Source organism: Cellulomonas cellasea (genome assembly GCF_006538745.1).
GTDB classification, from domain to species: domain Bacteria; phylum Actinomycetota; class Actinomycetes; order Actinomycetales; family Cellulomonadaceae; genus Cellulomonas_A; species Cellulomonas_A cellasea.
Genome location: NZ_BJLR01000041.1, coordinates 56833 through 103080, shown reverse-complemented (window position 1 = coordinate 103080; position 46248 = coordinate 56833). Strand labels below are relative to the sequence as shown.

At 73.8% G+C, this 46248-nt stretch carries 40 protein-coding genes and 1 pseudogene (1 of these 41 only partly in view); 34 read left to right on the top strand and 7 right to left on the bottom strand.

The genetic code is table 11. The features are described from left to right. Positions 1 to 281: hypothetical protein (locus CCE01nite_RS20095; RefSeq protein WP_141372907.1), on the bottom strand; the 281-nt coding region annotated here is incomplete at its 3' end. A gap of 205 nt (positions 282 to 486) precedes the next feature. Here CCE01nite_RS20095 and CCE01nite_RS20090 point away from each other — a divergent pair. The 6 genes from CCE01nite_RS20090 (at position 487) to hisF (ending at position 5572) form a co-directional block, all read left to right on the top strand. Next, positions 487 to 681 carry a ubiquitin-like protein Pup gene (locus tag CCE01nite_RS20090; RefSeq protein WP_034634353.1) on the top strand — a complete coding sequence of 65 codons (195 nt, stop codon included), beginning with the start codon at positions 487 to 489 and terminating at the stop codon, positions 679 to 681. A gap of 6 nt (positions 682 to 687) precedes the next feature. Further along, positions 688 to 1545 (top strand): proteasome subunit beta, encoded by an 858-nt coding sequence (prcB, locus tag CCE01nite_RS20085; RefSeq protein ID WP_034634351.1) that lies wholly within the window; start codon positions 688 to 690, stop codon positions 1543 to 1545. After that, positions 1542 to 2246, top strand: coding sequence for a proteasome subunit alpha (gene prcA / locus CCE01nite_RS20080; protein ID WP_034634350.1), 705 nt, complete (start codon positions 1542 to 1544; stop codon positions 2244 to 2246). The genes prcB and prcA overlap by 4 nt, the downstream gene beginning before the upstream one ends. Before the next feature lie 97 nt (positions 2247 to 2343). After that, entirely contained in the window at positions 2344 to 3705 is a 1362-nt protein-coding gene (pafA, locus tag CCE01nite_RS20075; RefSeq protein WP_034634348.1) for a Pup--protein ligase, read from the top strand. A 532-nt stretch (positions 3706 to 4237) separates the two neighbouring features. Continuing rightward, on the top strand, positions 4238 to 4798 hold the full coding sequence (locus tag CCE01nite_RS22280) for an FKBP-type peptidyl-prolyl cis-trans isomerase (RefSeq protein WP_246056780.1): 561 nt from the start codon (positions 4238 to 4240) through the stop codon (positions 4796 to 4798). A gap of 3 nt (positions 4799 to 4801) precedes the next feature. Continuing rightward, positions 4802 to 5572: an imidazole glycerol phosphate synthase subunit HisF gene (gene hisF / locus CCE01nite_RS20065; RefSeq protein ID WP_034634346.1), complete on the top strand. Its 771-nt coding sequence runs from the start codon at positions 4802 to 4804 to the stop codon at positions 5570 to 5572. 18 nt (positions 5573 to 5590) lie between these two features. On the opposite strand, the gene CCE01nite_RS20060 is transcribed toward hisF, so the two are convergent. Then, entirely contained in the window at positions 5591 to 6238 is a 648-nt protein-coding gene (locus CCE01nite_RS20060; RefSeq protein WP_034634345.1) for a TIGR03085 family metal-binding protein, read from the bottom strand. 64 nt (positions 6239 to 6302) lie between these two features. Here CCE01nite_RS20060 and CCE01nite_RS20055 point away from each other — a divergent pair, with 64 nt between their 5' ends. The 17 genes from CCE01nite_RS20055 (at position 6303) to pyk (ending at position 28491) form a co-directional block, all read left to right on the top strand. Next, positions 6303 to 8198 carry an ABC transporter ATP-binding protein gene (locus tag CCE01nite_RS20055; RefSeq protein WP_034634343.1) on the top strand — a complete coding sequence of 632 codons (1896 nt, stop codon included), beginning with the start codon at positions 6303 to 6305 and terminating at the stop codon, positions 8196 to 8198. Beyond that, the gene (locus CCE01nite_RS20050; RefSeq protein WP_052104418.1) at positions 8195 to 10030 is read left to right on the top strand and encodes an ABC transporter ATP-binding protein; all 1836 of its coding nucleotides are present in this window, start codon (positions 8195 to 8197) and stop codon (positions 10028 to 10030) included. Before CCE01nite_RS20055 ends, CCE01nite_RS20050 begins: the two co-directional genes overlap by 4 nt. A 68-nt stretch (positions 10031 to 10098) precedes the next feature. Then, a complete protein-coding gene (gene hisI, locus CCE01nite_RS20045; protein ID WP_052104417.1) occupies positions 10099 to 10533 on the top strand; it encodes a phosphoribosyl-AMP cyclohydrolase in 435 nt (144 codons plus the stop codon). After that, a complete protein-coding gene (locus tag CCE01nite_RS20040) occupies positions 10530 to 12101 on the top strand; it encodes an anthranilate synthase component I (protein WP_034634342.1) in 1572 nt (523 codons plus the stop codon). Before hisI ends, CCE01nite_RS20040 begins: the two co-directional genes overlap by 4 nt. Then, positions 12094 to 12795, top strand: a complete 702-nt coding sequence (locus CCE01nite_RS20035) for a Trp biosynthesis-associated membrane protein (protein WP_141372906.1) — start codon at positions 12094 to 12096, stop codon at positions 12793 to 12795. Before CCE01nite_RS20040 ends, CCE01nite_RS20035 begins: the two co-directional genes overlap by 8 nt. A gap of 86 nt (positions 12796 to 12881) precedes the next feature. Further along, the gene (locus CCE01nite_RS20030; RefSeq protein WP_052104443.1) at positions 12882 to 13199 is read left to right on the top strand and encodes an HGxxPAAW family protein; all 318 of its coding nucleotides are present in this window, start codon (positions 12882 to 12884) and stop codon (positions 13197 to 13199) included. Positions 13200 to 13266: 67 nt separating this feature from the next. Beyond that, positions 13267 to 13734, top strand: coding sequence for a DUF4190 domain-containing protein (locus tag CCE01nite_RS20025; protein WP_052104442.1), 468 nt, complete (start codon positions 13267 to 13269; stop codon positions 13732 to 13734). 14 nt (positions 13735 to 13748) lie between these two features. Then, the gene (locus CCE01nite_RS20020) at positions 13749 to 14276 is read left to right on the top strand and encodes a DUF2752 domain-containing protein (protein ID WP_052104441.1); all 528 of its coding nucleotides are present in this window, start codon (positions 13749 to 13751) and stop codon (positions 14274 to 14276) included. A gap of 82 nt (positions 14277 to 14358) precedes the next feature. Next, positions 14359 to 15018: a DUF4190 domain-containing protein gene (locus tag CCE01nite_RS20015; protein ID WP_052104440.1), complete on the top strand. Its 660-nt coding sequence runs from the start codon at positions 14359 to 14361 to the stop codon at positions 15016 to 15018. Between the two features lie 129 nt (positions 15019 to 15147). After that, positions 15148 to 15960, top strand: a complete 813-nt coding sequence (gene trpC / locus CCE01nite_RS20010) for an indole-3-glycerol phosphate synthase TrpC (protein ID WP_034634482.1) — start codon at positions 15148 to 15150, stop codon at positions 15958 to 15960. 53 nt (positions 15961 to 16013) lie between these two features. Continuing rightward, a complete protein-coding gene (gene trpB, locus CCE01nite_RS20005) occupies positions 16014 to 17312 on the top strand; it encodes a tryptophan synthase subunit beta (protein ID WP_034634485.1) in 1299 nt (432 codons plus the stop codon). Next, on the top strand, positions 17309 to 18145 hold the full coding sequence (gene trpA, locus CCE01nite_RS20000; RefSeq protein WP_034634481.1) for a tryptophan synthase subunit alpha: 837 nt from the start codon (positions 17309 to 17311) through the stop codon (positions 18143 to 18145). The genes trpB and trpA overlap by 4 nt, the downstream gene beginning before the upstream one ends. Continuing rightward, positions 18142 to 19041 (top strand): prolipoprotein diacylglyceryl transferase, encoded by a 900-nt coding sequence (lgt, locus tag CCE01nite_RS19995; protein WP_246056778.1) that lies wholly within the window; start codon positions 18142 to 18144, stop codon positions 19039 to 19041. The genes trpA and lgt overlap by 4 nt, the downstream gene beginning before the upstream one ends. 153 nt (positions 19042 to 19194) lie before the next feature. Then, complete coding sequence (gene gltB / locus CCE01nite_RS19990) at positions 19195 to 23766, top strand: glutamate synthase large subunit (RefSeq protein WP_034634480.1); 4572 nt, start codon at positions 19195 to 19197, stop codon at positions 23764 to 23766. Continuing rightward, entirely contained in the window at positions 23759 to 25249 is a 1491-nt protein-coding gene (locus CCE01nite_RS19985; protein WP_141372905.1) for a glutamate synthase subunit beta, read from the top strand. Before gltB ends, CCE01nite_RS19985 begins: the two co-directional genes overlap by 8 nt. A 237-nt stretch (positions 25250 to 25486) precedes the next feature. Next, positions 25487 to 26959, top strand: coding sequence for a glutamate synthase subunit beta (locus tag CCE01nite_RS19980; protein ID WP_141372904.1), 1473 nt, complete (start codon positions 25487 to 25489; stop codon positions 26957 to 26959). 95 nt (positions 26960 to 27054) lie between these two features. Further along, positions 27055 to 28491 (top strand): pyruvate kinase, encoded by a 1437-nt coding sequence (gene pyk / locus CCE01nite_RS19975; RefSeq protein ID WP_034626745.1) that lies wholly within the window; start codon positions 27055 to 27057, stop codon positions 28489 to 28491. Positions 28492 to 28567: 76 nt separating this feature from the next. On the opposite strand, the gene CCE01nite_RS19970 is transcribed toward pyk, so the two are convergent. The 4 genes from CCE01nite_RS19970 to CCE01nite_RS22435 all read right to left on the bottom strand — a co-directional run bounded on the left by CCE01nite_RS19970 (position 28568) and on the right by CCE01nite_RS22435 (position 32375). Further along, on the bottom strand, positions 28568 to 29743 hold the full coding sequence (locus CCE01nite_RS19970; protein ID WP_084142527.1) for a bifunctional 2-methylcitrate synthase/citrate synthase: 1176 nt from the start codon (positions 29741 to 29743) through the stop codon (positions 28568 to 28570). A gap of 87 nt (positions 29744 to 29830) precedes the next feature. Continuing rightward, a complete protein-coding gene (gene prpB, locus CCE01nite_RS19965) occupies positions 29831 to 30724 on the bottom strand; it encodes a methylisocitrate lyase (RefSeq protein ID WP_034626747.1) in 894 nt (297 codons plus the stop codon). Then, positions 30724 to 32253: an MmgE/PrpD family protein gene (locus tag CCE01nite_RS19960; protein WP_034626749.1), complete on the bottom strand. Its 1530-nt coding sequence runs from the start codon at positions 32251 to 32253 to the stop codon at positions 30724 to 30726. The genes prpB and CCE01nite_RS19960 overlap by 1 nt, the downstream gene beginning before the upstream one ends. Next, complete coding sequence (locus CCE01nite_RS22435; RefSeq protein ID WP_281282412.1) at positions 32250 to 32375, bottom strand: hypothetical protein; 126 nt, start codon at positions 32373 to 32375, stop codon at positions 32250 to 32252. Before CCE01nite_RS22435 ends, CCE01nite_RS19960 begins: the two co-directional genes overlap by 4 nt. A gap of 97 nt (positions 32376 to 32472) precedes the next feature. On the opposite strand from CCE01nite_RS22435, the gene CCE01nite_RS19955 reads away from it, so the two are divergent. From CCE01nite_RS19955 to CCE01nite_RS19925, 7 genes are all read left to right on the top strand, one after another. After that, positions 32473 to 33720: an acyltransferase family protein gene (locus CCE01nite_RS19955; protein ID WP_052103732.1), complete on the top strand. Its 1248-nt coding sequence runs from the start codon at positions 32473 to 32475 to the stop codon at positions 33718 to 33720. A gap of 180 nt (positions 33721 to 33900) precedes the next feature. Then, entirely contained in the window at positions 33901 to 35922 is a 2022-nt protein-coding gene (locus CCE01nite_RS19950) for a beta-galactosidase (RefSeq protein ID WP_052103734.1), read from the top strand. Beyond that, positions 35919 to 36845, top strand: coding sequence for a carbohydrate ABC transporter permease (locus tag CCE01nite_RS19945; protein WP_034626751.1), 927 nt, complete (start codon positions 35919 to 35921; stop codon positions 36843 to 36845). The genes CCE01nite_RS19950 and CCE01nite_RS19945 overlap by 4 nt, the downstream gene beginning before the upstream one ends. Next, entirely contained in the window at positions 36842 to 37738 is an 897-nt protein-coding gene (locus CCE01nite_RS19940; protein ID WP_246056776.1) for a carbohydrate ABC transporter permease, read from the top strand. The genes CCE01nite_RS19945 and CCE01nite_RS19940 overlap by 4 nt, the downstream gene beginning before the upstream one ends. 83 nt (positions 37739 to 37821) lie before the next feature. After that, positions 37822 to 39159 carry an ABC transporter substrate-binding protein gene (locus CCE01nite_RS19935; protein ID WP_034626753.1) on the top strand — a complete coding sequence of 446 codons (1338 nt, stop codon included), beginning with the start codon at positions 37822 to 37824 and terminating at the stop codon, positions 39157 to 39159. A 4-nt stretch (positions 39160 to 39163) separates the two neighbouring features. Further along, on the top strand, positions 39164 to 41323 hold the full coding sequence (locus tag CCE01nite_RS19930) for an alpha-galactosidase (RefSeq protein ID WP_084142528.1): 2160 nt from the start codon (positions 39164 to 39166) through the stop codon (positions 41321 to 41323). After that, complete coding sequence (locus tag CCE01nite_RS19925) at positions 41320 to 42339, top strand: LacI family DNA-binding transcriptional regulator (protein WP_034626755.1); 1020 nt, start codon at positions 41320 to 41322, stop codon at positions 42337 to 42339. The genes CCE01nite_RS19930 and CCE01nite_RS19925 overlap by 4 nt, the downstream gene beginning before the upstream one ends. A 57-nt stretch (positions 42340 to 42396) precedes the next feature. On the opposite strand, the gene CCE01nite_RS19920 is transcribed toward CCE01nite_RS19925, so the two are convergent. Continuing rightward, a complete protein-coding gene (locus tag CCE01nite_RS19920; protein WP_034626758.1) occupies positions 42397 to 42819 on the bottom strand; it encodes an HTH domain-containing protein in 423 nt (140 codons plus the stop codon). Positions 42820 to 42874: 55 nt separating this feature from the next. Between CCE01nite_RS19920 and CCE01nite_RS19915 the strand changes: the two genes are divergently transcribed. The 4 genes and pseudogenes from CCE01nite_RS19915 to CCE01nite_RS19900 form a co-directional block, all read left to right on the top strand. Beyond that, the gene (locus CCE01nite_RS19915; RefSeq protein ID WP_034626760.1) at positions 42875 to 43243 is read left to right on the top strand and encodes a DUF6841 family protein; all 369 of its coding nucleotides are present in this window, start codon (positions 42875 to 42877) and stop codon (positions 43241 to 43243) included. A gap of 86 nt (positions 43244 to 43329) precedes the next feature. Continuing rightward, positions 43330 to 44847, top strand: a pseudogene (locus CCE01nite_RS22630) (RtcB family protein); the annotation flags it as partial. Between the two features lie 57 nt (positions 44848 to 44904). Continuing rightward, the gene (locus CCE01nite_RS22265; protein ID WP_307722759.1) at positions 44905 to 45504 is read left to right on the top strand and encodes an RtcB family protein; all 600 of its coding nucleotides are present in this window, start codon (positions 44905 to 44907) and stop codon (positions 45502 to 45504) included. 155 nt (positions 45505 to 45659) lie between these two features. Beyond that, positions 45660 to 46248, top strand: the 5' portion of a protein-coding gene (locus tag CCE01nite_RS19900) for a ribonuclease Z (RefSeq protein WP_034626806.1). It continues 317 nt past the right edge of the window; 589 of the gene's 906 nt are visible here — the first part of the coding sequence; its start codon is at positions 45660 to 45662; its stop codon lies beyond the right edge, outside the window.

Here is a 46248-nt window from a genome sequence, read left to right as displayed (position 1 = left end):
GGGGGTGCTGCGGCGGCCCGCCGCTGCGCGCCGGCCGCGGCCCCCTGACGGCTGCGCATCCCCGCGAGGTGCGCCTGCCGGGCGTCGAGCGCCCCGACGGCGCGCTGCGAGAGGGACCAGAGCTCGCGCGCGTCGGGCCCGGTGAGATCGAGCCCGCAGCGGGCGCAGCGCGCGGTCGTGAGCGCCGCGGCGCACGACGGGCACGCGGTCGCGTCGGCCAGGAGGCGTCGGACGGCGGCGTACGGGTCGGGGCTCGGGCTCGGGCCCTGCGCGAGAGGCATGGCGGCATCCTGGCCCATGCCGGGTCACCGCCCGCCGCTGTGCACAGGAGCGGGCGCGCGACTCACCCGTCCGCGCCGCGGTCGCCCCGGCCGTCGCACGTCCGGGGCAGGGCCTAGGGTGGAGTGAGCGGGCCGCACGCGGGGCGCTTCGGCACCTGCACGCGCGTCCGTCCGAGGCACGACCGACGACACACGGGAGGTCACGATGGCTGGTCAGGAACACGGACGGGCCCGTCGCGAGGACGACGAGCCGGTCGACGCCCCGGAGCCCGCACCCGCGACGCCCGCCGCGCAGGCCCGCGACGCGGAGGTCGACGCGCTGCTCGAGGAGATCGACGAGGTCCTGGAGTCCAACGCGGAGCAGTTCGTGCGCGGGTTCGTGCAGAAGGGCGGTCAGTGAGCCTCGATGGGTCCGGATCACGCAGCCTCCCCGGGGCGGCTCCCGAGCGCGTTCCTCACGCCCGGGTCGCCGTCCTTCGTCGACTTCCTCGCCGGCCACGCCCCCTCGCTCCTGCCCGGTAACCGCCCGTTGCCATCCGTGGACGCACCGTCCGCCCCGCACGCGACGACCATCGTCGCGCTGACGTTCGACGGCGGCGTCGTCATGGCCGGCGATCGCCGCGCGACGATGGGCCCGACGATCGCGAGCCGCGAGATCGAGAAGGTCTTCCCGGCCGACGAGTTCTCCGCCGTCGGCATCGCCGGGACCGCGGGCCTCGCGGTCGAGCTCGTCCGGCTCTTCCAGCTCGAGCTCGAGCACTACGAGAAGATCGAGGGCACGCTGCTCTCGCTCGACGGCAAGGCCAACCGCCTCGCGACGATGATCCGCAGCAACCTCGGGCTCGCGATGCAGGGGCTCGCGGTCGTCCCGCTGTTCTGCGGCTTCGACCTCGACCGCCACCGCGGGCGGATCTTCTCCTACGACATCACGGGCGGGCGCTACGAGGAGCACGAGCACCACAGCGTGGGCTCGGGCTCGGTGTTCGCGCGCGGCTCGCTCAAGAAGCTGTGGCGCCCGGGCCTCGACGTCGCCGGCGGCGTGCGCGTCGCGGTCGAGGCGCTCGTCGACGCCGCGGACGACGACTCCGCGACGGGCGGGCCCGACGAGAGCCGGCGCATCTGGCCCGTCGTGGCGACCGTGACCGAGGCGGGCTACGTCCGTGTCCCCGACGACGACCTCGCGCGTGTCGTGGGCGACGTGACCACCGCGCGCCGGGCCGAGCACGACCGGAGCCGTCTCGCACGAGGAGGTGAGCAGCGATGAGCATGCCGTTCTACGTCTCGCCCGAGCAGCTCATGAAGGACCGCGCGGACTACGCCCGCAAGGGCATCGCGCGCGGCCGGTCGGTCGTGGTGCTGCAGTACGACGACGGCATCGCGTTCGCCACCGAGAACCCCTCGCGCGCGCTGCACAAGATCTCGGAGATCTACGACCGCATCGCGTTCGCCGCGGTCGGCAAGTACAACGAGTTCGAGAACCTGCGCGTCGCGGGCGTCCGGTACGCCGACCTGCGCGGCTACTCCTACGACCGGCAGGACGTCAACGCGCGCGGGCTCGCGAACGCGTACGCGCAGACGCTCGGCACGGTCTTCACGACCGAGTCCAAGCCGCTCGAGGTCGAGCTCGTCGTCGCCGAGGTGGGGGACCGCGCCGAGGCCGACCAGGTGTACCGCCTGTCGTACGACGGGTCGGTCGCGGACGAGCACGGGTACGTCGTGATGGGCGGCGAGGCCGAGCGCCTCGGTGTGCTGCTCGCGGACGGCTGGCGCCCCGGGCTCCCGCTCGCCGAGGTGCTCGAGCTCGCGGTGCGCGTCCTCGGCACCCCCGCGGAGGGTGACCCCCGGCGCATTCCCGCGAGCCAGCTCGAGGTCGCGGTGCTCGACCGGACCCGTCCCCGTCGCGCGTTCCGCCGGCTCTCCGGGGTCGCGCTCGAGGACCTGCTCGGAGCGGTCCCGCAGCCCTGAGGGCGCCGGCCGGCACCCGTCCGCGGGGCGCACGGCGCACCGGCCCGCCGAGCACCGGCGGCGCACCCTGAGGGACACTGACGACGAGGAGGCACCCATGGACCGTCGCATCTTCGGTCTCGAGACCGAGTACGGCGTCACGTGCGCGTCGGACGACGGGCGCGGCCTGTCCGCGGACGAGGTCGCCCGGTACCTGTTCCGCAAGGTCGTGGCGTGGGGACGCTCGTCGAACGTGTTCCTGCGCAACGGCTCGCGGCTGTACCTCGACGTCGGCTCGCACCCCGAGTACGCGACCGCCGAGTGCGACGACGTGCGCCAGCTCGTGACCCACGACCGCGGCGGCGAGCGCATCCTCGAGGGGCTGGTCGCGGACGCGCAGCAGCGGCTCGAGCACGAGGGCCTCGCGGGGCGCATCCACCTGTTCAAGAACAACACCGACTCGGCCGGCAACTCCTACGGCTGCCACGAGAACTACCTCGTGCGCCGCCAGGGCGACTTCTCGCGCCTGTCCGACGTGCTCGTGCCGTTCCTCATCACGCGCCAGGTCCTCACCGGCGCGGGCAAGGTCCTCTCCACGCCGCGCGGCGCGGTGTACTGCCTCTCGCAGCGCGCCGACCACATCTGGGAGGCGGTCTCGAGCGCGACGACGCGGTCACGGCCGATCATCAACACGCGCGACGAGCCGCACGCCGACGCGGAGCACTACCGGCGCCTGCACGTCATCGTCGGGGACTCGTCGATGTCGGAGACGACGACGATGCTCAAGGTCGGCTCGACCGACCTGATCCTGCGCATGATCGAGGCCGGGGTCCCCATGCGCGACATGGCGCTCGAGAACCCGATCCGGGCGATCCGCGAGATCTCGCACGACATGACGGGCACGCAACCGGTCGCGATGGCGAACGGGCGGTCGATGACGGCCGTGGACCTGCAGGAGGAGTACCTCGCGCGGGTCAAGGAGTTCGTCGACTCTGAGGTCGACGCGACGCCGGTCGTCAAGCAGGTCCTCGACCTGTGGGAGCGCGGGCTGCGCGCGATCCGGACGGGGGACCTGTCGCTCGTCGAGCGCGAGCTGGACTGGGTCATCAAGTACCGGCTCATCGAGCGGTACCGCGCCAAGCACGGCCTCGAGCTGTCCGACGTGCGGGTCGCGCGGATGGACCTGGCGTACCACGACATCTCCCGCACCGAGGGGCTGTACAACCTGCTCGCCGCCCGCGGTCTCGTGGAGCGCGTGACGACGGACCTCGAGGTGTTCGAGGCGACGGCCGTCCCGCCGCAGACCACGCGCGCCAAGCTCCGGGGCGACTTCGTGCGGCGGGCGCAGGAGGCCCGCCGGGACTACACGGTCGACTGGGTGCACCTCAAGCTCAACGACCAGGCGCAGCGGACCGTGCTGTGCAAGGACCCGTTCCGCAGCGTCGACGACCGGGTCGAGAGGCTCATCGAGTCGATGTGACGCGTCGGCGGCACCCGTCCCGACCGGCAGCCGACGCGCACGCGGAGCGCCCCCGCGCGGCGCCCGCTGGGTCCTGCGCGGGTGCCGCCGGGGCGCGAATGCGTTCCCGGGCGCGCCGCCCGTCCCCGTACAGTGTGGGCCGACATGCGAGCGGAGAGGAGCGTCGTGCGACGTCTGGGAGCCGTGGCGGTGGCGGTCGCGCTGCTGGTCACCGGGTGCACGGCACCCGAGGAGGAGACGCTCGACGTGGTCGTCTCGGGCGAGCCGGGGGAGCGCCCGACGATCACCTACCGCACCCCGCTCAGCGTCGACGAGACGGTCTCCACGGTGATCTGGCCGGGCTCGGGGCCGGAGCTCGTCGAGGGGCGACCGGCGCTCGTCGACTTCTGGCTCGAGGACGCGACCGACGCGACGGTCGTGAAGGAGAGCTACTCCACGAACCCGACCGCACGCATCCTGTCGGCCGAGGACCTCGGCGAGGACCTCTACGAGACGCTGCGCGGCCAGCGCGTCGGGGCACGGCTGCTGCAAGGTGAGCCCGGCACCGGGCAACGGCGCCGCGGACTTCCCGACCGTGACGGTCCTCGACGTGCTGCCCACGCGCGCCGCCGGCGAGGTCATGACGCCGCGCGAGGGGCTCCCCGCCGTCGCGCTCGCCGACGACGGCTCCCCGTCGATCACGCCCTCGGCCGCCGAGCCGCCCACCGAGCTCGTGACGCAGCAGCTCCTGCGCGGCACCGGCGAGCAGGTCGCCGAGGGCGACGTCATCACGGTGCAGTACACGGGCTTCTCGTGGACCACGGGCGCGCCGTTCGAGTCGACGTGGACGAGCGGGAGCCCGGTGTGGTTCTCCCTCGACAGCGTCCCGGCGTGGTCGGCGCTCGTCGAGCAGCCCGTCGGCAGCCAGGTCATGCTCGTCGTCCCGCCGTCGTACCCGCTCGGCGTGACGCAGAGCGAGGAGCTCCAGGGCCAGACGGTGGTGTTCGTGATCGACCTGCTCGCGAGCCGCGCGGCCACGACCCCCGCGGACGCCCCGGCGCCCGACGCGACCGCACCCGCCGGCGACGGCACCGAACCGACGACGGAGGGCTGAGCCGTGTCGCTCGCACTGCGCGTGATCCCGTGCCTCGACGTCGACGCGGGCCGCGTCGTCAAGGGCGTCAACTTCGAGAACCTGCGGGACGCCGGCGACCCGGTCGAGCTCGCGCACCGGTACGACGCCGAGGGCGCCGACGAGCTCACCTTCCTCGACGTGTCGGCGTCGTCGGGCAACCGCGAGACGACCTACGACGTCGTGCGCCGGACCGCCGGGGAGGTCTTCGTCCCCCTGACGGTCGGCGGGGGCGTCCGGTCGACCGACGACGTGGACCGCCTGCTGCGCGCCGGCGCGGACAAGGTGGGAGTGAACACCGCGGCGATCGCCCGCCCGCAGCTCATCGCGGAGATCGCCGAGCGGTTCGGGAGCCAGGTCCTCGTGCTGTCGGTCGACGCCCGCCGCGTGACCGGCGACACGCGCACCGACTCGGGGTACGAGGTCACGACGCACGGCGGACGGCAGGGGACGGGGATCGACGCCGTCGCGTGGGCCGCGCAGGCCGCGGAGCTCGGCGCGGGGGAGATCCTGCTCAACTCGATGGACGCCGACGGCACGACCGCCGGCTTCGACCTGCAGATGCTCGGCGCCGTGCGCCGCGAGGTCCGGGTCCCGCTCATCGCGAGCGGCGGCGCGGGCACCCCGGAGCACTTCGTCGAGGCGGCCCGGGCGGGCGCGGACGCGGTGCTCGCCGCGAGCGTCTTCCACTTCGGGGCGCTCACGGTCGGCGACGTCAAGCAGGCGCTGCGCGACGCGGGCGTCACCGTCCGCTGAGCGCCCGGCGCCGGGCCGTCAGCGGAACGGCAGCGCCTCGCGCACCGCGTCGACGTCGGACGCCGCGCCCTCGACCGTGACCCGCGTGGCGGCGCCTCGGCCGAAGCCGTGCAGCAGCAGGTCCGCGACGGACCCGCGCACCACGACGGTCCCGAACCCGCGCGCGGGCCGCTTGACGACGCGGCGCACACCGTCGGGGCGCACGAGCACGACGCCCGCGGCGACCTTGCGGTAGGTCAGCCGGGCCGCGCGCAGCAGCTGCGACCAGAGCGCCTGCTCGCGCTCCGGCTCGAGCGCGCGGTCCTCGCCCGTCCCGGCGCCGCGGCGCACGTCCTCGGTGTGCACGAAGAACTCGACGAGGTTCGCGGCGTCGCCCGCCCACGTCATGGGGTGCCACGCGGGCGGCTCGGCGGCGACGCGCGCGACGAGGTCGCGGAACCCGCCCTCGCTCAGCCCGGCCTGCGCGAGGTCCTCGATCGCCTGCTCCGCGCGGCCGGCGAGCGGCGGCACCGCGAGCCCGACGGGGACGACCAGCGAGCCCTCGCGCAGCACCACGTGCGCGGCGAGGTGGCGCGCCTGCCAGCCCTCGCACAGCGTCGGGGCGTCGGGGCCGGCGTCGGTCAGGGCCTGCGCGAGCTCGCGTCGTTCGAGGGTGTGCCACGTCATCCGGGCATCGTCGCACGTGCGTGAGACGATGGTGCGATCCCCGCCCGCCCCGGAAGGACCTGCTGTGCCCACGCGTGCCCGACCCCCCGCCGGGGTCGCCCTGACCGGCTCCGTCGCCCGGCGGTCGGTCCAGCTCCTCGTCCGGGGCATGGTGTCCCAGCCGTGGACCTATACGTGGGCCGTCCTGCTGTCCGCGGCGTTCGGCACGCTCACCGTCATGGTGAGCCGCGTGCTCGGCTGGGTGACCGACGGCGTCGTCGTCCCGGCGATCGACGGCTCGGCGGACGCGCGCGACCGGATCTGGCAGGCGGGCCTCGCGCTCGCCGCGGTGGCCCTGGCGCTCGCGCTCGCTGTGGCCGGCCGCCGCATCTTCGCGGGGATGGGCGTCGCGGACCAGCAGGCCGACCAGCGCGTCCGGGTGACCCGCCAGTACCTGCGCCTGCCGATGTCGTGGCACCGCCGCCACCCCACCGGCCAGCTCCTCGCCAACGCGAGCTCGGACGTCGAGGCCTCGACGTCGGTGTTCAACCCGCTGCCGTTCGCGCTCGGGGTCGTCGTGATGATCCTCGTCGCGGCGGTCGGGCTGCTGCGCACGGACGTGTGGCTCGCGCTCGCGGCGCTCGTCGTCATCCCGCTCGCGGTCGTCGCGAACGTCGTGTTCCAGCGGCGGATGTCCCCGGCGATCACGCGCGCGCAGCAGCTGCGCTCCGAGGTCTCCGACATCGCGCACGAGAGCTTCGAGGCGGGCGTGCTGGTCAAGTCCCTGGGCACCGAGGACCGCGAGGTCGTGCGGTTCGCCGAGCGCGCGGGCGAGCTCCGGGACGCCAACATCCGGGTGGGTGTCGTGCGCGCGCTGTTCGACCCGGTGATCGACGTGCTGCCCGGCATCGGGACGCTGCTCGTGCTGCTCGTCGGCGCGGTGCGCGTGGCCGACGGCGCCGTGGGCACGGGCGACGTCGTGGCCGCCGCATACCTGCTGACGATGCTCGGGGTCCCGGTGCGGGCTTTCGGCTGGGTGCTCGGGGAGCTCCCGCGCTCGCTCGTCGGCCACGACCGCGTCGCGCGCGTGCTCGACTCCTCGGCCGTGCCCGTCGACGGCACGGCGACGCTGCCCCGGGCTGCGGCCGGTGCGCACGCGCAGATGCGGGGCGTCGGCGTCCGGGTCGGCTCGGGGGACACCGCGGCGGACCTGCTCGTGGACGTCGACCTCGACGTCGCGCCGGGCCGGACCGTCGCGGTCGTCGGCTCGACGGGTGCGGGCAAGACGACGCTCGTGTCGCTGTTCAGCCGGCTCTCCGACCCGACGGCGGGATCCGTGCTGCTCGACGGCCAGGACCTGCGCGACGTGCGGCCCGCCGACATCGCGGCGCAGGTCGCGCTCGTCGCGCAGTCGACGTTCGTCTTCGAGGACTCGGTGCGCGCCAACGTCACGCTGTGCGACGACGACGACCCGCAGGCGCCGACCGACGCGCAGGTGTGGGAGGCGCTCGCCGCCGCGCACGTCGACGACGTGGTGCGCGCGCTGCCCGGCGGGCTCGACGCCCGGCTCGGGGAGCGCGGGTCCAACCTCTCGGGCGGCCAGCGCCAGCGGATCGCCCTCGCCCGCGCGCTCGTGCGGTCCCCGCGACTGCTCGTGCTCGACGACGCGACGTCCGCGGTGGACCCCGGCATCGAGCAGGCGATCCTCACCGGGCTGCGCCCGCGGGACGGCGGCGCGCCCGGCTCGGTGAGCGTGCTCATGGTGGCCTACCGCATGTCGTCGGTGCTGCTCGCCGACGAGGTCGTGCACCTCGAGAACGGCCGCGTCGTGGACCAGGGGACCCACGACGAGCTGCTCGCGCGCGACCCCGGCTACCGGGCGCTCGCGACGGCGTACGAGCAGGAGTCGCTGCGCCGGGCGCGCGTGGCCGCCGACGCGCTCGACGACGAGGCCGACGCCGCGCGCGGGGTGGCCCGATGAGCAGGCGGGGGCGCACGCCCGAGCCGGGTCCGGAGGCGTCGGCGCGCGGGATCTCCGCGACCGAGCTCGGGGTCCTCGCGACCCTGCGCCGCGGCGTCCAGGTCTCGCCGCAGCTGCTCGACGGCCTCGCGCTGACCGTGGTGCTCGCCGTCCTCGCGGCGCTGGGCCGCGTGCTGGTGCCCGTGACCGTGCAGCAGACGATGGACACCGGGATCCTCGCGTCCGGCGGCCCCGACGTGCGGCGCGTCGTCACGCTCGTCGTCGTCGCGGCGACGGGCCTGCTGCTCGGTGCCGCGTGCTCGGCCCTGGTCAACGTGCGGCTGTTCCGCGCGAGCGAGCGGGGTCTGGTCGCGCTGCGCGTGCGCGCGTTCCGGCACGTGCACGACCTGTCGGCGCTGACCCTCGACGCCGAGCGGCGCGGCTCGCTCGTCTCGCGCGTCACGTCCGACGTCGACACCATCTCGATGTTCGTGCAGTGGGGCGGCATCATGCTGCTCGTCTCGCTGCTGCAGATCTCGGTCGCGACGGTGCTCATGGCCGTGTACTCGTGGCAGCTCACGATCCTCGTGTGGCTGTCGTTCCTGCCGCTCGTGCTCGTCCTGCGCCCGCTGCAGAAGCGGGTCAACGCCGCGTACACGCTCGTGCGCGCGCGGGTCGGCGCGATGCTCGGGGCCGTCTCCGAGGCCGTCGTCGGCGCCGAGACGGTCCGGGCCTACGGGGTCCAGGAGCGCACCGGGCGGCGGATCGACGAGTCGGTCCGGGCCACGCGTCAGGCGATGGTGCGCGCGCAGAACGTCGTGGCCGTCGTGTTCTCGAGCGGCGTCCTCGTCGCCAACCTCGTGCTCGCGGTCGTCGTCGTGGCCGGCATGTACCTCGGCGTCGCGGGCGACCTGACCGTCGGGCGGCTGCTCGCGTTCCTCTTCCTCGTCCAGCTCTTCACCGGCCCGGTGCAGATGGCGACGGAGATCCTCAACGAGCTGCAGAACGCGGTCGCCGGCTGGCGCCGCGTGCTCGCCGTGATCGAGACGCCCGTGCTGGTTCCCGACCCCGGCGAGGACGGCGTGGACTCCCCGCGCGGCCCGGCGACGGTCGAGCTGCGGGGCGTCGGCTTCGCCTACCCGGACGGCCCGCCCGTCCTGCACGGCATCGACCTGACGATCCCGGCGCGCACGTCGGTCGCGGTCGTCGGCGCGACCGGCTCGGGCAAGACGACGGTCGCGAAGCTCGTCGCGCGGCTGATGGACCCGACGACGGGCGAGGTCCTGCTCGACGGGGTCGACCTGCGCCGCATCCGGTCCGCGAGCCTGCGCGAGCGCGTCGTGATGGTGCCCCAGGAGGGCTTCCTGTTCGACGCGACGCTCGGGGAGAACCTCGCGTACGGCTGGCGCGGCGGCTCCGGGCCCGACGGCGTCGACGAGGTGCACCTGCTCACGGCGCTCGACGACCTCGGGCTGCGGGACTGGCTCGCGGAGCTGCCCCAGGGGCTCGCGACCCCGGTCGGTCAGCGCGGCGAGTCGCTGTCGGCAGGGGAACGCCAGCTCGTCGCGCTCGCGCGGGCCTACCTCGCGGGTGCGGACCTGCTCGTGCTCGACGAGGCGACGTCGGCGGTCGACCCCGCCACCGAGGTCCGCATCGCGCGCGCGCTCGACTCGCTCACGCACGGCCGCAGCACCCTCACGATCGCGCACCGGCTCTCGACCGCCGAGGCGTCCGACCTCGTCGTCGTGGTCGACGCGGGCCGCGTCGTGGAGACCGGGTCGCACGCCGAGCTGCTCGCGCTCGGCGGCGTCTACGCGGGCATGCACGGCTCCTGGGTGTCCCAGACCCGCTGACCCGCACCGTGCGTCCGCGGGCGTGACCGCTGCGGCGGCGGCGCGCGGCGTCGTGGGAGGATTCCGGCGTGGTCGCCTCGTCCGCGCCGTCCGTCGGCGCCCCCGTCCCCCCGTCCGCGCTGGACCCGCAGGTCGCCGCGCGCCTGAGCCGTGACGGCGCGGGTCTCGTGGCGGCCGTCGTGCAGCAGCACGACACCGGTGACGTCCTCATGGTCGGCTGGATGGACGACGAGGCGCTTGCCCGCACGCTGACGTCGGGTCGCGTGACGTTCTGGAGCCGGTCACGCCAGGAGTACTGGCGCAAGGGCGACACGTCCGGCCACGCGCAGTACGTGAAGTCCGTGAGCCTCGACTGCGACGGCGACGCCCTGCTCGTCCAGGTCGACCAGGTCGGCGCCGCCTGCCACACCGGGACCCGCACGTGCTTCGAGGCGGGCGGACCGCTGCCCGCCGTCGTCGGGGTCCGCCCCGAGTCCACCCCGAGCACCGAAGGAGCGCGATGAGCACCGCCACGACCCCGCCCCAGGCACCTGCGGTCCAGGTCCCGTGGGGCACGACGTGGCCGGCGCTCGGAGAGTTCCGCACGCTCGCCGCGGACCGGCGGGTCGTCCCCGTCGTGCGGCGCCTGCTCGCGGACGACGTGACGCCGGTGGGCCTGTACCGCACGCTCGCGCAGGGCCGCCCGGGCACGTTCGTGCTCGAGTCCGCCGAGTCCGACGGCACGTGGTCGCGTTACTCGTTCGTCGGGGTCCGCTCGCGCGCGACACTCACCTCGCGCGACGGCCGCGCCGTGTGGACGGGCGACGTGCCCGTGGGCGTGCCGCTCGACGGCGCACCGCTCGACGTCCTCGCCGAGACGCTCGAGGTCCTGCGCACGCCCGCCGTCCCCGGCCTGCCGCCCCTCACGGGCGGGCTGGTCGGCGCGCTCGGCTGGGACATCGTCCGGCAGTGGGAGCCCACGCTGCCCGCGAAGGCGCCCGACGAGCTCGGCGTCCCCGAGCTCACGCTGTGCCTCGCGAGCGACCTCGCGGTGGTCGACCACGTCGACGGCTCGGTCTGGCTCGTGGCGAACGCGATCAACTTCGACGACACCGACGAGCGCGTCGACGAGGCCCACGCGGACGCTGTCGCGCGCCTCGACGCGATGCAGACCGCGCTGGCCACCCCGGCGCCGCCCGCGACCGCGGTGCTCGTCGAGGAGGGCGAGCCCGAGCTCGAGTTCCGCTCGACCCGCGAGGAGTTCGAGCAGGCCGTGCGCGTCGGCCAGGAGGCGATCCGCGACGGCGAGGTGTTCCAGATCGTCCTCTCCCAGCGCCTCGACCTCGACTGCCCCGCGGAGCCCATCGACGTCTACCGGGTGCTGCGCACGATCAACCCGAGCCCGTACATGTACTACCTGCAGCTGCAGGACGCCGAGGGCGGGGACTTCGCGGTCGTCGGCTCGAGCCCCGAGACCCTCGTCAAGGTCACCGAGGGGCGCGTCGTGACGTTCCCCATCGCCGGGTCCCGGCCGCGCGCCGCCACGCCCGAGGCCGACCGCGAGCTCGGCGAGGAGCTGCTCGCCGACCCCAAGGAGCGCGCCGAGCACATCATGCTCGTCGACCTGTCCCGCAACGACCTCGTCAAGGTCTGCGAGCCGGCGAGCGTCGAGGTCGTCGAGTTCATGGCCGTCAAGCGCTTCAGCCACATCATGCACATCTGCTCGACGGTCGTGGGGCAGCTCCGCGCGGGCGCCACCGCGCTGCAGACCCTCGTCGCGACGTTCCCCGCCGGCACGCTCTCGGGGGCCCCGAAGCCGCGGGCGATCGCGCTGATCGACGAGATCGAGCCCGCCCGGCGGGGGATCTACGGCGGGACGGTCGGGTACTTCGACCTCGCGGGCGACATGGACATGGCCATCGCGATCCGCACCGCGCTGATCCGCGACGGCCGCGCCTCGGTGCAGGCCGGGGGCGGCATCGTGGCGGACTCGGTGCCCGCGCTGGAGTACGAGGAGTCGCGCAATAAGGCCGCGGCGGCGGTGCGTGCCGTGCAGGTCGCGGCCCGGCTGCGACCGGCGACCGGTGGCTGACGCGGACCCCGGCGCGACCGGGGGCGGCGGGACCGGGGGCGACCGGGACGCGGGACGCCGGACGCCGGCGGTCCCCGGTGGCCCGGACGCGGCGGCGCGAGCCGGGACGTCGGGTGGCCGACGACGCGGGCGCACCGCGGGCCTGCTCGTCCTCGCGGCGCTCGTCACGGCCGGGTCGAGCGTGCCCGTGTGGCTCCGCGCGACCGGCTCGAGCGCCGTCCGGGGTGAGGTCGACGTCCCCGTCACCGGCACGCAGGCCGCCCCGGCGGTGCTCGCGGCCGCCGTCGCGCTGCTCGCGGCCGCCGCCGCCGTCGGGCTCGTGGGCCGCGTCGGCCGGTGGGTCGTCGCGACCGTCGTCGCGGCCGCCGGGGCGACCGTCGTCGTCTCCGCGCTCGCGGTGCTCGCCGACCCGGAGGGTGCCGCCCGCACGGTCGTCGCCGCGGTCACCGGCGTCGGTGCGCTCGCGGGGCCGGCTGCGCCGACGGCGTGGCCTGCCGTCACCGTCGCGGTCGGCGCGCTCGACGTGCTGGCAGCGGTCGCCGTCGTGGTGTCCTCGCGACGCTGGGCCGCGCCGACGAGCCGGTACGGCGCCGCCAGGGCCGCCGGTGGCCGGGGGACGGGCACCGCGCATCCCGACCCCGACGACGACCGCTCCGCGTGGGACGCCCTCAGCAGGGGCGACGACCCGACCTGACCGGCTGGGCAGCACCGCCCCGAGCCTGCTGATCAGCGGCGTTCCGCTAGGGTTAACCGCAGAACACGATCGAAAGGCGCTGCCACATGGCCGAGCACTCCGTCGAACGCCGGCACACCGGCTCGACCCCCAACGGGACGCACTCCAACGAGGTCGCGTACCTCCCGCTGAGCACCCCTCCGACCAACCACGGTCACACCACCGCCGCCTGGACGCTCGTCGTCCTCGTCGTCGTCGGATTCACGATCTCGGCGCTCGCCGTGACCTTCGCGGTCGTCTGGCTCTTCTGGGCCGGCCTCGCGGTGTGCCTCCTCGGCATCGTCGTCGGCAAGGTCCTCCAGGCCATGGGCCACGGGCAGGGCGGCAAGGCGACGCTCGCGAAGCAGTCCGGCTCGGGTCACTGACCCCCACGCGCCCGCGCACGACCCCGACCGGCGGACCTCCCGACCGGCCTGACCCCTGGAGATAGAGATGTCGACCCCGAACGAGCCGCAGGACCCGTACGCCGCCGGCAACCAGCCCGAGCAGCCGAGCACCCCCAGCTCGCCCCAGTACCCGTCGGCTCCGCAGTACGGCGCGCCCCAGGGCGGCGGCTACCCGCAGGCGCCGCAGTACGGCAACGCGCCGGGGTACGGCGGCGGCTACGGGCAGAACTTCCCGAAGAACAACCTCGCCGTGTGGGCCCTCGTGCTCGGCCTCGTGGGCATCGTCCTCCAGTGCGGGTTCCTCACCGGCATCCCCGCCGTCATCGTCGGCAACAAGGCCCGCAAGGCTGCGGCTGCAGGCGAGGCCAACAACGGTGGTATGGCGCTTGCGGGCGTGATCCTCGGCTGGGTGGCCATCGCGCTGTCGGTGCTCGTCCTCATCTGGCTCTTCGCGCTCGGTGGGTTCGCGGCGTACATGGAGAGCATCGACCAGCTCAGCACGAGCACCTACTGAGCGAGGACCTGCTGGTGCACGGCACCGCTCGGACGCACGGCCCGACCCCTTTCCCGGGGTCGGGCCGTGCGCCGTCCCGGGCCGACCGCACCCGCGCCCGCCTGCGTGCAGCCGCCGCGCCGCTCGCCGCCGGCGGCGTCACCGTCGCCGCCGTCACGCTGGTCGCGACGGTCGACCCCCACCGGCCGGGGAGCTACGGCGTCTGCCCGTTGTACGCCCTGACCGGGCTGTACTGCGCCGGGTGCGGCGGCCTGCGGGCCACGTACGACCTCGCGCACGGCGACCTCACGGGTGCCTGGGCCATGAACCCCGTGTGGGTCCTGCTCGTCCCGGTGGTCGTCGCCCTGTGGGCCGCGTGGCTGGCCCGGCGATGGGCGCTCCCCGACCCCGAGGGCGCCGCACCGGCGCTCGCCGCGGCCGGCTCCGCCCGGTCGACGGGCTCCGCGGCGCGGCGCGCCCTGCCCTGGGCGGTGCTGTCCCTCGTCCTGCTGTACTCCCTCGCGCGCAACCTCCCCGGCCTCGGCCCGGCGCTGGCCCCCTGAGGCGGAGCCCGAGCGGCTCACCGGCAGGGCTCCGCGTCGATACACTCGCGCGCACCGCTCCGACGACCGTGAGGACCCCGAGATGACCACGCCCGGCGACCCGACGCCGCAGGACCCCGCGACGGCGCGCGACGGCCGGTCGGCACCGACGCCCGACGGCACGGGGACACCGCCCGCCGCCGGGCACGCGCCGATCGACCTCACGAAGCCCCGCGGCACCGAGACGGCGTCCGGCGCACCGGCACCGGCCTCCGCTGCGCCCGGCCAGGCGGCCGCAGGCGAGCCGCCCGTCGCTCAGCCGTACGCCCAGGGCCAGCCCGGCGCCGCGCAGCCCGCGGCCCAGCCGTACGCACGGCAGTACGCGCAGGGCCAGCCCTACGCGGGTCAGCCCTACCCCGGTCAGCCGTACCCCGGTCAGCCGTACCCCGGCCAGCCGTACGCGCCGGCGTACGTGTACCCGAAGAACCAGCTCGGGGTCTGGTCGCTCGTGCTCGGGATCGTCGGCATCGTCGTGGGCTGCGTGTTCGTCACGGGCATCCCGGCGGTCATCCTCGGCAACAACGCCAAGCGCGCGGTCGCGGCGGGCGAGGCGAACAACCTCGGCATGGCGCAGGCGGGGATCGTGCTCGGGTGGATCTCGATCGCGCTCGGTGTGGTCGCCCTCGGCTTCGTCGTCCTCTACGTGGTGGGCGTCGCGGGGGTCCTCGGGCTGTCCTTCCTTTCGAACGGGACCGGGTACTGAGGGACCGGGTACGGCCCCGCACGGTCCCACGACCTGGCGCGTGGTCCTTTCGTCCCGTGTGCCCCTCTACGATGAGCCCAAGACCACCGGTCGCCCCGGCGACGAGGCTCGAGGGAAGGTGACGAGACGATGACCGTGCTCGACGACATCGTCGCCGGCGTCCGGGAGGACCTCGCCCAGCGCGAGGCCGCGACGCCCCTGGCCGCACTCAAGGAGCGCGCGGCGCGTGCCCCCGAGGCCAAGGCGTGCGTGAACCGGCTGCGCGTCGCCGACGCGGTCACCGTGATCGCCGAGGTGAAGCGCTCGAGCCCGAGCAAGGGCGCGCTGGCGTCGATCGCGGACCCCGCGAAGCTCGCGGCGGAGTACGAGAAGGGCGGCGCGTCCGTCATCTCGGTGCTCACCGAGCAGCGGCGGTTCAACGGCACGCTCGCGGACCTCGACTCGGTGCGTGCCGCCGTCGACATCCCGGTGCTGCGCAAGGACTTCGTCGTCACGCCGTACCAGGTGTGGGAGGCGCGCGCGCACGGCGCCGACCTCGTCCTGCTCATCGTCGCGGCGCTCGAGCAGACGGTGCTCGAGTCGCTCGTCGAGCGCGTGCACTCCCTCGGCATGACGGCCCTGGTCGAGGTGCACGACGCCGAGGAGGTCGCGCGCGCCGTCGACGCGGGGGCGAAGATCATCGGTGTGAACTCCCGTGACCTCAAGACCCTCGACGTCGACCGCGGCACGTTCGCGCGCGTCGCCCCCTCGATCCCGGCCGGCATCGTCAAGATCGCCGAGTCGGGCGTGCGCGGCCCGCACGACGTCATGGACTACGCGCGCGCCGGCGCTGACTCGGTGCTGGTGGGCGAGGCCCTGGTGACCGACGACGCGCCGCGCGAGTCGGTCGCCGACCTCGTCGCCGCCGGGTCGCACCCCTCGCTGCGGGCGGTGCGCCAGTGACCGGGCGCCCGGGGCTGCCGGAGGGTGGCGCGGCGCAGGCGCTGCGCGAGGCCATGGCGATCGCCGGCCCGCTCAGCACGCACCAGGGACCGTACTTCGGCGACTTCGGCGGCCGGTTCGTCCCGGAGGCGCTGATCGCGGCGCTCGACGAGCTCGACACGGCGTACCACAAGGCGCTCGCGGACCCCGCGTTCGGCGCCGAGCTCGCGCGCCTGCACAAGACGTACACGGGCCGCCCGAGCCCGCTGACCGAGGTCCCCCGGTTCGCCCGGCACGTCGGCGAGGGCGTCCGGGTCTTCCTCAAGCGCGAGGACCTCAACCACACCGGTTCGCACAAGATCAACAACGTGCTCGGGCAGGCGCTGCTGGTCAAGCGCATGGGCAAGACGCGCGTGATCGCCGAGACGGGCGCGGGCCAGCACGGCGTCGCCACGGCGACGGCCGCCGCGCTCATGGACCTCGAGTGCACGGTGTACATGGGCGAGGAGGACACGCAGCGCCAGGCCCTCAACGTCGCGCGGATGCGCCTGCTCGGCGCCGAGGTCGTCCCCGTGACGATCGGTGCCCGCACGCTCAAGGACGCGATCAACGAGGCCCTGCGCGACTGGGTGGCCAACGTCGAGACGACCCACTACCTGCTCGGCACCGTGACCGGTCCGCACCCGTTCCCCGAGATGGTGCGCGACTTCCACAAGGTCATCGGCGAGGAGGCCAAGCTCCAGCTCGCCGAGGAGATCGGCCGGCTGCCCGACGCCGTCGCGGCGTGCGTGGGCGGCGGCTCGAACGCGATGGGCATCTTCAACGCGTTCCTCGACGACGCGGACGTGCGCCTGTTCGGCTTCGAGGCGGGCGGCGAGGGCGTCGACTCCGGCCGGCACGCGTCGCGGTTCAACGGCGGTGTGCCGGGCGTGCTGCACGGCGCGAAGTCCTACCTCCTGCAGGACGAGGACGGCCAGACGCTGCCGAGCCACTCGATCTCCGCGGGGCTCGACTACCCGAGCGTCGGCCCCGAGCACTCGTGGCTGCACGACATCGGCCGCGCCGAGTACCGCCCCGTGACCGACGTCGAGGCGATGGACGCGTTCCGGGTGCTGTGCCGGACCGAGGGGATCATCCCCGCGATCGAGTCGGCGCACGCCCTGGCCGGGGCGATCAAGCTCGGCCAGGAGGCCCGTAGGTGGGACGTGCCGGACGGCGCCGACCCGGTGATCCTGATCAACCTGTCGGGCCGCGGGGACAAGGACGTCGCGACCGCGGCGCGCTGGTTCGGCCTGCTCGACGACACGACGGCGTCGGGCTACTCGGGCAAGGACCAGGCACTGAACGAGGGCAGGGGAGGGCTGGCGCCGTGAGCGAGACCACCGTCCGTGCGACGACGGCCCCGCGCCTCGCGGAGCTCGCCGCCGGCACATCCGAGACGCCGGGGCGGGCCGCGCTGATCGGGTACCTGCCGGTCGGCTACCCCGACGTGCCCGGCTCGGTCGAGGCCGTGCGCACGCTGATCGACGCGGGCGCTGACGTCATCGAGCTCGGCATGCCGTACACCGACCCGGTGCTCGACGGCCCGCTGATCCAGCAGGCCGTCGGCCACGCGCTCGCGCACGGGACGCGCGTGACGGACACGCTGCACGCGCTCGAGCAGGTCGCGGGTCGCGGCGCACCGGTGCTCGTCATGACGTACTGGAACCTCGTGCTGCGCTACGGCGTCGAGGCGTTCGCCCGGGACCTCGCGTCCGCCGGGGGAGCCGGGCTCATCACGCCCGACCTGATCCCCGACGAGGCGGCCGACTGGATGGCGGCGTCGCAGGCGCACGACCTGGACCGCGTGTTCCTCGTCGCCCCGAGCTCGACGCCCGAGCGGCTCGTCTCGACCGTCGCCGCGTCGCGCGGCTTCGTGTACGCGGCGTCGACCATGGGCGTCACGGGCGTCCGGGCGAGCGTCGGCTCGCAGGCCGAGCGGCTCGTCGCGGACACCCGCGCCGCGGGCGCCGAGCGCGTGTGCGTCGGCCTCGGCGTCTCGACCGCGGAGCAGGCCGCCGAGGTCGCCCGCTACGCCGACGGGGTGATCGTCGGGTCGGCCTTCGTGCGCCCGCTCGTCGAGGCAGCCGACCTCACGTCCGGTCTCGACGCGCTCGCCGCGGCCACCTCGACGATCGCAGCCGGGGTGCGCGGGGCGCGCGCGTGACCTCGGTCGCGTCGGTGCTCGCCGCGATCCCTGCGTCGATCCCGAGCCCGCCCGAGTCCGTCTGGTACCTGGGCCCCTTCCCGCTGCGCGCGTACGCGCTCGCGATCCTCGCGGGCATCGTCGCCGCCGTCCTCATCACCCGGCGGCGCTGGGCGGAGCGCGGCGGCGCGCCGGACGACGTCCTGGAGATCGCGTTCTGGGCGGTGCCGTTCGGCATCGTGGGCGGCCGGGTCTATCACGTGCTGAGCTCGCCGGACGCGTACTTCGGGCCCGGCGGCGACCCGTGGCGCGCTCTCGCGATCTGGGAGGGCGGCCTCGGGATCTGGGGCGCGGTCGCGCTCGGCGCCGTCGGTGCGTGGATCGGGTGCCGCCGCCAGGGCGTGCGCCTCGCGCCGTTCGCGGACGCCCTCGCGCCCGGGCTGCTCGTCGCGCAGGCGGTCGGCCGGCTCGGGAACTGGTTCAACCAGGAGCTGTTCGGCGGCCCGACGACGCTGCCGTGGGGCCTGCAGATCGACGACCTGCACCTCCCGGCCGGGTACGAGTCCGGCACGCTGTTCCACCCGACGTTCCTGTACGAGCTGCTGTGGAACCTCGGCGCGGCGGCGGTGCTCGTCGTGCTGGACCGGCGTCTGAGGCTCGGTCACGGTCGCGTATTCTGGCTCTACGTCGTCCTCTACACGGCAGGACGGCTCTGGATCGAGCTGCTGCGCATCGACCCCGCCGAGACGATCGGACCGTTCCGCCTCAACGTCTGGACGTCGATCATCGTGGGCCTCGGGGCGCTGGTAGCGTTCGTCGTGGTCGGACGCCGGCATCCCGGACGCGAGACGACTCTCCTGCTGGATCCACCGGCGCCGCAGGAGCACGAGGAGAGCTCACCGCAGACCGACCGCTGACCGCGGTCCGGTGTGTGAGCCACCTCACACTGCGCGACGAGTCCGCCTGGGAAAGCGGCGGGTATCGTCGCCACGCGTTTGGGCCAACGACGTCCCACGTTTCCCCCATGTTCGTGCTACACCCCGGTCTCGGGGTTCGTGAGGACGGTACTGATGCCCACGTCGCCCGTGAGCCATGGCGCTCTGCGTGCGCCGTCGTCGCAGGGTCTGTACGACGCTGCCGCCGAGCGTGACGCCTGCGGTTTCGCGTTCGTCGCCACCCTGCGCGGCACGCCCGGGCGCGACATCGTCGACGCCGGCCTGACCGCCCTGCTCAACCTCGACCACCGCGGTGCGGTCGGTGCGGAGGAGAACAGCGGCGACGGCGCCGGGATCCTCACCCAGATCCCTGACGCGTTCCTGCGCGACGTGGTCGACGCCGAGCTCCCGCCGGCCGGCCGCTACGCGATCGGCATGGCGTTCCTCCCGGTCGACGCCGACGAGCAGGCCGCCGCCGTGCGCGCCATCGAGGCGATCGCGGTCGAGGAGAAGCTCGACGTCCTCGCGTGGCGCGACATCGCGGTGACGCCCGAGCTCGTCGGCCCGACGGCGCGCGGCTCGATGCCGGTCTTCCGCCAGCTCGTCGTCGCCGACCCGTCGCGCGAGCTCGCCGGGGTCGACCTCGACCGCCGGGCGTTCCGCCTGCGCAAGCGCGCCGAGCGCGAGGTCGACGTCTACTTCGCCTCGCTGTCCGCGCGCACCCTCGCTTACAAGGGCATGCTCACGCCCGGCCAGCTCGAGCCGTTCTTCGCGGACCTGTCCGACCCGCGCTACGCGTCCGAGCTCGCGCTCGTGCACTCGCGCTTCTCGACGAACACGTTCCCGTCGTGGCCGCTCGCCCAGCCCTTCCGGCTGCTCGCGCACAACGGTGAGATCAACACCGTGCGTGGCAACCGCAACTGGATGGCCGCGCGCGAGGGCACCCTCGCGAGCGAGGCGCTCGGCGACCTCGCGCCGCTCCTGCCCATCTGCACGCCCGGTGGGAGCGACTCGGGCAGCTTCGACGAGGTGCTCGAGCTGCTGCACCTCGCGGGCCGCTCGCTGCCGCACGCGATCATGATGATGATCCCGGAGGCGTGGGAGAACCACGCCCAGATGGACCCCGCGCGGCGCGCGTTCTACGAGTACCACTCGACGCTCATGGAGCCGTGGGACGGCCCGGCGGCGATGACGTTCACGGACGGGACGCTCGTCGGCTCGGTCCAGGACCGCAACGGGCTGCGCCCGGGCCGCTTCTGGGTCACCGAGGACGGGCTCGTCGTCATGGCCAGCGAGGCCGGCGTGCTCGACATCGACCCCGCCACGGTCGTGCGCAAGGGCCGCCTCGAGCCCGGCAAGATGTTCCTCGTCGACACCGGCCAGGGCCGGATCATCGAGGACTCGGAGATCAAGGCGCAGCTCGCGGCGCAGCGCCCGTACGACGAGTGGATGCGCGAGCACTCCGTCTCGCTCGACCAGCTCCCGGAGCGCGAGCACGTCGCGCACTCGGCCGCGTCGGTGCGCCGCCGCCAGCGCGCCTTCGGGTACACCGAGGAGGAGCTCAAGATCATCCTGTCGCCGATCGCGGCGACGGGTGCCGAGCCGCTGGGTGCGATGGGCTCCGACACGCCGGTCGCGGTGCTCTCGAGCCGCCCGCGCCTGCTATTCGACTACTTCACGCAGATGTTCGCGCAGGTGACGAACCCGCCGCTGGACGCGATCCGCGAGGAGCTCGTCACGTCGATCGGCGGCGCGATCGGCCCCGAGCCGAACCTGCTCGACGACACCCCGCTGCACGCCCGCAAGCTCATGCTGCCGTTCCCCGTGATCGACAACGACGAGCTCGCGAAGATCGTGCGCATCGACAAGGACCCGCGCCTCGCGGGCATCTTCCGTGCCATCACGGTGCGGGGGCTGTACCGGGTCGACGGCGGGGGAGCGGCCCTCGAGGCGCGCCTCGAGGAAATCTTCGCCGAGGTCGACGCCGCGGTCGCGGACGGCGTGAGCTTCATCGTGCTCTCGGACCGGGACGGCGACGCCGACCTGGCGCCGATCCCGTCGCTCCTGCTGTCGAGCGCCGTGCACCACCACCTGCTGCGCCGGCACACCCGCACGCAGGTCTCGCTCGTCGTCGAGGCCGGCGACGTGCGCGAGGTGCACCACGTCGCGCTGCTCATCGGCTACGGCGCGGCGGCGGTCAACCCGTACCTCGCGATGGAGACCGTCGAGGACCTCGCGCGCAGCGCGTACGTCCCCGGCGTCGAGCCGGAGCAGGCCGTCAAGAACCTCATCAAGGCGCTCGGCAAGGGCGTCCTGAAGGTCATGTCGAAGATGGGCATCTCGACGATCGCGTCCTACCGCGGCGCGCAGGTCTTCGAGGCCATCGGCCTGTCCGCGGCGCTCGTCGACCGCTACTTTGCGGGCACGACGAGCCGGCTCGGCGGGATCGGCCTCGACGTCATCGCGGCGGAGGTCGCGGCCCGGCACGCCGACGCGTACCCGGCGAGCGGGAACCGGCTGCCGCACCAGCGCCTCGCGGTCGGTGGCGAGTACCAGTGGCGTCGCGACGGCGAGGACCACCTGTTCGACCCCGAGACCGTCTTCCGGCTGCAGCACTCGACGCGCACGCGCCAGTTCGACGTGTTCCGGCAGTACTCGGACCGGGTCAACGAGCAGTCGTCGCGGCTCATGACGATGCGCGGCCTCCTGACGTTCAAGGAGGGCGCACGCCCGCCGGTGCCGCTCGACGAGGTCGAGCCGGTCTCGGAGATCGTCAAGCGGTTCAGCACGGGCGCGATGTCCTACGGCTCGATCTCGGCCGAGGCGCACGAGACGCTCGCGGTCGCCATGAACCAGCTCGGCGCCAAGTCGAACACCGGTGAGGGCGGCGAGGACTCCGAGCGCCTGCACGACCCGGTGCGCCGCAGCGCGATCAAGCAGATCGCGTCGGGCCGCTTCGGCGTGACGTCGGAGTACCTGACGAACGCGGACGACATCCAGATCAAGCTCGCGCAGGGCGCCAAGCCCGGCGAGGGCGGGCAGCTGCCCGGTCACAAGGTGTACCCGTGGGTCGCCAAGACGCGGCACTCGACGCCCGGCGTCGGCCTCATCTCGCCGCCGCCGCACCACGACATCTACTCCATCGAGGACCTCGCGCAGCTCATCCACGACGCGAAGAACGCGAACCCGTCGGCGCGCGTGCACGTCAAGCTCGTCAGCGAGTTCGGCGTCGGCACGGTCGCGGCGGGTGTGGCCAAGGCGCACTCGGACGTCGTGCTCATCTCGGGCCACGACGGCGGCACCGGCGCGAGCCCGCTCACGTCGCTCAAGCACGCCGGGACGCCGTGGGAGATCGGCCTCGCCGAGACCCAGCAGACGCTCGTGCTCAACAACCTCCGCGACCGCGTCGTCGTGCAGGTCGACGGCCAGCTCAAGACGGGCCGCGACGTGCTCGTCGGGGCGCTGCTCGGCGCCGAGGAGTTCGGCTTCGCGACGGCGCCGCTCGTGGTCTCGGGCTGCATCATGATGCGCGTCTGCCACCTCGACACCTGCCCGGTGGGCGTCGCGACGCAGAACCCGGAGCTGCGTGCGCGGTTCAACGGTCGCCCCGAGTTCGTCGTGAACTTCTTCGAGTTCATCGCCGAGGAGGTCCGCGAGCTGCTCGCGCGACTCGGCTTCCGGACGCTGCTCGAGGCGGTCGGCCACGTCGAGATGCTCGACACCCGCCCGGTCATCGACCACTGGAAGGCCGCGGGCCTCGACCTGTCGCCCGTGCTCGCCGTCCCGGAGCCGGAGCCCGGCTCGGCGCTGCACAACACGCAGGGCCAGGACCACGGGCTCGAGCGTGCGCTCGACAACCAGTTCATCGCGCTGGCCGGCGACGCCCTCGAGCGCGGCGAGCCCGTGCGCATCGCGCTGCCGGTCCGCAACGTCAACCGCACGGTCGGCACGATGCTCGGTCACGAGGTCACCAAGCGTTACCACGGTTCCGGCCTGCCCGACGACACGATCGACGTGACCCTCACGGGCTCCGCCGGCCAGTCGTTCGGCGCGTTCCTGCCCCGCGGCATCACGCTGCGGCTGTTCGGCGACGCGAACGACTACGTCGGCAAGGGCCTGTCGGGCGGGCGGATCGTCGTGCGCCCCGACCGCAACGCGGTGCTCATCGGCGAGAACAACGTCGTCGCAGGCAACGTCATCGGGTACGGCGCCACCAGCGGGGAGATCTTCCTGCGCGGGCTCGTGGGCGAGCGCTTCGGCGTGCGCAACTCGGGCGCGTCGCTCGTCGTCGAGGGCGTGGGCGACCACGGCTGCGAGTACATGACGGGCGGCACGGTGCTCGTGCTCGGCACGACGGGCCGCAACTTCGCGGCGGGCATGTCGGGCGGCACGGCGTACGTGCTCGACCTCGAGCCGGCGCTCGTCAACACGGCGTCCGTGAAGAGCGGCGAGCTCACGCTCAGCCCGCTCGACGACGAGGACGCCGCGGTCGTCGAGACGCTGCTGCGCCGGCACCACGCCGAGACGGACTCGCCGGTCGCCGCCGAGCTCCTCGCCGACCTCGACGCGACGCGCACCCGCTTCACGCGCGTGCTCCCGAGCGAGTACGCCCGGGTCCGCCGTGCGCTCGCGCAGGCTGAGGCCGACGGGCTGGACCCGGCGGCGCCGGGGGTGTGGGACCAGATCCTGGAGGTGGCACGTGGCTGACCAGCGAGGCTTCCTCAAGACCCGGGACCGCGAGCTCCCGCCGAGCCGCCCGGTCCCCGTCCGGCTCATGGACTGGCGCGAGGTGCACGAGCACCGCACCGCCGACGGCACCGCCGTCGACGAGGCGATGCTGCACCGCCAGGCGGGTCGCTGCATGGACTGCGGCATCCCGTTCTGCCACAACGGCTGCCCGCTCGGGAACCTGATCCCCGAGTGGAACGACCTCGTGTGGCGCGGCCAGTGGGCCGACGCGTCCGAGCGCCTGCACGCGACGAACAACTTCCCGGAGTTCACGGGGCGCATCTGCCCGGCGCCGTGCGAGTCGAGCTGCGTGCTCGGCATCAACCAGCCGCCGGTCACGATCAAGAACGTCGAGGTCTCGATCATCGACGAGGCGTTCGACCGCGGCTTCGTGACGCCGCAGGTGCCCCAGCGGCTCACGGGCTTCACGGTCGCCGTCGTCGGCTCGGGCCCCGCCGGGCTCGCCGCCGCGCAGCAGCTCACGCGCGCCGGCTACACGGTCGCCGTGTACGAGCGCGACGACGAGATCGGCGGGCTCCTGCGCTACGGCGTCCCCGACTTCAAGCTCGAGAAGCACCACATCGACCGGCGCCTCAAGCAGATGAAGGCCGAGGGGACCCGGTTCCGCCCGGGCGTCGAGATCGGCCGCGACATCACGTGGGACCAGCTGCACAGCCGGTTCGACGCGATCGTCGTCGCGACCGGCGCGACGGTCCCGCGCGAGCTGCCCCTGCCCGGTCGCGAGCTCGAGGGCGTGCACGTCGCGATGGACTACCTGCACCAGGCGAACGCCGTGGTCGCGGGCAAGGAGGTCGTCGACCAGATCACGGCGACCGGCAAGCACGTCGTGATCATCGGCGGCGGCGACACCGGCTCGGACTGCCTCGGCACCGCGCTGCGCCAGGGCGCCGCGTCGGTCACGACGCTCGCGATCGGCAAGCAGCCGCCCACGGAGCGCCCCGAGAACCAGCCGTGGCCGACGGACCCGCTGGTCTTCGAGGTCTCGAGCTCCCACGAGGAGGGCGGCGAGCGCACCTACCTGGCCTCGACCGTCGCGTTCGTGGGCGGCGAGGGCGACGACGCGGGTCACGTGCGCGGGCTGCGCCTCGCGACGACCGAGTACCTGCCCGACGGCCGCCGCGTCCCCGCGTCCGGCACGGAGCGGGACATCCCGGCCGACCTCGTGCTCATCGCGATGGGCTTCACGGGGCCCGAGACCGAGACGCTCGTCGGGCAGGCCGGGACCGAGCTCACCTCCCGCGGGCTCGTGCAGCGCACGGACGACTTCGCGACGTCGGTCCCGGGGGTCTTCGTGGCCGGCGACGCCGGCCGGGGGCAGTCCCTGATCGTCTGGGCCATCGCGGAGGGGCGTGCCGCGGCCGCAGCGGTCGACCGGTTCCTCTCGGGCGGCACGGAGCTCCATGCGCCGGTCACCGCGGGCACGGTGGCGCTGCGTCCCTAGAGCACCCGTCCACGTCGCCGCGGTGCTCACGGAGCGGGCCCGGGACGTCGGTCCCCATCCCGTACCCCACGAAGGGCCTAGGTTTCCCGATGCGCGCTGACCGCCGCCCGGCGACGCGCGCCTGCGTGACCCCTGAACCGTCCACGCGTGCGCCCGGGCCGTCGGCCTGCGCGCGGCGCCCGAGCGCGGCGACGGCGCCGTGCGGCGTGCGGGGACCCGACCTGTGGAGGTGCACCCGTGGCTGATCCCCGCGGCTTCCTGAAGACGCGCGAGCGCGAGCTCCCGGCGAACCGGCCGGTGCCGGTGCGCATCCTCGACTGGGCGGAGGTGCACGAGCACCGCGCGGGCGACCCGGAGGACCTCGGGATGCTGCACCGCCAGGCGGGTCGCTGCATGGACTGCGGGGTCCCGTTCTGCCACAACGGCTGCCCGCTCGGGAACCTCGTGCCGGACTGGAACGACCTGGTCTGGCGCGGGCGGTGGGAGGAGGCCGCGGAGCGCCTGCACGCGACGAACAACTTCCCCGACTTCACCGGCCGCCTGTGCCCGGCGCCGTGCGAGTCGAGCTGCGTGCTCGGCATCAACCAGCCGGCCGTGACGATCAAGAACATCGAGGTCGCGATCGCCGACGAGGCGTACGACCGCGGGTACGTGACCCCGCAGGTCCCGCAGTGGCTCACGGGCAAGACCGTCGCGGTCGTCGGCTCGGGCCCGGCGGGCCTCGCGGCCGCGCAGCAGCTGACCCGGGCCGGGCACACCGTCGCGGTGTACGAGCGCGCCGACCGGATCGGCGGGCTCCTGCGCTACGGGATCCCCGAGTTCAAGATGGAGAAGAAGCACGTCGACCGGCGGCTCGCGCAGATGGAGGCCGAGGGCACCCGGTTCCGCCCGGGCGTCGAAGTAGGCGTGGACGTCACCGGCACCGAGCTGCGTGAGAGCTACGACGCGGTCGTGCTCGCGGTCGGCTCGACGACGCCGCGCGACCTGCCCGTCCCCGGCCGCGCGCTCGGCGGGGTGCTGCAGGCCATGGAGTACCTGCCGCCCGCCAACCGGGCCGCCGTCGGCGACACCGTCGAGGGCCAGGTCCTGGCGACGGACAAGGACGTCATCGTGATCGGTGGCGGCGACACCGGCGCGGACTGCGTCGGCACCGCGATCCGCCAGGGCGCCCGCTCCGTGACCCAGCTCGAGATCATGCCGCGGCCCCCGCACGAGCGCCCCGAGGCCCAGCCCTGGCCGACGTACCCGATGCTGTACCGGGTCGCGAGCGCGCACGAGGAGGGCGGCGAGCGCGTCTACGCCGTCAGCACCCAGGAGCTCGTGGGCGACGAGGACGGCGACGTGCGGGCGATCCGGCTCGTCGACGTCGAGCTCGTCGACGGGCGCTTCGGGCCCGTCGAGGGCACCGAGCGCGAGGTCCCGGCCCAGCTCGTGCTCCTCGCGATGGGCTTCACCGGCCCGGAGCAGGGGCCGCTGCTCGACCAGCTCGGGGTCACGCTGACCCCGCGCGGCGTCGTCACCCGGTCCGAGGACTTCGCGACCGACGTCCCGGGCGTCTTCGTCGCCGGCGACGCGGGCCGCGGCCAGTCGCTCATCGTGTGGGCGATCGCCGAGGGCCGCGCCGCGGCCGCCGCGGTCGACGCCTACCTCTCGGGGAGCACCGACCTCCCCGCACCCGTCACCGCGAGCACGGTGGCGCTCCGCCCCTGACCCCTCCGCGACCGTCGTCGCTACCGCTGCTCCGTCCGGGGCGGCGGGACGTTCGGTCCACACCCTGTCCCGAAGGAAAGGCCTAGGCTTCAGCCATGCGTAGAGCGAAGATCGTCTGCACCATCGGTCCCGCGACCGAGTCCCCCGAGCAGATCCAGGCGTTGGTCGACGCCGGCATGGACGTGGCCCGGCTGAACCGGAGCCACGGTGACACCGAGGTGCACCAGCGCGTGTACGACAACGTGCGTGCCGCCGCCCAGGCCTCCGGCCGGTCGGTCGCTGTCCTCGTCGACCTCCAGGGCCCCAAGATCCGTCTCGGCCGCTTCGCCGAGGGCAAGCACGAGCTCGCCGTCGGCGACACGTTCACCATCACGACCGAGGACGTGCCCGGCACCAAGGAGCTCGTCTCCACGACCCACAAGGGCCTGCCGAACGACGCGCGCGTCGGCGACCCGATCCTGATCGACGACGGCCGCGTGCTCGTCCGCATCACCGACGTCGACGGCCCCCGCGTCGTCACGCGCGTCGAGGTGGCCGGCCCGGTCTCCAACAACAAGGGCCTCAACCTCCCGGGCGTCGCCGTGTCGGTGCCCGCGATGAGCGACAAGGACGAGGCCGACCTGCGGTGGGCGCTGCGCACCGGCGCCGACATCATCGCGCTGTCGTTCGTCCGCAACGCCTCCGACTACGACGACGTCCGTCGCATCATGGAGGAGGAGGGCCGCGTCCTCCCCGTCATCGCCAAGATCGAGAAGCCGCAGGCCGTCGAGAACCTCGTCGAGATCATCGACGCGTTCGACGGCATCATGGTCGCTCGCGGCGACCTCGGCGTCGAGCTCCCGCTCGAGCAGGTCCCGCTCGTCCAGAAGCGTGCGGTCGAGCTGGCCCGCCGCGCGGCGAAGCCGGTCATCGTCGCGACGCAGGTGCTCGAGTCGATGATCTCGGCCCCGCGCCCGACGCGCGCCGAGGCCTCGGACTGCGCCAACGCGGTGCTCGACGGCGCCGACGCGGTCATGCTCTCGGGCGAGACCAGCGTGGGCGACTACCCGATCGAGGCCGTGCGCACGATGGCGCGGATCATCGAGAACACCGAGGAGCTCGGCCGTGAGCGCATCGCGCCGCTCGGCTCGACGCCCCACACGCGCGGTGGCGCCATCACGCGTGCCGCCGCCGAGATCGGCGAGACGCTCGGGGTGAAGTACCTCGTGACGTTCACGCAGTCGGGTGACTCGGCGCGGCGCATGTCGCGCCTGCGCTCGGGCATCCCGCTGCTCGCGTTCACGCCGGAGACGCAGGTGCGGAACGTCCTGTCGCTGAGCTGGGGCGTGCAGACGTACGAGGTCTCGCAGGTCGAGAGCACCGACGCGATGGTCAAGCTCGTCGACGCGACGCTGCGCGCCAACGGGCTCGCGGAGCTCGGTGACTACGTGGTCGTCGTCGCGGGCGCGCCCGTCGGCGTCGTCGGCTCGACGAACTCGATCGTCGTGCACAAGATCGGCGACGAGGAGTCGACGTCGGGCCGCATCGCCTGACGCTCTCACCACGCACACCGCGGGCCCCGGAGGATCACCTCCGGGGCCCGCGGTGCGTCCGGCGCCGGTCGGCCCGTCAGCGCGCGGGGACGTGCCGGAGCGCCGGGCCGGTGTAATGGCTCAGCGGGCGGATGAGCGCGTTGTGCGCGAGCTGCTCACGGACGTGCGCGGTCCAGCCGACGACGCGGCTCGCGGCGAAGAGCGGCGTGAACGTCGGGGTGTCGAAGCCCATGAGGTGGAACGCGGGCCCGGTCGGGTAGTCGAGGTTCGGCAGGATCCCGGTGCGCTCCCGCATCCCGTCGGCGAGCGCGTCGTACAGCGCGAGGAGGTCGGGCCGGTCGGCGTGCGCGACGAGGCGGTCGAGCGCCTGCTTCATCGTCGGGACGCGCGAGTCCCCGTGCCGGTACACGCGGTGCCCGAACCCCATGACCTTGTGGTGCGCGCCGAGGAGCTCGTCGAGCCACGGCCCGACCCGGTCGGCGGTCCCGATCTCCGCGAACGTGGCCATGACCGCCTCGTTCGCGCCGCCGTGCAGCGGGCCCTTGAGCGCGCCGACGGCCCCCGTGACGGCGGAGTGCAGGTCGGACAGCGTCGAGGCGATCACGCGCGCGGCGAACGTCGAGGCGTTGAACGAGTGCTCGGCGTACAGGACCATCGACGTCTCGAACGCGTCGACGACGACGTCCTCGGGCACGTCGCCGAACGTGCGCGCGAGGAAGTCGGCGGACCAGCCCAGGTCGTCGCGCGGGTCGAGGAGCTCCCGGCCGCGGCGGCGGCGCTGGTCGAGCGCGACGACGCCGGGGAGCTGGGCGAGCAGGCGTACCGAGCGCCGCAGGTCGGCGTCGGGCGAGCGGTCGTCCGGCTCCGGGTCGTGGGCGCCGAGGACGCTCACGGCCGTCCGCACGACGTCCATCGGGTGGGCGCTCAGCGGGAGCGAGCGCACGAGGTCGACGAGCGGACCGGGGAGCTCGCGCGCGGCGCGCTCCTGCGCCTCGAGCGCCGCGAGCTGGTCGGCGTCCGGCAGCTCGCCGTGCCACAGCAGGTACGCGACCTCCTCGAACGAGCACGACGCGGCGAGCTCCTGGACGGGGTAGCCGCGGTACAGCAGCGAGCTGCTCGCCTCGTCGACCGACGAGATCGCGGTCGCGTCGACCACGACGCCGGCAAGGCCGCGGTGCAGCTCGGGCGGGGCGGGGTGGTCGGGTGCGGGGTGCTCGGGTGCCTGGTGGGCGGTGGTCGGGTCGCTCGTCATCCGGGTGCCTCCATCGTCGTTGACGGGGTCGGGGTCGTGCGTCGCGCCGGGGTGTCCGGCCTGCGGGGTGGTGCGGGTCGTGCGGTGCTACAGCGTGAAGTCGTACACGCCCGCGTCGAAGCGCCCGTAGCCGGCGTAGTCGACGAGGTCGTAGAGCTCGGCGCGCGTCTGCATGGAGCCCACCACGCCGGCCTGGGTCCCGGTCGCGAGGATCTCGTCGAGCCCCCGCTCGGCGGCGCCCATCGCCAGGCGCAGCAGCGTGACCGGGTAGAGCGCGATCGCGTACCCGAGCTCGGCGAGCCTGCTCGTGGTGAGCAGCTCGCCCTTGCCGAACTCGGTCATGTTCGCGAGCAGCGGCACGTCGACCGCGGCGCGGAACGCCGCGAGCTCGTCCTCGCCGAGCAGCGCCTCGGGGAACAGCGCGTCCGCGCCCGCCTCGACGAGCGCCCGGCCCCGCTCGATCGCGGCGTCGAGCCCGTGCACGGCGCGCACGTCGGTGCGGGCCATGATGAGGAAGCCGGGGTCGCGGCGCGCCTCGACGGCGGCGCGGATCCGTTGCACGGCCGTCGCCTCGTCGACCACCTGCTTGCCGTCGAGGTGACCGCAGCGCTTCGGGTTGACCTGGTCCTCGATGTGGCAGCCCGCGACGCCGGCGTCCTCGAGGGCCTGGACGGTGCGGGCGACGTTCATGGGCTCCCCGAAGCCAGTGTCGGCGTCGACGAGCGTCGGCAGGTCGGTGACGCGGGCGATCTGGCCGGCGCGCTGGGCGACCTCGGTCGCGGTCGTGAGCCCGATGTCCGGCAGCCCGAGGTCGGCCGCGACGACGGCGCCCGAGACGTAGACGGCGTCGAAGCCCTTGGCCTCGATGAGCCGGGCCGAGAGCGGGTTGAACGCGCCGGGGACGCGCAGGAGCTCCCCGCTCGCGAGCCGCTCGCGCAGCGCCGCGCGCTTGGCCTGCGCCGTGCGGGTCGAGTAGAGCATCAGAACAGCCCTCCGGGTGTGGTGACGGAGTCGAGCAGGCCCGGCCGGGCGGTCAGGTGGAGCGCGTCGAGGCCGCCACCCGCGTCGAGGTCCGGGAGGGCGGTCGCGGCGCCGAGGAACCGGTCGAGCTCGGCGTCGCCGACGGCGTCCGTCGCGAGCGTGCGGAGCTTCTCGACGTACTGGTCGCGACCGAACGGGCGCGCCCCGAGCGGGTGCGCGTCCGCGACGGCGATCTCCTCGACGACCCGGCTCCCGTCGACGAGCTCGATCTCGAGCCGGCCGCCGAACGCCTTCTCGGCCGGGTCGTCGGCGTGGTACCGGCGGGTCCACTCCGGGTCTTCGCGCGTCGTGATGCGCCGCCACAACGCAACGGTGTCGGGGCGGGCCGCGCGCTCGGGGGAGTAGGAGCGCTCGTGGTGCCAGGCGCCGTCCTGCAGCGCGACCGCGAGGATGTACGGGATCGAGTGGTCCAGCGTCTCGCGCGTCGCGTGCGGGTCGTACTTCTGCGGGTCGTCCGCGCCTGACCCGATCACGTGGTGCGTGTGGTGGGACGTGTGCAGCACGACCGACCGCACGCGCTCGGGGTCCGCGAGCTCGGGCCGCTCGTGGTGCAGGCGCCGCGCGAGGTCGATGAGCGCCTGCGACTGGTACTCCGCCGAGTGCTCCTTCGTGTACGTCTCGAGGATCGCGCGCCGGGGCTCGCCCGGCCCGGGCAGGTCGACCTCGTACCGCGCGTCGGGCCCGTCGAGCAGCCACGCGATCACGCCGTCGGCCCCCTCGTAGATCGGGGTGGGGGACGTCTGGCCCCGCATCGCGCGGTCGACCGCCTCGATCGCGACCTTGCCGGCGAACGCCGGGGCGTACGCCTTCCACGTCGAGATCTCGCCCTTGCGCGACTGCCGCGTCGCCGTCGTCGTGTGCAGCGCCTGGCCGATCGCGTGGAACACCACACCGGGGTCGAGGTGCAGCAGCGTGCCGAGCCCGGCGGCGACGGCCGGGCCGAGGTGCGCGACGTGGTCGATCTTGTGCCGGTGCAGGCTGATCGCGCGCACGAGTGAGACCTGCACCTCGTACGCCGTGACGACCGCGCGCACGAGGTCGGCGCCGCTGGACCCGACGTGCTGCGCGACCGCGAGCAGCGGCGGGATCGTGTCGCCCGGGTGGGAGTAGTCGGCGGCGAGGTAGGTGTCGTGGAAGTCGAGCTCGCGGACCGCGACCCCGTTCGCCCACGCGGCCCACCCGGGGCTCGTGCGCCGGGCCGCCTTGACGCCCGCGACGAGCGCGCCCCGCCCGCCCGACGACGGCGGGTGCGCGAGGGCCTGGGCCCGCGCGGCGACGACCGGGGCCCGGACGAGGGACGCGGCGGCGACGGCGGCGTCGTCGAGCACGCGGTTGACGACCATCTCGGTGACGTCCGGGTCGGCCGCGACGGGGTCGCACGCGAGCTCGGCGAGCGCCCAGGCGAGCTGTCGCTCGCGGGGGAGCGGCACGTCGGCCGCCTGGGGCCGCACCTCGTGGCGGACGCTCATGCGCCCACCGCCGGCGGGGTGACGCTGGTCACGGCCTCCGGGTCGGGGGCTCCCGGACCGCCGGCGGCGTGGTTCGGGCCGGCCGGGACCTGCGGCGTCGTGGGCTGCTGCGTCGTGCGCACGTGACCTCCTCGCGACCCGCCTCGTCGCGGGCCCCGCCAGGCTATCCCCGGCCCGCCTCCGCGCGCGGAGCCGGCAGTGCTTGCTTATGGTCGAACGATGACCCGTGCACCGGCGACACCCCGCTCCGGCGCGCCCGGGCCCGGTCCGCGCGACGTGGGAGCCGCCGCGCGCGAGCCGCGGACGCCCGTCGAGCAGCCCGCGACCGCGCACACGCCCCGGCTGCGGGCGATGGACGCGCTGCGCCTGCTCGCGGCGCTGTCGGTCGTGCTCTTCCACTTCACGGCGCGGGAGCAGCACCGCTGGGGGATGGCCCCGGACGAGGCCTTCCCGCGCCTGTCGGAGGTCACGCCGTACGGGTACACGGGCGTGCACCTGTTCTTCGTGATCAGCGGGTTCGTCATCCTCATGTCGGCGTGGGGCCGCTCGGTCCCGCAGTTCGTGGCGTCGCGCGTGAGCCGGCTCTACCCGGCGTTCTGGGCGGCCGTGCTGCTCACCGCCGCGCTGCGCTGGGCGTGGCCGACGTTCGAGACGCGCACGCCCGGCGAGGTGCTCGCGAACCTCACCATGCTGTCCGAGCCCTTCGGGGTGCCGGCGGTCGACGGGGTCTACTGGACGCTCTGGGTCGAGATCCAGTTCTACGCCGCGGTCCTGCTGCTGCTGCTCGTCGGGATCACGCGGCGCCGCGTGCTGCTGCTCGCGGGCGCCGGGCCGCTCGTGTGCACGGCGCTCACGCTCGCCGTGCCGGACGCGCGCGGGGTGCTGACCGGGCTGCCGTGGGCGTCGATGTTCGGCGTCGGGATGGTGCTCTTCGTGATCTACCGCGAGGGGCACACGCGCGGGACCTGGGCGCTCGTGGGGCTGAACACGCTCCAGGGCGTCGTCGTCGCGGTCGACCAGAAGGCACCGGCGATCGACGCGCTCACGACCGGTGCGCCGGTGTGGCCGCCGCTGCTCGCGCTCGCGGTGGTCGGGGCCGTCGCGGCCGTCGCGGCCGTCGCGTTCGTGCCGGCGGTGCGCGACCTCGACCTGCCGGTGCTCACGACGGCGGGGGCGCTGACCTACCCGCTGTACCTCACGCACGAGTACTACGGGTGGGCGCTCATCCAGGCGCTGCACCCCGCGCTGGGCCGCGTGACGACGCTCGTGGTGGTCGTGAGCGTGTGCCTCGCGCTCGCGTGGGTGCTGCACCGCTGGGTCGAGCGGCCGCTGCAGAGGCCGATGCGCCGCGCGGTGGAGCGCGCGCTGACGCGGTCCGGGCGTCGCCCGGACGAGCCGGTCCGCCGGCCCACGCCGACGTCGCCCGTTCGGGCAACCGCCCTGGTGAGCGCCGGCGCGCGGCACTGAGCCGCACCGCGGCGCGCCCGTGACCGGCGCCGGGCGTGGGACAGCGTGTTGACAGGTTTTTCGCGCGCTGTTTAGTGTGTGCACGTTCACACATTCTCGACGGCGAGACGTTATGGCGACGTATGTGCACGTGCACACACGCGCTGGACCGGCTCCCGCCGCACGACGGGCAGGGAGCTCATGGACTCGCCGGAAGCAGGTCTCCGCACCGGGGGCGCCACCACGCGGGGCATCGCGTACGGCTGCGACTACAACCCCGAGCAGTGGGACCGCGACGTCTGGCGCGAGGACGTCGCCCTCATGCAGGAGGCGGGCGTCGACCTCGTCGCCGTGAACATCTTCGGGTGGTCGCACGTCGAGCCCCGGCCGGGAGAGCACGACTGGTCCGGCCTCGACGAGGTCGTCGACCTGCTCCACGCGCACGGCATCCGGGTCAACCTCGGCACGGGCACGTCGTCGCCGCCGCCGTGGCTCACGACGCTGCACCCCGAGATCCTGCCCGTGATGGCCGACGGGACGACCCGGTTCCCCGGCGGGCGCCAGGCGTGGTGCCCGAGCTCGGCCGAGTTCCGCCGTAGGGCGCTCGGGCTCGTCGAGCAGGTCGCCAAGCGCTACGGCGAGCACCCGGCCGTCGCGCTGTGGCACGTGTCCAACGAGCTCGGCTGCCACAACGCGCTGTGCTACTGCGACGAGTCCGCCGCGGCGTTCCGCGGGTGGCTCGAGCGCCGGTACGGCACGGTCGACGCGCTCAACACCGCGTGGGGCACGAGCTTCTGGAGCCAGCGCTACACCGACTGGGCCGAGATCCTCCCGCCGCGGGCCACGATCTCGCTGGGCAACCCCGCGCAGGCCGTCGACTTCCACCGGTTCAGCTCCGACGCGCTCCTGGACCACTACCGCGCCGAGGCCGACGTGCTGCGCCGGCACTCGAGCGCACCCGTCACCACGAACTTCATGGTCACCGCGCACATCCGGAACCTCGACTACTGGTCCTGGGCGCCCGAGATGGACGTGGTCGCGAACGACCACTACCTCGACCACCGGCTCGACGACCCGCGCTCCGAGCTGTCCTTCGCCGCCGACCTCACACGCGGGCTCGCTGGGGGAGCGCCGTGGCTGCTCATGGAGCAGTCGACGAGCGCCGTGAACTGGCAGCCCGTCAACGTCGCGAAGGAGCCGGGCCAGATGACCCGCAACTCCCTGACGCACGTCGCCCGCGGCGCGGACGGGGTCTGCTTCTTCCAGTGGCGCGCCTCGGCGCAGGGGTCCGAGAAGTTCCACTCGGCGCTCGTGCCGCACGCCGGGACCGACACGGCCGTGTGGCGCGAGGTGGTCGAGCTCGGCGCGACGCTCGACCGCCTCGACGAGGTCGCCGGCACGCGCGTCGTCGCGGACGCCGCGCTCGTCTTCAGCTGGGAGTCCTGGTGGGCCGCCGACGGCGAGGCGCGCCCGTCGCACGCCGTGCGCTACCTCGACCAGGTGCACGCGGCGTACCGCGCGCTGCACGAGCTCGGCGTGACGGTCGAGGTCGTCGGTCCCGACAGCGACCTGAGCGGTTACGGCCTCGTCATCGTGCCCGCGCTGCACATGGTCACGGACGCGCAGGCGGCGCGGGTCGCGTCCTACGTCCAGGCCGGCGGCCACGCGCTCGTGACGTTCTGGTCCGGGATCGTCGACCAGGACGACCGCGTGCGGCTCGGCGGCTACCCGGGCGCGTTCCGCGAGCTGCTCGGCGTCGTCGCCGAGGAGGTCGCGCCGCTCCTGCCCGGTGTGCGGGTCACGCTCGACACCGGCGCGCACGCGTCGCTGTGGACCGAGCGGCTGCGCACGACCGACGCCACCGCGGTCGCGTCCTACGCCGACGGGCCCCTCGCGGGGGTCCCTGCGGTGACCCGCGCCGAGCGCGGCGACGGCGTCGCCTGGTACGTCGCGACGGCGCTCGACGCCCCCGACCTGCGCGACGTGCTGCGCTCCGCGGTGCTCGGCGCGGGCGTCAGCCCGACCGGGCCCGAGGGCGACGGCTCGGTCGAGGTCGTCCGCCGCACGGGCGACGGCCGCAGCTACCTCTTCGTCATCAACCACGCGCACCGCGACCTCGAGCACCCCGCCACGGGGCACGAGCTCGTCACCGACCGGCCGGTCGCCGGCCACGTCCACGTGCCCGCCGGAAGCGTGCGGGTCGTCCGGGAGGACACACCATGACGAGCACCCAGGTCGTCGCACCGGTGCTGGCGCGAAGCACCCAGCCCGCGCGCCGGCTCCCCGTCCCGCACAAGCGCGCGATCGCGTTCTTCGTGCTGCCGTTCGGCGCGCTGTTCGCGCTGTTCTACGCGCTGCCCGTCGGCTACGCCGTGTGGCAGTCGCTGCTGGTCGTCGAGCGCGAGGGCACGTTCGGGCCGGCCCGGCAGGTCTTCGGCGGTCTCGCGCAGTACGAGCAGGTGTTCCAGAACGGCCCGTTCTGGACGTCGGTCGGGCGGGTGCTGCTCTTCGGGGCCGTCCAGGTCCCCGTCATGCTGCTGCTCGCGCTCGTGTTCGCGCTGCTGCTCGACTCCCCGCTGCTGCGCGGCAAGCGGTTCTTCCGGCTCGCGTTCTTCGTGCCGTACGCGGTGCCCGGGGTCGTCGCGGCGATCATGTGGGGCTTCCTGTACTCGCCCAACCTCTCGCCGTTCACGGCGGTCACGAGCAACGTCGACCTCCTCTCCGCCGACCTCGTGCTGTGGGCGATGGCCAACGTCGTGACGTGGGTCTACGTCGGCTACAACATGCTGATCATCTACTCCTCGCTGCTCGCGATCCCGACCGAGGTGTACGAGGCGGCGCGGCTCGACGGTGCCGGGCAGCTGCGCATCGCGTGGTCGGTCAAGATCCCGCTCGTCCTGCCGGCGATCGTGCTGACGACCGTGTTCTCGATCATCGGGACGCTTCAGCTCCTCGCCGAGCCGCAGGTCTTCCGTTCCTTCAGCTCGGCGGTCACGAGCACGTTCACGCCGAACCTCACCGTCTACTCGACGTCGTCGGTGCCGAACTTCAACCTCGCCGCGGCGTTCTCCGTCGTCCTCGCGCTCGCGACGTTCGTGCTGTCGTTCGCGTTCCTCAAGCTGACCCAGAAGAAGGGCGTCCAGTGAGCGCCGCCGTCCGCACCGCACCCGCCGCCACCGCCTCGACGGGGTCGCGCGGCGTCCGGGAGAACCCGCTGTCGCGCGTCGGCGCGATGCTCGTCATGGGCGTCTTCACGCTCTACTTCCTGGTCCCGATCTGGTGGCTGCTCGTCTCCGCGACCAAGGACCGCGGGCAGTTCACCAGCACGCACCCGCTGTGGTTCGCGGACATGAACCTCGTGGAGAACGTCGGGGCGCTGCTGCGCTACGACGGCGGGATCTTCGTGCGGTGGATCGGGAACTCCGTGGCGTACACCGCGGGTGGCGCGCTGCTCGGCACCGTCCTCGCCGCGATGTGCGGGTACGCGCTCGCCAAGTACCGGTTCGCGGGCCGGGACATGCTGTTCAACGTCGTCCTCGGCGGCGTCCTCGTGCCGGCGACCGCGCTCGCGCTGCCGCTGTTCCTGATCTTCAGCCAGGTCAACCTGACGAACACGTTCTGGGCAGTGTTCCTGCCGAGCCTCGTGAGCCCGTTCGGGGTGTACCTGACCCGCATCTTCGCCGCGGCGTCGGTGCCCGACGAGCTGCTCGAGGCCGCGCGCCTCGACGGGTCGAGCGAGGTGCGCACGTTCTTCACCGTCTCGGTCCGGCTCATGTTCCCGGCGCTCGTGACCGTGTTCCTGTTCCAGTTCGTCGCGATCTGGAACAACTTCTTCCTCCCGCTCATCATGCTCCGCGACGAGGCCGTCTTCCCCGTGACGCTCGGCCTCTACTCCTGGAACACGCAGGTGAACCAGATCCCCGAGCTGCGCGGCTACGTGCTCGTCGGGGCCCTTCTGTCGATCGTCCCGCTGATCCTCGTCTTCCTGGTGCTGCAGCGCTTCTGGCGCAACGGCCTGGGCGCCGGCGCCGTCAAGTGACCGCCGGCACGAGCACGCGTCGACCGACCCCCTCCCGTTCGGCAGCCCCCTGCCGAGCCGTCCCCCCACAGAAAAGGACAACCATGCGTCTCACCTCGAAGGCTGCCAGCGTCGGCACCCTCACGGCGGTCGCCCTCCTCGTCGCCGGCTGCTCGTCGTCGGCCGACGACACCCCCGCCGGCGGCGACGCCGCCGGTGCCTGCGAGCCGTCCGACGGCGCGGTCGAGCTCACGTTCACGACGTGGATCCCCGGGATCGAGGAGGTCGTCGACGTCTGGAACGCGGCGAACCCCGACATCCAGGTGACCGTCCAGACGGGCCCGAACGGCAACGGCGGCACGTACCAGAACTTCTTCAACCAGCTGAAGGCCGGCAACGCGCCCGACCTCGGCCAGATCGAGTACGACGCGCTGCCGAACTTCCGCGTGCAGGACGGCCTGACGGACCTCGGGGCGTGCGCCGACGTCATGGCCGCGCAGGACGACTTCGTCGACTGGACCTGGGACCAGGTGAGCTTCGGCGAGGACGGCCACGCCTACGCGATCCCGCAGGACGCCGGCCCGATGGCGCTCTTCTACCGCAAGGACCTGTTCGAGGCGAACGGCATCCCGGTCCCGACGACGTGGGCGGAGTACGCCGCGGCGGCGGAGCAGGTCAAGGCCGCCGGCGGGTACATCACCAACTTCTCGCAGAGCGACGTCAACCAGTTCGCGGGGCTCGTGTGGCAGGCCGGGGGGACCTGGTTCACGAACGACGGCGACGCGTGGGGCGTCGACCTCGCGGGCGAGGAGTCAGCAGAGGTCGCCGAGTACTGGCAGGACCTCGTCGACCGCGACCTCGTCTCGAGCGTCCCGCCGTGGACGAGCGAGTGGGACAACGCCTACAACATCGGCGCCGCGTGGACCTGGGTCTCCGCGGTCTGGGGCGCCAACTCGATCGCGAGCGGCGCGCCCGACACCTCCGGGAAGTGGGCCGTCGCCCCGATGCCGCAGTGGGAGGAGGGCGAGGAGGTCGCCGGCAACTGGGGCGGGTCGTCGACCGCAGTCTTCCGCGGCTCCGAGCACGTGTACGAGGCCACGAAGTTCGCGCTGTGGCTCAACACGTCCGACGAGGCGCTCACGCTGCTCAACGAGGCCGCGAACCTGTACCCGGCGACGAAGGCCGGCGCCGAGCTCCCCGCGCTCGCGGAGGGCGTCGAGTTCTACGGCGGCCAGCCGATCTACGACGTCTTCGCCGAGGCCTCGACGCAGGTCCCCGCGGGCTTCACGTGGGGCCCGACGATGACGCAGGTCTACGCCGACGTCTCGGACGGCTTCAAGGGCGCGGTCTCCGGCTCGGGGACGCTGCTCGAGGCGCTCGAGTCCGCGCAGGGGTCGACGATCTCGACGCTCGAGTCGCAGTCGATCCCGGTCGCCGAGTGAGCCGGTGATCGTCCACCTGCGCGCGGCGGGAACCAGCCTGCTGCTCGACACCCCGGTGCAGGACGGCGGACTGCCCGCCGTCCTGCACTGGGGGCGTGACCTCGGGCCGCTCGACGACGACGTGCTCGCGGCGCTGGCCGGGGCGCTCGTACCGGGAGTCCCGCCGAGCGCGATCGACACCCCGCTGCGCCTGTCGGTCCTCCCGACGCGCGAGCAGGGCTGGACCGGGCGGCCCGGGGTCGAGGGCTTCTGGCCCGGCTCGGGGGAGCCGGCCGCGGGGTTCGCGCTCGGGGAGGTCGAGCGCGTCGGCGACCGGGCGGTGCGGCTGCACCTCGTGGGTGCCGGCGGCCGGCTCGCCGTCGTCACGGACGTCGAGCTGTCCGAGCACGGTGTCCTGCGCGTCCGCCACGCGGTCGAGAACCGCGGGGGAGACACATTCGTCGTCGCGTCGCTCGACGCGACGCTGCCTGTGCCTGACCGGGCGCGGGAGGTCCTCGACTTCACCGGGCTGTGGGCCCACGAGCGGCGCCCGCAGCGCACGACGCTCGGCCACGGCGCCTGGACCCGCGAGACCCGGCACGGCCGGCCCGGGCACGACGACCCGTACCTCGTGGTCGCCGGCACCCCTGGCTTCGGCTTCCGGTCCGGCGAGGTGTGGGCGACGCACGTGGCGTGGAGCGGCGACAAGCGCCAGTGGGTCGAGCGCCAGGCGCTCGGGCCCGCGGTGCTCGGCGGCGGCGAGCTCCTCACGCCCGGCGAGGTGCGCCTCGCACCAGGGGAGCGGTACGTCGCGCCGTGGCTCGTCGCGGCCTGGTCCGACGTGGGCCTCGACGGGCTGTCCGACCGGTTCCACCCCTGGGTGCGCTCCTGGTCGACGATCCGGCGCGCGCGGCCCGTCGTGCTCAACACGTGGGAGGCCGTCTACTTCGACCACGACGCGGCGACGCTCGACCGGCTCGTCGACCTCGCCGCCGACGTGGGCGTCGAGCGCTTCGTGCTCGACGACGGCTGGTTCCGGGGGCGCACCGACGCGACGCGCGCGCTCGGGGACTGGACGGTCGACCCCGTCACGTGGCCCGACGGCCTGCACCCGCTGGCCCGGCGCGTGCACGCCCGCGGCATGGAGCTCGGGCTGTGGGTCGAGCCCGAGATGGTCAGCCCCGACTCCCACCTCGCGCGCGCGCACCCCGAGTGGGTCGTCGGCGGGGACGGGCTGCCGACCTGGCGCGACCAGCGCACGCTCGACCTCGGTGACCCGGGAGCCTACGCGCACGTGCGGGACGCGCTCGCGGCCCTGCTCGAGGAGTACCCGATCGCGTACCTCAAGTGGGACCACAACCGGGACCTGCTGCACGGCTCGGCGCACCGGCAGACGACCGCGCTGTACCGGCTGCTCGACGAGCTCCGCGCCCGGTTCCCGGGCGTCGAGATCGAGTCGTGCGCCTCGGGCGGTGCCCGCATCGACCTCGGGATCCTCGAGCGCGTCGACCGCGTCTGGACGTCCGACACCAACGACCCGCTCGAGCGCCAGCACATCCAGCGCTGGACCGGGGTCCTCGTGCCGCCCGAGTACCTCGGCGGACACCTCGGCGCACCGCGCGCCCACACCACCGGGCGCACCGCGAGCACGGGCTTCCGGTGCGCGACCGCGATGTTCGGCAGCGCGGGCATCGAGTGGGACCTCACCTCCGCCCGTGCCGACGAGCTCGCCGAGGTCCGCGAGTGGGTCGCCGAGCACGTGGCACGGCGCGCGCTGCTGCACTCGGGGCGTGTGGTTCGTGCGGACACCGCCGACCCCGGCGTGCTCGTGCACGGCGTCGTCGCCCAGGACCGCGGCGAGGCGCTGTTCGCGGTCGTCGCGCTCGCGTCGGCCGAGGCCGCGTTGCCCGCCCCGGTGCGGCTCCCGGGCCTCGACCCGGACCGGACGTACCGCGTGCGGACGGTCGCCCCAGCGCCGCTGCAGGTCCAGGCCGCGCCGGCGCCGTGGTTCGCGCGCGGTGAGGTCACGCTCCCCGGGCGCCTGCTGGTCGAGGTGGGGCTCGCGGCGCCGCTGCTCGCTCCCGAGAACGCCGTGCTGCTCGCGGTCGAGGCCGTCGCGCCGCACGGTGCGGCCGAGGCGGCCGAGGCGGCCCGGCCGGCCCCCGCGGCTACATTCGGCGCATGACTCCTCCTCCGGGCCGTCGCCGCGCCACGATCCACGACGTCGCGGCCGAGGCGGGCGTCTCGCGCGGCACGGTGTCGCGGCTGCTCAACGGCACGTCGTACGTCTCGTCGGACGCGCGCGAGGCCATCGAGAAGGCCATCGCCAAGGTCGGGTACGTGCAGAACACCGCGGCACGCAACCTCGTGACGCGGCGCTCGCGGGCGGTCGGGTTCGTGGTGCACGAGCCGCACGAGCTATTCCTCGACGACCCCAACATCGGCGCGATCCTGCTCGGCGCCAACGAGGTCGTCTCGGAGGCCGACTTCCAGCTCGTCGTGCTCGTGCTCGACTCCGAGCGCGACAGCCAGCGTGTCGCGGACTACCTCCAGGGCGGCTTCGTCGACGGGGCCGTGCTCGTGTCCGCGCGCCAGCACGACACCATCGCCGGCGCGGTCGAGCGGCTCGGCCTGCCCGCGGTGTTCATCGGCCACCCGCCCGGCCACCCCACGATCCCGTACGTCGGCATCGACAACCGCTCGGCGGCGCGCTCCGTCACCGAGGAGCTGCTGCGGACCGGGCGGCGGCGGGTCGCGATGGTCGCGAGCGCGCTCGACCGGGACTCGGGCTCGGACCGGCTCGCCGGGTTCCGCGACGCGCTCGGCGACCGCTTCGACCCCCGCCTCGTGGTCGACCACCCGCTGTACTCCTACGCGAGCGGGCTCGACGGCGCGCGCGAGCTGCTGCGCCGCGACCCCGCGATCGACGGCATCTTCGCGGCGTCGGACGCGGTCGCGGCGGGCGTGCTCGAGGCGCTGCGCCAGGCGGGGCGGTCCGTCCCGGGCGACGTCGGCGTGGTCGGCTTCGACGACAGCGCGTGGGCGGTGCGCTGCGTCCCCGCACTGTCCACGGTGCGCCAGCCGGCGCGGCTCATGGGACGCCGGGCCGCGGAGATCGTGCTCGGGCAGATCCAGGGCGCCGAGGTCGAGCCCGGCGGCGCGCTGCTCGACACCGAGGTGGTGTGGCGGGCGTCCGCCTGAGCGGGCCTGGCGACGCCCCGCGCGCGCCGGGCGTCGGCTCCGCCGTCGCGTCCGGGGTCAGGTCCGCGGCCGGGGGCGCGACGAGCCGTCCGACGGGGGCCGGACGGCGTCGGCGAGCTTGCGCAGCACCGACGCGGCGCTGAGGCTCGCGTTCGGCCCGACGGCGGCGAGGCTCGCCAGCACCGCCGCGACCTCGGCGACGTCGAGCTCGACCTGCACGGGGGAGCGCACCAGCGGGAGCCGGACACCGCCGGACCGCCCGCGCCGCACCTCGAGCGGGACGCCGCTCGTGCGCAGGCGCTCGAGGTCGCGCGCGACCGTGCGCGTCGACACGTCGAGCTCCTCGGCGAGCAGCCCCAGCCGCACCGGGAGGCCCCGGGTGGCGTGCAGCCGCTCGACGATCGCCTGCTGGCGCTCGACGCGGCGCAGCGCGAGGTGCCCGTCACGCGAGGCCGCGGCGAGCCGTTCCCGTCGGTCCACGCGACCACGGTAATCACGACACGGGCGTGTCCGCTTGCGCTCCTACCGTCGAGCCATGACGACCATCGACGACGAGGTGCACGAGTTCTTCGACCGCTACGCGGCCGCCCTGCTGGCCCGCGACGAGGCCGCCGTCGCGCGGCTGTACGCGGTGCCCGCCCTGATCGTGTTCCCGGGGACGACGATCCCGGTGACGGACGCGCGGCAGACCGAGCAGTTCTTCGCGTCCGCGTGGGAGCAGTACGCGGGCGTCGACACCGCGGAGCCCCGCATCGCGCTCCTCGCCCGCGGACCCGCAAGCGTCTGGGCGGACGTCACGTGGACCTACGGCGGCGAGCCGCGCGAGCGCTTCTGCTACCAGCTGCTGCGCGCCGCGGACGCCTGGCAGATCGTGGTGCTCACCCCGCTGGAGCCGACCGGGTGACGCGCGGGCAGCGGGCCGCCGACGGACGATATTGACGTCGACCCCGTGGGCGCCGCGCCCTACTGTCGGCCTCTCCCAAGGAGGTCATGATGTCCAGCCCGTTCCCGGTCGCCCTGGCCGGAACCGCCGCGCCCACCCTGATGTGGGCCCACGAGCACGAGGTCGAGCCGCAGGCTCTCCAGCAGCTGCGCAACATCGCGTCGCTGCCGTGGGTCGAGGGCCTGCGCGTGATGCCCGACGTGCACCTCGGCAAGGGGGCTACCGTCGGCAGCGTCATCGCGATGCGCGACGCGGTCAGCCCCAACGCCGTCGGCGTCGACATCGGCTGCGGGATGATCGGTGTCCGCACGAGCCTGACGGCCGCGGACCTGCCCGACGACCTGCACGCGATCCGCACGCGCATCGAGCAGGCCGTCCCGGTGGGCTTCCACGCGCACGACGAGCCCGTCGACCTGCGCCGGCTCCGGCCGGTGAACGGTTCGGCGGGGCGGGAGCGGCTCAAGGGTGCCGACGCGTTCTGGGACCGCTTCGGCGGCCTGCACCGCACGGTCCAGCAGCTCGAGGCCCGGGCGCGCAAGCAGCTCGGGACGCTCGGCGGCGGCAACCACTTCATCGAGCTCTGCCTCGACGAGTCCGACCAGGTGTGGCTGCAGCTGCACAGCGGCTCGCGCAACATCGGCAAGGAGCTCGCGGAGCGGCACGTCGCGATCGCCAAGACGCTCGAGCACAACCAGCGGATCGTCGACCGCGAGCTCGCGGTGTTCCTGGCCGGGACGCCGCAGATGGACGCGTACCTGAACGACCTGTGGTGGGCGCAGGAGTACGCCGCGCGCTCGCGTGCGGTGATGATGGCGCTCGTCGTGCAGGCCGTGCGGGACTCGTTCCCGGAGCGGGAGATCACGTTCGACGAGGGTGTGAACTGCTTCGCGGGCGAGACGCGTGTGCTGACAGGAGCCGGGATCTTCCCTATCGCCGAGCTCGCGGGCGGCATTCACGAACTCCTCACCACAGGCGGCCGATGGGTCAAGGCGCCGATCATGTCCTTCGGCAAGCAGCGGGTCTACGAGGTGACGGTGGGGCGCTACGGCGAGGAGAAGGTGATCCGTGCCACGGGGAACCACCGGTGGCTCCTGCGAGCGAAGGTCGCCCATGCGCGTGATGAGGCGACGACTCAGGACCTTCGTGTTGGCGACCGGCTCGCCTACGCATTTCCGGCGCGGGTCTCCGGGATGAAGGTCGACAGAGCTTCGGTAGCTCGCGGCTTCGTGTTCGGCGACGGCTCGCTCTGCGGCAAGCAGACCCGCGCCCGAGCCATCTTCTGCGGTGACAAGGACGAGTCCCTCCTGCCGTACTTCGAGGGTCTGACGACGAACTGCGTGCGGGACTACGGCTCGGTGAAGGTGCTCAACGGCTTCCCCGCGGAGTGGAAGACTGCGCCGGTCGCGACGAGTTCACACCCCGACATCGTCTACGGCTGGTTGGCGGGCTACTTCGCAGCAGACGGTGACGTAGACAAGAGCGGCCGCCCGTCGCTGTCCTCGTCGCGACGTGACCACCTGGAGGCGGTGAAAGCGCTGGCTACCTCGATCGGTGTCGGCACCTACGGCATCCGCACACGGGTTCGTCGCGGTATCGACGGGCGCGACTCGGAGCTGCACGTCATGGGGTTCATGCGGAGCGACCTCGACCTCGACTTCTTCGTCCAGGACGAGCATCGAGCGCGCTTCGCCACGGGTCGCGGCGCGGTCGAGCGCAAGGGGTGGACCGTCCGAAGCGTGGAGATCACGGATGACGTCGAGGAGGTGTACTGCGCCGTTGTGCCGGAGACCGAGGCCTTCACGCTGGAGGACAACATCCTGACTCGGAACTGCCACCACAACTACGTCAAGACCGAGCAGATCGACGGCGCGGAGCTGATCGTCACCCGCAAGGGTGCGATCCGCGCCGGCTCCGGCGAGATGGGGCTCATCCCCGGGTCGATGGGGACGGGCTCGTACGTGGTGCGCGGCCTCGGCAACCCGGCGTCGTTCCAGTCGGCGTCGCACGGGGCCGGGCGGCGGATGTCGCGGACCGCGGCGAAGAAGCGGTTCACGGTCGAGGACCTCGCGGCGCAGACGGCGGGCGTCGAGTGCCGCAAGGACGCCGGGGTCGTCGACGAGATCCCGGGGGCCTACAAGGACCTCGAGTCCGTCATCGCGGCGCAGACCGACCTCGTCGAGGTCGTGGCGCGGCTGCGGACGATCGTCTGCGTCAAGGGCTGAACCGGCACGCAGCATCATGAGGGGGCCCGGCGCGCACACAGGTGCGCCGGGCCCCTCGCCCGTCCCGGCCGAGCGGCGCCCGCACCGCACCGCCGCCCGATCACACCTCGACCCACCCCGTGCCGGTCCCGTCCGGCCGCACCCCGGAGGAACCCGTGCGTGAGCTCGTCGTCCTGGGCACGTCGTCGAACGTGCCGACCCGGACCCGCAACCACAACGGCTACCTGCTGCGCTGGGACGGCGCGCCGCACCAGGACGGCATCCTGTTCGACCCGGGCGAGGGGACCCAGCGCCAGCTCACGCACGCGGGCGTCCCGGCCACCGCCATCACGCGCATCTGCCTCACACACATGCACGGCGACCACTGCTACGGCCTGCCGGGCGTGCTCTCGCGGATGGTCCTCGACGGCGTGCAGCGTCCCGTCGAGCTGCACTACCCGGCGTCGGGCGAGGACGTCGTGCGCGCGCTCGTGGGCCTCGCGACCCCCGGGCTCGAGCTGCGGCTGCGCCCGCACGGCGGACCGGGGGAGATCGCCGAGGGGCTCGAGGTCGTCGCGCTGCGGCACCGGATCGAGACCTACGGGTACCGGCTGATCGAGCCCGACGGCCGGTCGCTCGTGCCGGAGCGGCTCGCCGCCGCGGGGATCAGCGGTCCGGACGTCGGCCGGCTGCAGCGCGAGGGCGAGCTGCGCGGCGTGCGCCTCGCGGACGTGAGCGTCGCGCGGCGCGGGCAGAGCGTCGCGG

Coding starts and splice junctions, on each gene's coding strand:
- prcB (WP_034634351.1), top strand. CDS start 688: ATGGGTCCGGATCACGCAGCCTCCCCGGGGCGGCTCCCGAGCGCGTTC.
- CCE01nite_RS20060 (WP_034634345.1), bottom strand. CDS start 6,238: ATGACGTGGCACACCCTCGAACGACGCGAGCTCGCGCAGGCCCTGACC.
- gltB (WP_034634480.1), top strand. CDS start 19,195: ATGCCCACGTCGCCCGTGAGCCATGGCGCTCTGCGTGCGCCGTCGTCG.
- CCE01nite_RS19970 (WP_084142527.1), bottom strand. CDS start 29,743: ATGACGAGCGACCCGACCACCGCCCACCAGGCACCCGAGCACCCCGCA.
- CCE01nite_RS19925 (WP_034626755.1), top strand. CDS start 41,320: ATGACTCCTCCTCCGGGCCGTCGCCGCGCCACGATCCACGACGTCGCG.
- CCE01nite_RS20050 (WP_052104418.1), top strand. CDS start 8,195: ATGAGCAGGCGGGGGCGCACGCCCGAGCCGGGTCCGGAGGCGTCGGCG.
- CCE01nite_RS20025 (WP_052104442.1), top strand. CDS start 13,267: ATGTCGACCCCGAACGAGCCGCAGGACCCGTACGCCGCCGGCAACCAG.
- CCE01nite_RS20090 (WP_034634353.1), top strand. CDS start 487: ATGGCTGGTCAGGAACACGGACGGGCCCGTCGCGAGGACGACGAGCCG.
- CCE01nite_RS19960 (WP_034626749.1), bottom strand. CDS start 32,253: ATGAGCGTCCGCCACGAGGTGCGGCCCCAGGCGGCCGACGTGCCGCTC.
- prcA (WP_034634350.1), top strand. CDS start 1,542: ATGAGCATGCCGTTCTACGTCTCGCCCGAGCAGCTCATGAAGGACCGC.
- prpB (WP_034626747.1), bottom strand. CDS start 30,724: ATGCTCTACTCGACCCGCACGGCGCAGGCCAAGCGCGCGGCGCTGCGC.
- CCE01nite_RS19945 (WP_034626751.1), top strand. CDS start 35,919: ATGACGAGCACCCAGGTCGTCGCACCGGTGCTGGCGCGAAGCACCCAG.
- CCE01nite_RS20030 (WP_052104443.1), top strand. CDS start 12,882: ATGGCCGAGCACTCCGTCGAACGCCGGCACACCGGCTCGACCCCCAAC.
- CCE01nite_RS20040 (WP_034634342.1), top strand. CDS start 10,530: ATGAGCACCGCCACGACCCCGCCCCAGGCACCTGCGGTCCAGGTCCCG.
- pyk (WP_034626745.1), top strand. CDS start 27,055: ATGCGTAGAGCGAAGATCGTCTGCACCATCGGTCCCGCGACCGAGTCC.
- CCE01nite_RS19950 (WP_052103734.1), top strand. CDS start 33,901: ATGGACTCGCCGGAAGCAGGTCTCCGCACCGGGGGCGCCACCACGCGG.
- CCE01nite_RS19915 (WP_034626760.1), top strand. CDS start 42,875: ATGACGACCATCGACGACGAGGTGCACGAGTTCTTCGACCGCTACGCG.
- CCE01nite_RS19955 (WP_052103732.1), top strand. CDS start 32,473: ATGACCCGTGCACCGGCGACACCCCGCTCCGGCGCGCCCGGGCCCGGT.
- CCE01nite_RS22265 (WP_307722759.1), top strand. CDS start 44,905: ATGGGGTTCATGCGGAGCGACCTCGACCTCGACTTCTTCGTCCAGGAC.
- pafA (WP_034634348.1), top strand. CDS start 2,344: ATGGACCGTCGCATCTTCGGTCTCGAGACCGAGTACGGCGTCACGTGC.
- trpB (WP_034634485.1), top strand. CDS start 16,014: ATGGCGATCGCCGGCCCGCTCAGCACGCACCAGGGACCGTACTTCGGC.
- CCE01nite_RS20015 (WP_052104440.1), top strand. CDS start 14,359: ATGACCACGCCCGGCGACCCGACGCCGCAGGACCCCGCGACGGCGCGC.
- trpC (WP_034634482.1), top strand. CDS start 15,148: ATGACCGTGCTCGACGACATCGTCGCCGGCGTCCGGGAGGACCTCGCC.
- CCE01nite_RS19935 (WP_034626753.1), top strand. CDS start 37,822: ATGCGTCTCACCTCGAAGGCTGCCAGCGTCGGCACCCTCACGGCGGTC.